The sequence below is a fragment of the Aquitalea sp. LB_tupeE genome (genome assembly GCF_013391415.1).
In the GTDB taxonomy this organism is placed as follows: Bacteria; Pseudomonadota; Gammaproteobacteria; order Burkholderiales; family Chromobacteriaceae; genus Aquitalea.
Map to the genome: position 1 here is coordinate 1 of NZ_JACAXB010000026.1, position 57671 is coordinate 57671.

Here is a 57671-nt window from a genome sequence, read left to right on the forward strand (position 1 = left end):
GGTAGCGTCCTTGTCTGATGGCGTGAAAACCCATACAGCAGGCGGTGATACCTGCTGCATGGGTGAGCTAGGCGTTAGCGGTTTTCCACCCAGCTGTCGGAGTGGATGATGTTGCCGTCCTTGTAGGCCCAGGTGATTTTTTCGTAGCGCACTTCCACTTCTTCAAGGTGGTTGTAGCGCTCCTTGGCGACGTCCTTGATGTTGTGCATCCTGGGTTTGACGGCCACCACCTTGACGTTCTCCAGCTTCATGTTGAAGTACTCTTTTTCTTCACCGGCATCGTCAATGCGGTACCACTTCAGTTCCATGCCCTTGAGGTTCTGGCCGCTGGTGACGGCCTTGTACAGGTAGGGCGAGGCGGCATCGAATTCCTTGACGAAACTCAGCGGGGTATGCACGCGGGTGCCGGTGAGCTTGCCGGTATTGCCATCGGTGGGGATGTAGACGCTGTGGTCGAACTCCAGTACTTCGACCGAGCCTTCACGACCCTGCACGGTGACAGAGCCCTTGATGTCGGCGCCGCCGTCGTCCTTGATCCACAAATAAGCGGGTATGGCCATGCTGTTTCTCCTTGCTGCGGGGTTTTGCCCCGGTGGTGGTGCCACCCGGCACGCATGGTGCGGCGGGTAGTGCTGTTGACACCCGGTTGTCACCGCCCGGCGGGCGGTTCGATCAGGGTGATTTCCACGCGCCGGTTTTTGCTGCGGCCGGACGCATCGTCATTGCCAGACAGCGGCTGGGTATCGGCCAGCCCCTGCACGGCAAAATGGGTTAGGGGAAAGGTGGAGGCCGTCACCAGCCACTGGCGTACCGCCTCGGCCCGCGCCAGCGACAGCCGCAGATTGGCCGTGCGGCTGCCGGTGTTGTCGGTGTGGCCGTCTATCAGCACCCGTTTGCCGGGATTGGCCTGTATCCATACCAGTACGGACTGCAAGGCCAGCTTGGCTTCCGGCTTGAGCAGGCTCTGGCCGCTGTCGAACAGTGCCGTGCTATCCAGCCGGATCACCTCTGGCTTGGGTTGGGGTGGGTGGTAGGACTGAATGGCGCGCTGGACGATGTCCGCCAGGTGCTGCCCCTGATACAGGCCAAAGCCAAGCCGGAGCGGCACGCCATCGGCTGCCAGTGTGCCAAGGTGCTGTTGCCAGCTTTGCAGCTGTTGTACCGTCTTGCTCCGCGCCGGTTCCTGGCTGGCGGACAGTGACTGGAAGGCGTGCAGACGCACGGCGGTTTGAGAAATCAGCTGCTGATTGTTCCAGGCCGAGCAACAGACAATGGCCAGTAGCAGCAAGGCACAACTAGTCAGCAGGGTGGCCAGTTGTCGCCAGTGGCGCGGGCAGGCGCGGATGGGCGCAAAGCAATTCGCCAGCACGGTCAGTTGTGCATGGTCGGTGGGGCGGCTGAACGCCGGCGTGGCGGGGGTGTGTAGTCCGCTATGCAGGGTGGCTGCCTGTTGCCATGACGGCTCGCCAGCATCTGCCAGAGTGGCCGGGTGAGCCAGCCAGCCGATAGCGTGCACGGCGGTAGCGCGTTTGCCGGCTTGTTGGGGCAGCAGGACTGGTAGCAGTTGCTGGCTGACATGCTGTTGCAAGCTGTTGAGTACCACGGCTTGCTGCAGGGCCATGGGCGCATGGTCGGCCGGGGCTTGCAGTGCGTGCGCCAGCACGGCCTGCATTTGTTGTGTGATGGCCTCTTGCAGCGCCGGATAGCTGGTGCAGGGTGTGATGGCGGCATCCTGCGGTACTTGCAGATTGGCTTGCGGATGAGCGGTCAGTATCAGCACTGCACCCGGCAGCGGGTGGCCTTGTTGCGCTTGAGCCAGTTGCCAGGCGTGATACCAGTCGGCCAGCCGGGCGCTGTCACCCGGTGTGGCATCGGTTTCATCAGCATTGATGACCAGAATCAGCCCGCGTACCGGTATCCCGCTGCTGTGCCAGGCGGCGAGCTGTTGTGGCCGATCCAGCCAGTGCCAGGCCGGTTGCAGTGTGCCGCGCCAGCCTTGCTCCCCCTGCAAGCTGTGTGCCGCCGGGCCGCCCAGCAGGATGACTTCAGTTATATCGCTGGCAGTGCTGTGCCGGCGCAAATGGTTCCATAGCGCCAGCATGCCGATCAGCCATGCCAGGCTCAGCAGCATGGCCACGGCGCCGGAAACCGGCAGCGCCTGCCAGATCAGCAGCAGACCCAGCGTCAGCATGGTCAGTGGATACAGCCAGTACCAAAGCAGCTGTGGCATGGTGCGTCCTTAGTTGCCCAGCTGGCGCAGTGCTTGGTGCAGCCAGCCTTGGAGCAGTAAATAGATGACGAGCAGCAGCAGGCCGGACAGCATGGCCCACAGCCACGGAGAAAAACTGCGCCAGTGCCAGACCGGGCGGGGTGGCGGGACGTCTTCCTGGGTGGGCTCCAGCGCATTGATCACCTTGTCCAGTTGCTGTCGCCATTGCTTGCGTTGCGAGGCATCGCCCTGGCTGTATTTGCCTTCAAAGCCCAGCGCCAGCACCAGTTGCCAGCAAGCCAGCAGCCAGTACGATGGCTGCGGGCGGGCCAGTTCGCTGCGCATTTGCTCATACAGTTGTTCTCCGCCTTGCAGCGAGGCAAAGCGGTGCACTTGCAAGGGACTGGCCTGCCAATGGGCACGGGCTGCTTCCGGTAAATGGCGTAGTGCGGTTTCATCCAGCAGGCAACAGCAGGCATAGATGATTTGCTCCCGCTCGGCGCGTGGTGCTCCGGCTTGTTCCAGCGCCTGTTCCAGTTGATCCAGCAAGTGCTGGCAATCCTGGTTCAGCTGGTGCCCGGTCACCGGCTCGGCTTGTTGCTGCAAACGGGTGACGATCAGCGCGATGTCGCGCATATTGCCGCGCACGGCATACAGAATGGACAGAGGGCTCATGTGGTGGGCACCGCATACAAAGCCAGTTGCAGTTCTGGCAAGGAAGAGGGGAAGTAGAAGGCGCAGGACTGGGCGGCCAGCATGGCGGCAAAGGCCGGGTGCTGCTTGTCCAGCGCAAAATACAGGCTGTCCACCCGGCTGGGCAGGGCGGTGGGCAGGCGTTGCATGGCTTTGAGCGGAATGCCATTGAGTGCGGAGGACAGGATGCGCGCCACGTCGTCCGGTGAACCTGCCTTGGCTACTTTGGGTAGTTGCTCTTGCAGCAGGTGCAGCGGCATGGCGGCGTGGACCGACAGATAGAAATCCATACCATCGCGCAAGCGGGCATCAGTCAGATGCGCCAGCCACAGATTGTTGCCATCGCGTTGCAGCGGCAGTACCACTACCGGGGTGGGAATCACCGTGTCCAGCAAGGTGCGGATCAGCTGTTCCAGTTGCTGGAATACCCTGCCCAGCTGGAGGTGGTCGTAAGCGGGAATGTCCGTCAGCTGCTGTTCGAGCGCAAAGGTGCTGAGCATGCCGGCCAGCCGCGTCAGACATAGATAAGCGGCATAGGGTGGGCAGCTGTCCAGTGCGGGCAGCATGCGTAGCTCTGGCCAGCTTTGCGCCAGACTGTGCATCAGCCACAGCAGGCTGAGGTCGGACAGCAGGTAGTCGGCGGCTTGCCGGGTGCGTTCACGGCGTTGCTGCTGCAAGCTGTGCTGCCTGGCCAGCAACAGCTCGGCCAGCAATTGCAGGCGCTGTTGCAGCAAGAGCGAGGCACTGCAACACAGCAAGGGCGGGATGAAGCCGGGGTCTGGCTCGAAACGGCCTTGTGCATTGCGTTGCAGCCGAGCCAGCGGCAGCTTGCTCATGCCATCCAGCGCTTCGCCGTCAAATTTCAGCAGCAGATTGAGTTGTTCGACTGCCAGTTCGTCTTCCTGCTCGCCCATGTGATCGGGCACCTGGGCAAACTGCTGCCGGTAGCGGCGCGGGGTTTCTTCCGGCTTCACCTCGCCCTGATGCAGGTTATTGCCCAGCGGGTTGAGCAGCGGCAGTGCCAGCCACAGTGTCACGCTGTCAGTGGCGTGGCTGAGGGTATCCAGATGACGCGCCGCAGGTGGCTGACCGCTGATGCGGCTATCGAAGGCCGTGCCATCGGGAAACCTGCCTGCCAGCTGTTGCAGCCGGACCTGGCCCTGTTCCAGAGCCAATGGGTCCAGCGCCAGCGTACTCAAGCCCCAGGGAAAAGGGCTGGCCAGTGCCGCCAGTTGCTGTTGTTGCCAGGCGTGCTGTGCTTCTTGTTGCTGGAATAACTGTGGCAAGAGCAGGATGCCTTCATGCCATAGGGGTTTGTGAATGCGCAAGCTGGATATCCTTCACGTTGAGCGGGGTGTACGGTTTGCCAGGGACTGCTGGGGCGTGGCCTGGCGTGCTGGTGCTTTCTGTTCGGCGGCCCCCAGCAACTGCAGGCGCACCGCATGGTCGGGCGTGAAATAACTGCCAAAGCGCACCAGGCCGCTTTGCTTGAGATGGCAGATCAGCTCATAGCCCAGTACATCGTCTTGGGCATTGGCCAGCAGCTGGATGTCGATGTGGGCCAGGCGTGGCTCGTAGCGCAGCAAGGTGCTGGCAATGTGTTGCCGCAGCAGGTGCGCACTGGCCGGTAAATGGTGGTAAATCATGGCGAGGTCAGGCAAGCCGTAATCCGGCAGGTGCTTGATTGCGCCTTGTCTGCTGTTGAGAATCACCCGGATGTTGTCCATCACGCTGAACAGGTGCTGGCTGTTTTCATCCCAGGCGTGCAGGCTGCTGCCATCCTGAAAATTGCCCAGCAACTTTTCGTAGAGCGACGGCCCGCCATGGCGCTGTCGCGTATTCATTTGCCACTCCTTGCTGGTACCGCCGGGGCACTCGCTGCTGCAGGCGCTATGGTTTTCTGCGCTGGCGGGGTGGCCGGCGTTTGCGGCTGCGGTGCGGCTGGCGGGTCCGGCGGGTGTGGCAGCCAGGTGATGAGGATCTGGTTATCCAGTAGTTCCAGGCGGGCTGCTTTCTGGTTATCCAGCTCCTTGACTGACATGCTGACGCGCCAGATGGCCGGTGGTACGGGCTGGCGCAATAGCGCGACCACGGCGATCTGGCTGGTGTCGGGTTCTACTGCCGCATTGAGGCTGGTGCTGGCACCGGGGCGTAGCAGCAGGTCGTGGCGTGCCAGCATTTCATCGCCCAATGTCTCCCGGTCCTGGCTCAGCAGCTGCTCATAGCTGGCACGGGCAAAGGCCTTGCCGTCGCGCAGCTGATAAACCCGCACCACTACCGAGAGGGCATGCCCGCGCTCATCCGGATTGATGGCTTCGCGCGCGGTGAAGTCCAGTTTCAGTGTGGTCAGCTTGGGATAAAACACGGCTGAAACCACTTGCTGGCTACCGTTTTTCAGTGCTTGCCAGGCTCCGCAGCCGGTAAGGGGGAGCAGCAGGCAAAGCAAAAGGGTAATGCGCAGGCGCATGCGGAAAGTCTCCGGCAAAAGGGTGGATGGATCAGGCATGCAGCATCCCCAGGGGAATGTCGGCCAGTTGGCCGGGTGTTGCGTTGGCTGATGCTGGCAGATGGGCGGCGCGGCCCAGCCGGTGGCTGTGGCGGCTTAGCCGGGTGGCAGGCAAGGCGGCAGTGGGCAGGCTGGCAAACAAGGCCAGGTCCCAGCGCAGGCCCAGATAGGCACGCAGTACCTGGCACAGGTCGTCATGGGTTTGCTGCCCGGCTTGCAGGTGGCCAAGTTCGGCACTGTGTTGCAGGTGCAGGGTGAGTTTGACCGTGCGCTGCACGTCCCGCAGCCGTGCACCCAGTAACACCGTACCGCGTTGCAGGCGGGTGGCCCGGCCTAGCCGCCCGGCGCCCAGCAGCACCTTGCGCGGGTAATGCGGCTGTACGCTGCTTGTCGTGTCGGGCAGTACATGCTGCACAGCAGCCAGCAGGCCATGTGCGGTGCGGGTGCGCTGGCTGAGCGGGCCCAGCAAGGCCAGCCAGCGAGCAGGGCTCAGCCCGGTTTGCTGACCGGGCAAGGCGCGACCAGCCAGGCCCAGCAAGGCTTGCGACAGGCGGTCCTGCCCGCCTGCGCGGAAGCCCGCCGGGTAATGGTATTTGCGCCAGATGGCGTAATAGCGAGTGATGATGCGGTGATGGAACAGGTCGAGGAAGTCGGTGAGCGCCTCGTGGCCTTCGCGACGGGTGACTTGGTCGTTGCCTATGTGCTGTGGCAGTACGCCATCCACCCCGGTCAGGCCAAGAAAGCGGGTATGGACCGCCGGGACCGCTTGCGGTGTATCGCTGTATGGTTCTGGCTGATAGTGCAGCTCGGATGCAGGAAAGCCATAGGCCGGGTGTGAGCGGAACCTGATGGGATCGGTCGCGGCACTGTCTGAGCCTGCCAGTGTGCAAGGCGGGTCGCTGGCCAGCTCCATGAGTTCGCAGAAGCGGTAGAAATTGAACTGGTCAGCCAGCGGCAGCATGGCCTGAATCAGAGGGGCGGGCGCTGGCATGTGCGATCCTCCCACTGCAAGGTGCGGCCGCTAGGCTGAACCAGTACCCGCAAACGGGTGAACAGGTTCAGATCGGCATAGCTCGCCAGAAAATGGTCGAGCAAGGTGGCAAACAGGTAGAGGTCGCCCTCGCCGGTAAAGCCGGACTGGTCCAGGGTGATGTCGATGGCGACACCCTGTATGACGCAGCCCTGTTCCACCTTGCGCACCAGTTGATGGGAGACATCGACAATGGCTTGCAGGCGACGGCGGTTCAGTGGGTCGTCAGTCCAGTCGTAGAGCGCCAAGGTGCCGCGCAGGGTTTCGGCATTCAGCAAGGACAGGTAATTGCTGGCCAGATGTGACAGCACGCGCCACTGGAAGCGGTCTTCACGTGGCGGGTGGCAGGGCAGGCTGTAGGGTAGCAGGTGATGGACTGCGGCAACGGCGCTGCGATGTTGGCGCAGTGTCACGCGCTGGGTCTGACGTAGGGCCTGGCGTGGCAGCATGCCATTGGTCGCAGTTAGCCTCAGCGACAGGGTTTCGGGTTCCAGCGCGGTATGTTCCTGCCGGCGATGGCCTCCCAGCATCAGCCAGCTATCGTAATGACCACCGGCGCTCTGGCGGGTATGGGTGTGGTAGTAGCGTTCCGGGGCTTCGTGACGCAACATGCCGCCGCGGTGGCGAAAGCTGCGAAACGGCAGGTAGTCATGGCGTTGCCCGCTGTGATGATCGAAGGCTTGCACGCTGTCTACCGAAAAGGTTTCGACGTGGTTGCCATCATGCAATACCGGGATGACACGGTAGGCAGGCTGGCGATGATCAACATGAATCGGCTCGGCTTCCACCTCGAACAGATTGATGGCCGGCACGCAATGCAGCTGGAAGGCTTGCTGGTCAAACGGCAGACCTGGCGGGAAGCGGGTGGACAGCTGGATTTCGATGTCAAAACGGCCATGTGCTGGTAGTTGCGCGCTATCCAGCCCGCACAATTCGACAAACAGGAATTTCTCCCGGAAGGCAAAGTATTCCATCAGCAGTGGGTAGCCGCCATGTGCCGTTGGCGGCCTGGGCCACAGGGTGTCGCTGCTGGCAAAGCCGCTTTGCCTGAGTGAAAGCGCCGTGCTGATCACGGCTTCCTCTCCACTGGCCTTCAAGGCCAGCCTGACGCCTGGCTGGGTCAGTGCATGCAGCAGGGCAAAGGCGATGGGCGGGACGGCATTGAGAAACAGCGGCAGGATGGATAGGTCCAGACTGTCGCGGTTGGCCTGGGCTTCCAGTTCCAGCCCCAGGCGAATCAGTTGGCCGCCGTCATTGCCTTCTTCCAGTCTGGCCTGCTGCAGTTGCAGCGGCAGCAGTTGCAAGTCGCGGGTGGTGCGGTATTGGCACACGCTGGCCGCTTCGCCAAGCGTGCTGCTTAGCAGGCTGGTGCCGGCAGGCAGTTGCTCGGCTTGTTGCAGCACACCCTTGGTGGTGCGAAACGCCATCACGGTCAGGGCGGGAATCATGCGTAAATAATGTGGCCACAGCAGGCCGACCAGGTTTTCCGTCAGCTCCGGTACATCGTCGTCAAGTTTTTGCTGCAATTTGCCCATCAAAAAGGCAAAGCCTTCCAGCAGGCGTTCGACCATAGGATCGGGGTGGCCGACATTGTCGAGGTTCAGCAGCGCGGCCTGATCGGGATGTGCCTGGGCAAATGCCTTGCCGGCTTCGCGCAGGTAGCGCATTTCGGCTGCGTAGTAATGCAGGGTCTGGTCGTTCATGACTGGCAAGCCCGGTTCATTGGCTGGAGAGCAGTGCGGTGCGCAAGGGGTTGAGCAGGCTCATGTCCTGCTGCAGACGTTGCATTTGCCCCTGCAGGGTTTGCTTGTCGGCATCCTTGCGCCGTCCGCGCTGGCGTAGCAGTTGCAGGTGGCTGGCCTTGATATCGAAGACCAGCTCCGGGTCCCAGCGGCAGATTTCCTGGCTGCACAGCTCTTGCTCCAGGCCATGGACAATGCCCAGCGCAATATCTGACCGGCCACAAGACTCTGCCAGTTGGGCCGTCAACAACAGTTGCTGTGCCTGCTGGCGCAGGCCTGGTGGTCGGGGCAGGGCTTGCAGCCAGCCCAGTGCCGCTTCCAGTCCCTGCTGTTCGGCCAGCAGCCGGGCTTGTTGTCCGATGTCGGTGAGGTCGGCTGCTGCAACTGAAATCAGCGGTGGGGACCAGGGCTTGTCCCCACCGCTGAGGTCATACACCACGGCCTGGCTGGCCAGCCATTCCAGTGTGTTGTCGTCGGCAAACGGGCTGCCGTCGGCAAAGCATAATTGTTCAATACCACACAGGCGGTGACGCATCAGCGCAATATCGCTGAGGGCGATGTCGCGCCAGTGCTGGTGTGACTCTCCCAGCTGGCCTAGTGCCTGCCAGGCCAGGTATTGCAAGTCCAGCCAGAAGTGATTGGCGGACTCCAGAAAGGCCGAGTCGGCTTTTTCCAGCAGGGCGTGCCATTGCTTTTGCAACAGCAGGCGGGTGAGGGTTTGGCGCAGCTCGGGCCTGGGGGCGGGCAGGCGCGTGCGTTGCAGACCATCATGTGGCGGTGGCTGGGCAATGCTGTCCCAGCGCACTACCCTGGCCAGCCGAAATGCGGCAAATGCGCCGTGTGGCTGCTGACGCAGATAGCTGCACATGGCGCGTAGTTGTTCCAGCAGCATCTGGCTGGACGCAATCACCTTCTCGCCAGCCTGATGAACGGTTTGCGTTGCTGCCGGCGCTGTAGCGCCGTCAAGCGTGCTATCGCTGTCAAAGGTGGCAAGCATGCTGTGCAGTCCGTCCCAGGCATCACGCAGTGCGATACCGTGGTCAGACCATTGTCCGGCCAGCGTATCCAGTTGTTGCTGTACCGCCTGGCGCAAGGGTGGGGATGGCGTATCCAGGCTCTGCAGCCAGTCCAGCACCTTGCTGCTGCCAAGCCAACCCAGAATGGCGTGGCGGGCAGCCGCACGTACCGGGTACAAGGTTTGACCATAGTGCTGGGTGAGTGCGCCGAGAAATTCCAGTCCCTGGTACAGGCCGTTCCAGCCATGCTGGCGCGTCCAGGCATAAACAAGATACACCGCCGGACGCAAATCCTTGCCTTGCTGTAGCAGCATCCGGCAATCCTGCTCCAATGCCAGACAATCCAGCCCGCTCAGCCGGGACAGATTGTCCTTGAGTTGCAAGAACAGCTCCTGTTGTCCCACGTCTTCACCGCAAGGCTGGTCTGTCTGGCATGGTTGCAGCAGCGCGGAGATGGCTGCTGGCATAGCGGTATCGGCAATGCCGGAGCTGTCCTGTCGGATCAGGCGGGTAAGCCAGTCTGGTTTCATGTGCGGTCCGGTTGTTGGCTAGGGGGAGTCGCAGCGGCAGTGGCTTGCCCGGCACAAGGCAGGGCAAGCCGGTGCGTGGCTAGCTGTTTTTGGCCTTGGGCATTTGTGATACCAGCGACAAGCTGATATCCATGCCCTCCACCTGGAAGTGCGGCACGATGAACAGCTTGATCTTGAAAAAGCCCGGGTTATCGTCGATGTCTTCCACCACGACGCGCGCTTCACGTAGCGGGTGGGACGCTTGCAGCTCGTCGGCCGGGTCGGTCATCTCGGTCACCAGATTCTTGATCCAGCTGTTGAGCTCCAGCTCCAGCACGCGGCGGTCCTTGGTGGTGCCGATGTTTTCGCGCTGGATCAGCTTCAGGTAGTGCGCGATGCGCGACAGCAGGAAGATGTAGGGCAGGCGGGCATTGATACGACTGTTGGCCGTGGCTTCCCGGGTTTCGTACAGCGCCGGTTTCTGTACCGAGTTTGCGGAGAAGAAGCAGGCGTAATCACGGTTCTTGTAGAAGGACAGCGGGGTGAAGCCGAGGTTGGCGAATTCAAACTCGCGGGTTTCCGGGATCAGCACTTCGGTGGGAATCTTGATCTGGTTGCCAGTGCCCAGGTCGTACAGATGGATGGGCAGGTCTTCCACTAGGCCGCCAGCCTGTGGACCGCGAATTTGCACGCACCAGCCATTGTGAATGAAGCTGCGCACCATATTGGCGGCAAAAGCAAAAGCGGCATTAGCCCACAGGTAACGCTGGTGGTCCGGGCCTTTTACCTGTTCGCAGTAGTTGAAATTGCGCACAGGTACAGTGTCCGGCCCGTAGGGCAGGCGGGCCAGGAAGCGCGGCAGGGTGAGGCCGACATAGCGGGCGTCGTCGGTATCGCGGAAGCTTTTCCACTTGATGTATTCGGCGCGGTCAAAGTAGTTGGCCACATCCTGGATGGCAGCCACTTCTTCCATGCTGTCCTTGCCGAAAAAGGGGGCACCTACCGAGGCGATGAAGGGCATGTGGGCGGCGGCGGATACCTTGGAGACATTGCGCAGCAGGGCAATGTCTTGCGGACCACGGTCGAATTCGTAGTCGGCGATGATGGCGCCGATGGGTTCACCACCGGGGGTATCGTATTCCTGGATGTAAGTGTGGCGGTACAGGCCGCTTTGTATCAGTTCCGGGCTGTCCTCGAAGTCCTGACGCAGGGCGTCCTTGGAGACATCCAGCAGTTCGATCTTGATGTTCTTGCGAAAGTCGGTGCGGTCCACCAGAAACTTCAGGCCGCGCCAGGCCGATTCGGTACGCTGGAAATCCGGATGATGCAGCACGGCATCCAGCTGGCGGCTGATCTGGGCATCTATGCGGTCGATATGGTAGTCGAGCAGGCTTTTGTCCAGCCGGTCCACTTTGAGTGCGGATTCCTGCACCAGTTTGAGAAAGACATTGACGGCTACGGTGATGCGTTCATCGAGGCTGGCTTCGGACAAGGCATCCTGATTGCGGAAGACTTCCACTGCGGGTGCGTGGCTGACCGGGGTCAGGTTGATGCGACTGCACAGCGCACCGTACACGCCGCCATCTGTCGTGGTGTCGACATCCAGTACCGCGCTGTTGCTGGGCTGGCTGGTATTTTCCATGTGGTTTTCCTTGGTGATCCGGGGTGGTCAGGATTGAGGGGCGTCCAGCGGGGCGATATGTTCCAGCTCGGCGCGCAGGCTGCGGGACAGTTGCTCGTCTTTCATGATCTTTTCCAGCTCGCGCCGGAAGGCTGCGTTGTCCAGCAGATTGGATTTCAGGTCGCGCAGCAGATTGCGCATGGCCAGCAAGGCGGCCAGTTCGGGAATCTGGCGCACTACCTGCTCGGGGTGGAAGTCACGCAGGCTGTTGAAGTCCAGTGTGACCGGCAATTCCGAGCCATCGCCCGCCAGCGTGTTTTCCACGCCCAGGCGCAAGGTGGGGTGGTAGTCGGCCAGCACGGCATCGAAGTTGTTTTTGTCGATGCGCTGTCTTGGTTTGTCGGCCAACGGGGTGCCATCGTCGCGTTGGCTGAAGTCGCCCAGTACCAGCAGCTTGAGCGGGAGCTCCAGCTTTTTGCGGGCACCGCCGGTGTGCAGGTCGAGCGTGATGTTGACGCGGGCAGAGGGGACTTCTTTCTGGAAACTGTCAGCCATGAATGTTTTCTCCGTAGTAGGGCGCTGCTGGCAGGGTTGCCATTGCACATGCTGTACTTTCTGCAAGTTTTTGATGTGTAATGGTTTTTTCTTAAAAACCATATTGCATGATATTTTTTCATTCAATAGTCATTTGTCTTGTTCTGAAAATGCGGATTGGCTTGAGGCAAAAAACCGGCTGATGACAGAAGAATGAGCGGTGTGGCTCAGAGAATGGCTGAGGTAACCGCCATGAAGACTGGGAATGGATGGGCAGGCTGCAGGGTGTCGGTTTCAGGCAAGCAGGCCTGAGCAGGTAACTAACAGCATGGCCGCTGCAAGTATGTTGTTGATGTTGCTTGAACCGGTTTTATATTTCCATAATAATGGAAATATGGAAACATTAACTGCTGTAGACATGCTGGCGGCGCTGGGACATGAGTCACGCTTGGCCATATTCCGTTTGCTGGTAGAGGCGGGGCCCGCAGGCCTGCATGCCTCGGCCATAGGCGAACAACTGGGCATTCCCAATGCCACGCTGTCCTTTCATCTGTCCCATCTGAGCCGGGTTGGTCTGATCCGGGGGGAGCGGGAAAGCCGCTTCATCCGCTATTCGGCGGCGTATGAAACCATGGACGCATTGATTACCTTTCTTACCCGCAACTGCTGTCAGGGCCAGGCCTGCCTGCCCTTGAGTGCGTCGTGCACGGAGGAGGGCTGCTGTCTTCCGCCACCAGTGGCGTTGAAGTAAACCAGGATGACGCAATCCAAGATGGCGCAAACCCAGATGACGCAAACCCAGATGACGCAAACCAAGATGACTGAAAGCAAAACCGTACTGGTTTTATGTACCGGTAATTCCTGCCGTTCCCAGATGGCAGAAGCCATTCTCAATCAGGCGCTGGCCGGTCTGGTACATGCCATTTCTGCGGGCACCAGCCCACAGCCGGTGGTGGCTGAAGGTGCCATTACCGCCTTGCAGATGGCAGGCTTGCCCACCGAGGGGCTGTATCCCAAGGCGGTGGAAGCGGTGATGGACCAAACCATCGACCTGGTGGTGAGTGTGTGCGACAACGCACGCGAAACCTGTCCGCTGTTTCCGCGCCCGGTGCCGCGCATTCATGTGCCGTTTCACGACCCGCATGGCGAAGCGCTGGAAAGTTTTATTTCTGTGCGCGACGACATCCGTGCCCGATTGGTGCCAGCGGTGCGTGCCGCCCTGGCCTTGTAGGAGGAATATCGTGTCGAATCGGCCAGAACTCTCGGGTGAGTGCCAGCGCGAGGCGGCTGCCATGAGCGTGTTTGAACGCTATCTGTCTTTGTGGGTTTTCTTGTGCATTGTGGTGGGAATTGCGGCCGGACAGTGGGTGCCTGGGCTGTTCCACCTGATTGCCCGGCTGGACGTGGCACAGGTCAATGTTCCTGTCGGTGTGCTGATCTGGGTGATGATCATTCCCATGCTGGTGAAGGTTGATTTTGCTGCATTGCATGAAGTGAAACAGCATTGGCGCGGTATTGGCGTCACCTTGTTCGTCAACTGGCTGGTCAAACCGTTTTCCATGGCCTTGCTGGGCTGGCTGTTTGTACGCCAGCTGTTTGCCCCCTGGCTGCCGGCTGCCCAGCTGGATAGCTATATTGCCGGTCTGATTCTACTGGCGGCCGCGCCCTGTACCGCGATGGTCTTTGTCTGGAGCCGCTTGTCGGGTGGCGACCCGTTGTTCACCCTGTCACAGGTCGCCGTCAACGACAGCATCATGGTGTTTGCCTTTGCCCCCATCGTGGCTTTCTTGCTGGGGATGTCATCCATCAGCGTGCCCTGGGCGACCTTGCTGACCTCGGTGCTGCTGTACATCATGATTCCGGTGCTGCTGGCCCAGCTGTGGCGCAAGGCCCTGCTGGCCGATGGTCAGGCGGCGTTCGATACGGCAATGGCGCGGATAGGCCCGTGGTCGATGGCGGCCTTGCTGGCCACGCTGGTGCTGCTGTTTGCCTTTCAGGGCGAGGCCATTTTGCGCCAGCCGCTGGTGATTGCCTTGCTGGCCGTACCCATCCTGATTCAGGTCTTGTTCAATGCGGCGCTGGCTTATTATCTGAACCGTTTGCTGGGCGAAAAACACAATATTGCCTGTCCGTCGGCACTGATTGGTGCGTCCAATTTCTTTGAGCTGGCGGTGGCCGCTGCCATCAGCCTGTTCGGCTTTCAATCCGGTGCGGCATTGGCTACCGTGGTAGGCGTGCTGATTGAAGTGCCGGTCATGCTGCTGGTGGTGCGGGTGGTCAATCGTTCGCGCGGCTGGTACGAGGCCGGTCAGCCTTAGGCGGGGACAAGCAGCGCGTTTGTGTTGTGATCCTTGATGGCCCCTGTCGGGGCCATCATGCTGTGTGGGGATGGCGGCTCAGTAACTGAGGCCGGGGATGGCGTAGTCGCGCAGGCGGTAATACAGCATGCCGGCAGCTTGCAAGGGTACGCGCAGTAGCGGCCCGCCGGGAAAGGCCGGGTTGGACAGGCGCATGAAGTGCTGCAACAGATGTGTGTCACCCAGAATGGCATTGGCCAGTACTCGCCCTGCAGCACAGGTGGGCACCACACCGTGGCCAGAGAAGCCTTGCGCCCAGTACACATTGTCACGGCGGCCGAAGTCCGGGGTGCGTGGCACGGTGATGTCGATATGACCGCCCCAGGTGTGGGTGATGCGGTACGGGGCCAACTGCGGAAACACCCGTAGCAGGTCGGCCCGCATGCTGGCGGTGAGATTGGCCGGCGTGCGGCCGGAATAAGTGCATTTACCGCCAAACAGCAGGCTGCGATCCGCCGTCAGGCGGAAGTAGTCCAGAATGAACTGGTTGTCCGATACCGCCATATTGCTGGGCAGCAGTTGCCGGGCGACTTCTTCCGGCAGGGCTTCGGTGGCAATCATGTAAGTGCCAACCGGCATGACCTTGGCCGAGAGTGCCGGGTCCAGCCGGTCGATATAGGCATTGGTGGCCAGCACCAGCTTGCGGCAGCGGATACGCCCCTGCGGGGTGTGTACCACGCAGCCATCGCCCTGCGTGGTATAGGAGAGGGCGCGGGTCTGCTCGAATATGCGCACGCCTTTGTCTTCGGCGGCGCGGGCCAGTCCCAGGATGTATTTGAGCGGATGAAAATGGCCGCCTTCATGATCAATCAATCCGGCCACATAGCGTTCCGAGCCCACGTGCTGTGGCAGGTCCTTGCGTGGCACGAACTCCAGCGCTGCATAGCCATAATGCCGTGCTGCATGTTCCTGCCATTCCGACAGCAGCTTGATGCGCTGCCATAGCACCGACGTCCACAAATGGCCTTCTGACAGTTCGCAGTCGATGTGGTGATGGCGGATTTTGTGACGGATGTCGGCAGCGGCGCTGCGCAGCAGTTGCCATATTTCCTGTGCCGCTTCCAGCCCCAGCGCCTGTTCGATGGGTGGCATATCACAAGAAAACCCCAGGATGATCTGCCCGCCATTACGCCCGCTGGCTGCCCAGCCCACCCGGCTGGCTTCAATCACGGCGACCTGAACCCCGGCATCGGCCAGATTGTGTGCAGTGTACAAGCCGGTAAAACCCGCCCCGACCACCAGCACATCCACATCCATATCCTGTGCCAGCGCCGGGCGCTCGATTTGCCGGGCGATACTGGTGGCCGCGTACCAGCTGGGCGGATAGTGTCGGTCGGATTCAAACATGGATTCTCCCTGGATTATTGCTTGATTCTTGGACGGTCGTGATTCAGACGCTGACGGTATAGGCCCACACCACCTGGGCTTCTTCCTGGCCAGGGTTGCAATAACGGTGCGGCCTGCTGCTGTTGAAGCTGAAACTGTCACCTGCTGCCAGCAGGTGGCATTGCTCGTCCACCCATAGCTCCAGGCTACCGCACAGCACCATGCCGCCCTGATCGCCACCATGGCTGAGGGTCTGCGGGCCGGAGCTGGCCCCGGGAGCAAAGCGGGTGAGCATCAGTTGCAGGCCACTGGCAAAGCCCGGCGATAGCAGGGCGTCGCTGACACCCGCGGCATAGTGCAATACCGGGCGGTGTGCCTGGCGCACCACCAGCCCGCGCTCATGCGGGGGGGCCTGGCTGAAGAACACGCCATAGGGCACGGCCAGGACGGTGGCCAGTTTGTTGAGGTCGGATACGCTGGGCTGGCTTTTGCCGCGCTCCAGCTGCGACAGAAAGCCGATGGAGCGGCCAGTGGCTGCACTTAACTGCTGTAGTGAAAGCTGTCGCAGTTTGCGCAATTGGCGGATTTGCTCACCCAGCCAGGTCGGGTCGGGCTGGGCATGTTCGCTGTTTGGTGTGTTGGGTGTGCCAGTCATGCCTGCCAGCATACGCAAGCAGACTGAATTGTTGTGAAAAAAATGACTTAAATTTTCATTAAGTGAAAATTATTGTTGTATTTTTTCAGCAAAATCGGCAGTGTGAGCGCTGGGCTGCTGATACCATCAGCTACTCAGCCCGGCTTGTCGGCAGCGGAGCAGGGGGCGCTTCAACCACCCGCGCGTTTCACCGTGAACCCCTGTTTTTGCAAGCTGCTGATGACGGTGGCGACATGATCACCCTGGATTTCGATGATGCCATCTTTCACCGTCCCGCCACTGCCGCAGGCGTTTTTAAGCTGTTTGCCCAAGGCCGTCAGGCCGACAGCATCGCGCAGCACACCCTTGACCACAGTAACCGTCTTGCCGCCACGGCCCTTGTTTTCACGGCTGACGCGCACAATGCCATCGCCGCTGGGCAGGCTGGCTTGCTGGCAGATACAGGCATCAAGCGGCTGGCGGCAGTCCGGGCACATGCGGCCATGCTCGGTGGAATAAACCAGACCGCCGGAAGAAGATTTCGATTTCATGGATCAATGCAGGATAAGGGGGCCGCCGGCAGTCTAGCGCCAAACCGGCGGCAAGACGAGGCTGTGAACAGAACAGAACAGAACAGAACAGAGCAGCAAGCAGGAGCCATAAGGTGGGCAAAGCAGCGCGCGTGCTAGTTTGTCACTGTGGCTCCAGCGACATTGATAGTAAAAGCGTACGGTTGTCGGCGGTGATGAATGGCAACCATTCCGCCTGCTGATCAGGCGTAGGTATTGATGCGGCCATCCGGTACCGGTGGCACGGCAGGCGCAGCGGGTGCGACAGCAGGTGTTGTGTTGCCGGAGGAGGGGCTGCCAGCCGTTGTCGCCGGGGTCAGTGGCGGATAGTTGATTGGCTGTGGCGTGGTGACGGTAATCATGCGGCGTAACCTGGCGGTGGAAAACCGCTAACCATGCAGAGCGGATGACGCCGCAGCAAGCCGTTGCTGTGGGTTTTTGCTTTTATTTACCTGATGCAGGCCAAGTGTCGGGCGCTTGCCGCACGGCTGAACAGCCAAAAAAATTGCCAACCCGCAGCGGGGTTGGCCTGAGAGTAAAGCCGAGAGAAACAACGGAACAAGAGACAACCCAGCAGCGCTGGCTTGGCCGTCATTGTCGCTGCTGTCTGTGACAGTGGCTTGACGTGGCGATGAAAAAACAGCGACAGCGCGGCAGACTGATCAGTGCCTGGTGTGCGCGTCCTGTTCCAGCACTTGCTGCAGTTCTACCCGGCTGATATCCAGTCCCAGCATGGCGGTGAGGGTGATGAACAGGCCGCCGAACATATCGGGTGCCATGCCCACCAGTTTGGCCTGCGCTTGCTCCATGCTCAGCGGACATTTGCTGGCCACCAGTTCGGCCACCGCTTGCAGCATGGGCGGGTGCCGGGTGAGCTGTACCAGCGAAGAATCCGCCGTCAGTATGGGGTAGCGCGGCTTGCTGTGGACGGTAAGCATGGTCTGTTGGCGGATGTCACGGCTGGAGGCGCCAATGCGGATTTCATATTGACCACTTTCCACGACCCAGGCTGCGTGGGCCGGGTCGTAACAGGCAAAATCTTCGCCTTGCAGGGTGAACTGTGCCCGGCGCATGCCCCCGGCCGGGATGTCCAGTTTGACAAAGCCACGCAAAGCCTGTGTTGGCCGCGCTAGCGCACCGGGCGGCGGGGCGATGTACAGCTGCACGATCTCCTTGCCGTCGCGGGTACCGCTATTGTGAATGTCGACGCTGACGGTGACGCTGCCGTGCTCGTCCATGCTGCTGCTGGAGCGTTGCAGGTTCTGGTAGTCGAAGCGGGTGTAGCTCAGGCCAAAGCCGAAGGGAAAAAGCGGCTGCAACCGACGCTTGTCGTAATAGCGGTAGCCGACGAACAAGCCTTCGCCATACAGGTGGCGGCCATTTTCGCCGGGGTAGTGCAGATGGGCCGGGGTTTCTTCCAGCGTATTGGGCAGCGTGGTGGTGAGCTTGCCGCAGGGGTTGTGATGGCCAAACAGCGTGGCAGCCACCGCATGGCCCATGCCCTGACCGGCAAAAAAGCATTCCAGCACGGCAGGCACCTGCGGCAGCCAGGGCATCAGCACGGCATCGCCATTGCACAGCACCACCACCAGCTTGGGCTGGACGGCGGCCAGCCGGGTGATCAGGCGCGCATGACTGGGCAGCAGGCCCAGATGCTGGCGGTCGCCATTTTCACCATCCACCCCGATGGGGGGGCTGACAAATACCACCGCCACTTCGGCGGCAGCGGCGATGGCGCAGGCTTGTTGCAGGGCTGCCTCGTCGTCGTGCTCGTCGTGCGGTGCGCCGACAGCGTAGTCGACTGACACGCTGCTGCCTGCCAGTGCGCGGATTTCATCCAAGGGACTATCCAGCTGCCAGGGCTGGGTGGTGGCACAGCCCGAGCCCTGTATCACCGGCTGTTGTGCCGGTTTGCCGATGACCGCCAGGCGGCGCAGTTGCTGACCATCCAGCGGCAGTAGAGCGTGCTGGTTCTTCAGCAAGACCAGCGATTCGGCGGCAATGCGTCGTGCAAGTTGATGGTGGCTGGCAAAGTCAGCTACGGTGCCGGGCCTGCGGCCCGCCTGCACCTTGGCTATCAGTTGCAGCATGTGCAGGCAGGCGCTGTCCAGTACATCCTGCGGGATGCGGCCTTGTTCGATGGCGGCCAGCAGTTCGGCATTGTCCAGCGGGTTTTCCGGCATGGCCAGTTCATTGCCGGCCAGCAAGGACGCCGGGCGGTCCTTGATGCCGTACCAGTCGGACATGACCAGCCCCTGATAGCCCCATTCCTCACGCAATACCTGGCTTAGCAACCAGTGGTGCTGCGAGGTCTGCTGCCCGTTCAGCCGGTTGTAGGAGGACATCACCGCCCACGGATCGGCCTTGGCAATGGCGCGCTGGAAACTGTACAGATAGATTTCGCGCAGCGCGCGATCGTCGACGATGGAGTCCATCTCGGTTCGCTGGAATTCCGAGTTGTTGCAGGCAAAGTGCTTGAGGCAGGCACCCACCCCTTCTTGTTGCAGGCCAATGATCAGCGCGGCGGCCAGATCGGCAGCAAGCAGCGGGTCTTCCGAATAATATTCATAGCCACGTCCGGCCAGCGGGGTGCGGCGGATATTGATGCCAGGCCCCAGCAGCAGGCCCACGCCCATGGACTGGCACTCGATGGCCAGCGCGCGGCCCATTTGCTGCACCAGGTCCACATCCCAGCTGCAGGCCAGGCTGGAGCCATTGGGAAAGCAGGTGGCGGGGCGCGAGTGGCCGAACAACGCTTCCGAGCCGCCTTTGCCATGGTTGTCGGCAGCCTGTCCGGCATCCTGCTGAATCACCGCCAGAAAGTCGCTGATATCCCAGCTTTGCTGTTGGTCGATCTGCGCGCTGCTATAGCGAACGCCATAGGTGCCATCGGTCATCACGAAGTCGTGAATACCCAGTTGTGGCAGGCTGGCGCTGCGCCACAGTCCCTGGCCGCTGAGCAGCTTGACCTTGTCTTGCGGGCGCATGCGGGCGATCAGTTCGGTGTGGGAGAGGCGCATGTCAGGCCTCCTGTGGCTGGGCGGCGGCGGGCTGCTTGCGTGCGGCAATCTGGCCCAGCATCAGCCGGTAGCTTTCCTCGTCCAGCGCATAGCGCAGCATGAACAGCAGGGCGAGTACAAACAGGGCGGCGGGGAGCAGCGTCATCATCAGGGTAATCCAGTGTTGTGCCCGCGGCGTGATATGGGTGGCGTCGTAACCGGCATATTGCAGGATCAGCCCGGCCAGCCCGCCGGCAATGGCCATGGCCACCTTGGTGATGAAGTTGAAGTAGCCGTAGATGGCACCCTCGGTACGCACATGGTGCTGCCACTCGGCGTATTCCACCGTGTCGGCCAGCATGGCGTACATGCAGACAAAAATACTGCCCATGGCTGCGCTGTACACGCTGACGCAGGCCATGATGACCAGCCGGTTGTCACCCGCCAGCCAGTACTGGCAAGCCAGTGCCAATGCGCCAGCGCTCAGGGTGAGCAGGGTCAGTCTCTTTTTGCCCAAGCGGGCAATCAGCTGTTCCGAGGCGATGGTGCCGACCAGATTGGCCACGGTCTGGATGGCGAAGAAGCTGGCGCTATAGGCTGCATCGCGCAGTACATAGTTGATGTAGTAAATGGCGGCGGCCATCCACACGCTGTAGGCGATATACGTGAACACGGTAAACATCGACAGCTGGAACAAGGGCCGGTTTGTCGTAATGGCCTGCACCATCTGACGCAGGCTGGGTGCTTCGTCCTTGTCCTGATGGATGCGTTCTTGCGTCATGGCAAAGCAGGCGTAGAACAGCAAGGTGGCCAGCCCGGCAAACAGCGCGATGGTGAGCTGGTAGCCGGTGCGCGGGTCGGCAAAGCGGCGTATCACTTGTTCGGCATATACCGACACCACAAAGTAGCCCAGCGTGGCAAACAACATGCGGTACACCGACAGCGAGGCGCGCGACATGGCGTGCTGGGTCAGCATATTGTTCATGGCGGAGTAGGGCGTGTTTACCGCGGTATAAGCCAGGCAGTACAGGGTGTAGCTGACCAGCGCATAGGCAAACTTGTAGCTGGTATCCGGCGTGCTGAAGCACAGCACCGTCAGTACGCCCAGCGGCAGCGCGCCGTACAGCAGGTAAGACCGCAGCTTGCCGTGGCGGCTGTGGGTACGGTCGATGGCGTAGCCCAGCAGGATGTTGAACAGCGCGTCGAGGATGCGTGCAATCAGGAAAATCAGGCTGGCTTCGCCGGCGCTCAGGCCAAAGATATTGGTGTAGAAAAACAGCAGGAACAGCGAGACGGCACCAAACGACAGATTGGATGCCATGTCTCCCAGTCCATAGCCTGTTTTTTCGCGCCAGCCCAGTTTGACATCGGCGGCGGACAGGGCAGGGTCTGACATGATGCAGTGCTCCAGAGCCAGGGAATGGGCCTTAACATAGCAGTGCCGCTGCTGGGTACCTTGGTCATTGCTCTGTGGAAACGTCGGGTTTTATGGCGGGATTTTCAAAGCGCAGGACAAAAAAATGCCAACCCGCAAAGGGGTTGGCCCGAGAGAGAGAAACGGTTTGCCAGCCAGCAGATCTGCGCTGCCGGTCTGGCTATGGCTTACTGTGCCAGCGGTTTTTTCAGTACGCGCAGCATCACGGCGGTCAGCACCGTGCCTACCACCAGTGCTACCAGATAGGCGCCCAGATTGGTCACGGCATTGGGGATGGGCAGCACGAACACGCCACCGTGCGGTACTTTCAGTTCCACGCCCATGGCCATGGAGATGGCACCGGTCACTGCCGAGCCCACCATCAGCGACGGAATCACGCGCAGCGGGTCGCGGGCAGCAAACGGAATGGCACCTTCACTGATGAAGGAAATACCCAGCACGCCAGCGGCCTTGCCGGCTTCGCGCTCGTCAGCGGTAAAGCGGTCGGCAAACAGCTTGGTGGCCAGGGCGATGCCCAGCGGCGGGGTCATGCCCGCAGCCATCACGGCGGCCATCGGGGTGTATACTTGGCTGGCGATCAGGCCGGTAGCAAAGGCATAAGCTGCCTTGTTCACCGGGCCGCCCATGTCAAAGGCCATCATCGCGCCCAGAATGGCACCCAGCAGCAAGGCGCTGCTGCCCTGCATGCTCTTGAGGGCATCGGTCAGCATGGCCAGCAGGCCGGCTACCGGGGTGCCGATGACGTAAATCATCAACAGGCCCACCAGCAGCGAACCCAGCACCGGCAGAATCAGCACCGGCTTCAGGCCATCCAGGTTACGGCCCAGCTGGATTTTCTTGTTGAGGAAGTCCGTACCGTAACCGGCAATGAAACCGGCAGCGATACCACCCAGAAAGCCGGAACCCAGGCTGGCGGCCAGCATGCCACCCACCATGCCGGGGGTAATGCCCGGACGGTTGGCGATGGAGTAGGAAATATAACCGGCCAGAATCGGCACCATCAGCGCAAAGGCGGATTTGGCACCAATCTGGAACAAGGCCCAGGCCAGCGTGCCCTTGTGGGCATCGTCAAAGGCGTAAATGCCGCCCAGCGCAAAAGCCAGTGCAATCATGATGCCGCCCGCAGTAACAAAGGGCAGCATGAAGGACACACCGGTCATCAGGTGTTTGTAAGCGCCATTGCGCTGTTCGGTCTGGCTGCTGGCAGCCGGTGCGGCAGCGGCCTGGCTGTTGGCGGTCTGACTGGCACCATGCGGCTGGGCTTCGGCAATGGCGCGGCGCACCAGGTTTTCACCGTCGTTGATGGCCGGTTTGGTGCCACTGGAGAACAGACGCTTGCCAACAAAGCGCGACAGGTCCACTTGGGTGTCGGCAGCAATGATCACCACATCGGCCAGACGGATTTCATCCGCCGTCAGCGTGTCCTGCGCACCCACCGAACCCTGGGTTTCCACGCGGATGCTGTGGCCCAGTTTTTGCGCAGCCTGACTAAGGCCCTCGGCGGCCATGAAGGTGTGGGCGATGCCGGTGGGGCAAGAGGTAATACCGACAATGCGCAACGCGCTGCTGGCCGTCTGGGCGTTCAGGCTGGCCTTGAGCTGGCCTTCGGCATCCGCCAGCACCGCTTCCAGCGAGCTGAGCAGGGTGTGGCTGTTGGCAAAGCGCACATCTTGCGCGGCAGCTTCGCCAATCAGCAGCACGGCATCGGCGTCGGCGATGGCGCTGGCGCTCAGCGGCTGTTGCACGCCTTGCGCGGTGTGGATTTCTACATCGATCTTGTGTTTCAGCCGGGTAGCCGCCTGGCGCAGCGCTTCGCCAGCCAGCATGGACTGGGTACTGCGATCGGGAGCTGCAATCACTGCCAGCAGGTTTGCCATTGTCTTTCTCCTAGTTTTATCTGCCTGTTGTTGTTGCTTTGCTGATGATCTGCCGCGTGGCGGGGTGGGTGAGCGTTGCCCGCCCGCAGCATGATGGTTTAGAGCCGCTAACAAAAAACCTGATGCGGCGTCGTACTGCTTGTACTGTCTGCGTCAGCGCACCTTGGCTCAGGAACGCTGCGCTATGTTGTTAACCGCTCTTACTGCAAGTGCTGCACTTCCACTTGCCGTGCCAGTTGTTCCACCTGGCCGCGTTCCGGCAGGTGCGGGCCGATGCGCGCCAGCTTGGCGGTGGCAAAGGCCACGGCCAGCCGGGCGCGGTCTTCACCGGCCAGGCGCTGGTGGCGTGCGGCGCTGAGTCCGGCTACCAGCGCATCGCCAGCACCCACGGTGCTCAGCGGGTTCTGTACCGGCAGGCGGGCCAGCAGGGCCGGGCCGTCATCCAGCACAAACAGCGCGCCTTGTTCGCCCAGCGACACCACCACTTCGGCCACACCGGCCTGTTGCAACTGGCGGGCGCAGGCCAGCACGTCGTCCAGGGTGGGTAGTGCACGGCCAGCCCACTGTTCCAGTTCGTGGCGGTTGGGCTTGATGCAGTCCGGCAGGCTGGCACGTGGCGCGGCCAGTGCGGTGGCCAGTGCGGCACCGCTGCTGTCCAGCAGCACGTGGGCACCCCATTGGCGCAGCTTGCCAATCAGCACTGGCAGGCGTTCCGGCTCCAGTCCTTGCGGCAGGCTGCCGGCCAGTACGATCTGGCTGCCCGGGTTGACGTCAGCCGCCAGCAGGGTCAGCAGGCGTTCCCACTGCACTTCGCCTACGGTCAAACCCGGCAGGTTGATGTCGGTGGTGCTGGCATTGGCCTGATCAGACAGCTTGATGTTGACGCGGGTGTCACCCGGCACACGAATGAAGCGGTCGGCAATGCCCTTGTCCTTGAACAGCGCTTCGAATGCTTCGCTGTTATTGCGTCCCAGCAGGCCGGTGGCCAGCACCGGCAAGCCCCAGTCGGCCAGACAGCTGGCCACGTTCACGCCCTTGCCTCCGGCATTGCTGGTGCTGGACAGTGCCAGGTTGACGCTGCCGGGCTGAAAGTCCTGCACGCATACGGTCTGGTCGATGGCCGGGTTCAGGGTGATGGTGATCAGCGGGCCGTTCATGACAGCAGGCTCTGCAGGGCGCGTACTTCTTCGGCGCTATCGCATTCCAGTGCCTGCTGTGCCAGGTCGGCCAGCTTGGCAAAGTCGCTGCCACGCAGGCGGGCCTTGACGCTGGCGATGTCACGCGGGCTCATGGACAGTTCGTTCACGCCCAGGCCGGTCAGCAGGGCGGCACCGAAGGGGTCGCCGGCAATGCCACCGCACACGCCTACCCAGCGGCCATGCTGGGCTGCACCCTGCACGGTCTGGTGGATCAGGCGCAGCACGGCCGGGTGCAGGCTGTCGGCTTCGGCGGCCAGTTCCGGGTGCTGACGGTCGATGGCCAGCGCGTACTGGGTGAGGTCGTTGGTGCCGATGGAGAAGAAGTCCACATGCTCGGCAAGCTTGTCGGCCAGGGTAGCAGCGGCGGGGACTTCCACCATGATGCCGATCGGCACCACCGGCGCGTTCAGCTCGCGGCGGATGCCTTCACACAGGCCCTTCAGGCGGGTGATTTCCTTCAGCGAGGTAATCATCGGGAACATGATGGACAGCGGCTGGCCACCACGGGCGGCGCGGTACAGTGCACGCAGTTGCGGTTCCAGCAGGTCGCGGCGGCGCAGCAACAGACGGGCACCACGCATGCCGAGGAAGGGGTTTTCCTCGTGCGGCAGGTTGAGGTAGGGAACTTGCTTGTCGCCGCCGATATCCAGCGTACGCACGATCAGCGGACGGCCTTCCAGTGCCTGCAGCATGGCCTGGTAGGTGGCGAACTGTTCTTCTTCGTCCGGGCTGTCGTCACGTTCCAGGAACAGGAATTCGGTACGCATCAGGCCCACGCCTTCGGCACCGGCGGCAATGGCGGCGGCCACCTGGTCCGGGCGGTTGACGTTGGCGGCCACTTCCACGCTGTGGCCGTCACGGGTTTGCGCCGGCAGGCTGCGTTCGGCTTCTTCGCGTTCCTTGCGCAATTGCTGTTGTGCCATCCAGTCGCGGGCGGATTTCAGGTCGGCTTCGCCCGGATTCAGGTATAGGCGGCCAGCCTGTCCATCCAGAATGGCAGCCGTGCCATTGGCCACACCCAGCAGGCCGGGGCCACCAGCTACCAGTGCTGGCAGGCCGAGGGTGCGTGCAAGGATGGCGGTGTGCGATGTCGGGCCGCCCTGGGCGGTGGCCAGACCGATCACCTTGTTGGTATCCAGCCCGGCGGTGTCGGACGGCGACAAATCGCTGGCCAGCAGAATGCAGTTGTCCGGCAGGTCGGACAGGGTGGTGGCTTGCAGGCTGGGGTCGATCTTGCCCAGCACACGGCGGCCCACGTCGCGCAGGTCGGCGGCACGGGCGGCCAGCAGCTGGTTGCCCAGCGCCGCCAGCCGGTCGGCCAGCCTTTCCACCGCCTGATGCCAGGACCAGGCCACGCCGTGGCCTTCCACCATCAGTTGGCAGGACAGGGTGATCAGGTCGGTATCACTCAGCAGCTCTGCCTGGGCCTTGAAAATGGCGGCTTCGGCATTGCCCAGGCGCTGGGCGGTGTCTTCGGCCAGCTTGGCCAGTTCGGCGCGGGTATCGGCCAGCGCAGCATGCAATTTGTCACCGGCTTCGGCCAGTGCCAGCGGGTGATCGGGAATGGCGGGCAGGCCGTGGGTGAGCACATGCACCTGACCAATGGCCAGGCCGGGGCTGGCGCTGATACCGGCTACTTCCAGCGGGTGGCCCGGCGGCTGCCAGTTGTTTTCGCTACGCTGGGCCTGGGCTTTTTGCGCGGCCAGCGCGGCGTCGGTTTGTTCCTGCGCGGTCAGGCGGGTCATCACCCCTTGCAGGGCTTGCAGCAGGGCGGTGGCATCGCTGCCTTCGGCGGAGACCACCAGCCGGTCGCCGCGTTGCAGGCCCAGTTGGAGCAGGGAAATCATGTTCTTGGCGTCAGCCACATGGTGGCCGTGACGCACTTGTACCTGTGCCGCGTACTGGCGGGCGGTTTCCACCCATGCTGTCGCCGGGCGGGCATGCAGGCCATTAGGGTAGTCCACTTGCCATTCAAACTGTTCGGCCAGATCGCCAGCAGCTTGCTGCGGCGCAGCCGGTGCGGCCGCGGTACCGGACAGGGCGGCAATCAGGTCTTGCGGATTACTGGTGGCAAACAGCTGTTGCAGCAGGGGTTCGTCTTGCAGCAAGCGGGTGAGCCGGCGCAGCAACTGGATGTGTTCGTCCGACTGGGCGGCAATGGCAAACAGCAGGTGGGTGGTTTGTCCCGGATTCCACTCCAGGCCCTGCGGAATTTGCAGGATGGCAATGCCGGTGCGCTTGATCAGGTGGCGGTCTTCCACCATGCCATGCGGAATGGAGACGCCATGCCCCAGAAAGGTATTGGCTACGGCTTCGCGTGCCAGCAGGCTGTCGATATAGGCGGCGTCGATACAGCCAGCGTTGGCCAGCAGCTGGCCTGCCTGGCGGATGGCCTCTTCCTTGCTGGCCGGAGCGGTGGCAAGGCAAATCAGTTCCGGATGGATCAGATCGTGCGACATCGGGAGTGGTCTCCTGGTACTGTTATTTTGCTGCATTGCACCCAAAAAGGGGCCGTGCTGGCTATTGTCTGGCGTTGCGTTGATGGCATTGAAAACGATTACATAATTGCTGTCAATATTGATTGTTGACTATCTGGATCAAATTTTACTTAAGTCAACAAGATGCATTGAAACCAAAGGCTTGCAATGGTTTTGGACTTGATGCACGATCACGACAATCTGACTGAAAACGATTGCAAAATGACGGTAGGCATCAAGGATGTAGCCCGCGCCGCAGGGGTATCGGTGGCAACGGTATCGCGTGCATTGGGTGGTGGCCCGGTCAGCGATGAGCTGCGCAAAAAAGTGGAAGCGGCCGTGGCCGCCACCGGCTATCTGCCCAATCTGTCGGCGCGACGCTTGCGCTCGCAGCACAGCCACACCATCGGGCTGATTGTGTCCGACATCCGCAACCCTTTCTTCACGGCGGTCAGCCGCGCGGTGGAGGACGCCGCCTATGCGGTGGGGATGCGGGTGATTTTGTGCAATACCGACGAAAACCCGCAAAAAGAAGCCATGTATTTGCGGCTGATGCAGGAAGAACGCGTCACCGGGGTCATTTTTGCCCCCACGCGTGCCACCGCGCAGAAGCTGGACCCGCACCAGCTGGGTTTCCCGGTGGTGCTGATTGACCGGGCTGCGCCGCCCGGCCAGACCGATGCCGTAGTGCTGGACAATGCTGAAGCGGCCAGCCTGCTGGTGGAGCATTTGCTGGCGCAGGGTTATCGCCGTATCGGCGGCCTGTTCGGCAACACCAGTACCACCGGGGCCGAGCGCCATGCCGGGGTGGTGGCCGCCATGCAGCAGCATGGTTTGCAGGCGGAGGCGCGTTTTATTGCGCCCACGCCGGAGGCGGCAGAGCAGGCCGTACGCGACTGGCTGCACGAACCGGTTCAACCGGAAGCACTGATTGCCAGTAATGGCCTGGTATTGTTGGGTATGTTACGCGGCGCACGGGCGGCGGGCGTGAGCATTCCGGCGCAGTTGGCGCTGGCCGGTTTTGACAATGACAACTGGACCGAGCTGGCAGGCCCCGGCCTGACGGTGATCGAGCAGCCGGTGTACGACATTGGCCGCACCGCAATGAAGATGCTGCTGGAACGGCTGGAAGACCCGGCGCGCAGTGCACGCAAGGTGGTGCTGTCCGGCAAGCTGATTGCCCGTGGTTCCACTGCGCAACACATGGCAGCACCTGCCGGGCAGGATGCCGCGCAGCATTGATCACTGTTCGCATCTGATGCCAAAAAAGGACGCCGGGAGGCGTCCTTTTTTCTTGTTGTCAGCGGCTCTGGCTCTGGACTGTTTGTTGTTCAGTCGCGGCGAAATGCCGTTCCAGCCCGTCCAGTAACAGACGGGTCTTGGTGGGCAGCAAGCTGCGATTGGGCACCAGCGCATAGGTTTTCAACGGTGGCAGGGTCCAGTCGCCAAGTATGTTTTGCAACTGCCCGGCCGCCTGCGCTGCAGCGGCAAAATTGCGCGACACCAGACATACCCCGCGCCCGGCAATGGCCGCTTGCAGGCGCAGCCCGGCATTGGCCGTTCGCAGGTGCAGGCCCTGCTTTAGCATGAACACGGTGCCATCCGCATGCTGCAAGTGCCAGGGCTGGGCGCTGGCGGCACCCAGCAGCGGCCAGTCCTGAAGTTCCGCCGGGTGTTGTGGCCGACCGCGTACCGCCAGCAAGGCCGGTGCGGCAAACAGCCCTTGTTGCAGGGTGTACAGACGCTTGCCCAGCAGGCTGGAATCCGGCAGGGGCTGGCTGGTCATGACAAAACTCAGATCATGCCCGCTGCTTAACGGATCGGTCTGGTTGCTGATGACATCCACCTCGATGTGCAAGTCTGGATGCGTTTGCATGATGTCACACAGCACCGGGCTCAGGTGCAGGCTGGCGAACTCATAAGGCGCGGCAATGCGCAGTGTGCCGCTCAGTGGTGCTTCCAACTGGCCTTGTACGTGGTCTGCCACATCTTCCAGCCTGGCAAACAAGGGGCTGATTTCTTCCAGCAAATGAAAACCAGCTTCCGTCAGGCGCAGACGGCGGGTGCTGCGCTCCAGCAAACGGCTACCCAGCTTTTGTTCCAGCCGTGTCAAGGCGGTGCTAACTGTCGATTTTGGCAGTTGTAGCCGTTCGGCTGCGCGGCTGAAACTGCCCAGTTGCGCTACACAGTTAAACAGATACCAATCATTCCAGTCGTTTATACGTGTCATTGAATAATCATTTCAATTTTGACGGTTTATTCAAAATAACATGGTCTTTATAGTCAGCGCGAACCATCCCAGCCTACAGCGCCTACCCGAATGAATGCCTATCCCGTGTTGTTGCAAGCCCACCCCGAATGCCGTCCCTGGCAGGTAAGACTGTTTGGCCTGACGCTGGGTCTGGTGACCGGAGCGGACTTTGTCGCAGTCAGCATGATGGGAGTGGCGGGCGGGGCCATTCAGGGCGGGGTGGCGGCGGCACCGCAAGAGTATTTGTGGGCGCTCACCAGCTTTGCCGTGGGCGCGGTGCTGGTCAATCTGTTGCTGGGCCGCTTTGCCACCCTGATCAGTTACCGGCGTTATACCGAGTGGGCCTTGCTGCTGTTCATGGCGGGCAGTGTGGGCTGCGCCCTGGCGGAAGGCATCACCAGCCTGGCGGTGGCGCGCCTGTTTCAGGGCCTGGGTGGCGGTGGGCTGTTTACGGCCTCGCGCATTTTGCTGCAACTGGTGGCGCAGCCCAAGGAGCGCAAGCCGCTGATGTATGGTTTCCTGCTGGGCTTGTTCAGCTTGTCGGGAATCTCTCCGTGGCTATCGGCCTTGTTGGTGGAGGATTGGGGCTGGCAGGCGATTTTCTGGTTACAGGCCGGTTTTGTCCCGCTGTTATTGTTGCTGGTACAAATCAGCTATCCCCGGCATGCCGGTGCGCCCACCCGTGCCCAGGCCGGGGAGCTGGATTGGTTGGCCGTGGCGGCGCTGGGGCTGGGTGCCTTGCTGATACTGCATACGCTGGAAGATCTGCGCTTTTTGCGTTTCAGCGCCCGTCCCGGCATGTGGCTGTCCTTGCTGGCTGGTGCTGCTTTGTTATTGCTGGCATGGCGGCGCAGCCATACCCACCCGGACCCCTGGTTGCAGCTGCATGCCGTATTGCGACGGCGTTATCTGATGGGGCTGGCGTTTTATGCGCTTTACTACCTGTGCAACGGGATTTGGTCTTATCTGTTGTCTGCCATGCTGCAGCATGGGCTGGGTTTCGACTTTGTCACCACCGGCTGGGCCATGAGCATGGGCAGTCTGGTGACGGTGCTGATGGCCTTGGCTTATTTGTATGCCAGTCGCTGGCTGACACGGCGTCACCATGTGCTGGCACTGGGTTTTGGCCTGTTAGTGCTCTGCTGTGTGTGGCTGTCCCACGTGGCCATGCCGGGTGCGGCACTGGCCAGCGTGCTGCCTGCCATTTTGCTGCACGGCCTGGTGCCGGTGCTGTCGGTATTGCAGATTGCCGCCATGACCTATGCCGAGGTGCAGGCTGAGGACTTTGCCCATGCCTATCAGCTGAAAAACATCTTGCGTGAACTGGCCATGGCCATGGGAACCGGTGTGGCTGCTTTGCAATTGCAGGCAGGGGAGGCGGTGGCACGTTTGAGTCTGCTGGACCGCTTGGACGGAATCAGCCTGTGGCAGTGGGGAGTGGGTCTGGATGCCAGCAGCCTGAGCCGTTTATCCAGCCAGCTGACGCAGCAGGCAGTGCTGATTGCGTGTGATCATGCTTTGCTGGCCTTGGCGCTACTGGCTGGGCTGGCGATGTTGATGGCGCTGTGGCAACGGGATTTGCGCTGATGCTTGGCCGGAATGTAAACACCCCGCCAGGGCGGGGTGTCAGCGCGGTTATCAGGGGCGAATCGGCCCGGTCAGTCGGGTGAGGGTATCATCCTTGACAAAACGGTGGTGCCAGACTGCCGCCGCGGCATGGAAAATGGCCAGCCACAGCAGGAGGTTGCCCAGTGCTTCGTGAATTTCTTTCAGGTTGTGCGCAGTTTCCTTGCCCAGCGAGAAGAACACCGGCAGCGTGCTACCCAGGAAGACCACGTCCTTGCCATTGCCCTGCACGATGGCGATGCCCAGTATCGGCAGGGCCAGCATCAGTGCATACAGCAACCAGTGTGCGGCGTGTGCCAGCAGCATGGCGGCAGGCTGTGGAGCCGGCGTAATGTCGGGTACGCGGTTGGCCAGTCGCCACAGCAGACGCGGCAGGAACAGCAGCAGCACGATGATGCCAGCCTGGAAGTGACCGGATTTCAGGAAGTCACGCAGCGGGCTGCCCTTGGGCGCAATATCCTTGAATTCGATGAAAACCAGCGCGGCAATCACGGCCAGTGCGCTCAGCCAGTGCAAGGCCCGCGCCAGACGGCCATAACTGTGTTGTGAATTTTTCAGCATGATGCTTCCTTTGTTCTGTGGGCATGCCCGAATCAATCAGCCTGGATGTTACGCCCCATTTATTAAATCAGACTTAATCATTGTCAGCTGTAGGGTGATGTAATGTCAGGGCCCGGCGGATCACCGCGCATTTGTCTGCGGCTTGCCAGCCTTCCGGTTTCAGTATCTTGCCATCGGCACGGCGTACCACCTTGCCATCAATCTGCTTGCGCAGATTGGCCTGATGAATGGCCTCGGTCATCGCTTCCAGCGGCATGCCTTGTGAAAGCAACAGTCCGGTCAGTACATTCAGCACATCCACGCCTTCTGCTGTCAGTTCTGCCATGCGGCGTATTTGTTCCTGCTGGTCACAAGCCGCCAGCTGTTTGAACTCTTGCAGTGCGTGCAGGAACTCAGCCATTTCTTCCTGCAACATGGTTTCCCACATTGGCAGCGTGTCAGGGTAATGGCCGGGAGTGGTGGGGGCGGGCAGATCAAATTTCTGCATGAAATCACGGCGTAAACGGTAAAGATTTGTCATTATTTGGTGTTTGTAATTTAAATTTTTACCGTATATTGTGTTTTTGTCTGGTGTCACTTGGCAAGCGGATTATGCACTGAGAATGAAAAACGCCCGCAACGGCGGGCGTGATGATGATACGAAAACGGCTTGGGTTCAGGCGGTCAGGGTGGCCAGTACCTCGAAATAATCCGGGAAGGTCTTGGCTACGCATTTGGGGTCGTTGATGACCACCGGCACGCCCAGCAGGGAAACCAGCGAGAAACACATGGCCATGCGGTGATCGTCGTAAGTGTCTATCTCCGCCTCGGCCTGCAGCTGTTCGGGCGGAGTGATGCGGATGTAATCCTGGCCTTCTTCAACAGTGGCCCCCAGCTTGCGCAGCTCGGTGGCCATGGCCGACAGCCGGTCGGTTTCCTTTACGCGCCAGCTTTCGATATTGCGCAAGGTGGTGGTGCCATCGGCAGCCAGAGCGGCCACCGCAATGGTCATGGCCGCATCGGGAATGTGGTTCAGGTCAGCATCAATCGCCTTGAGCTTGCCCGTGGCTGTGGCCTCGATCCAGTTATCACCCATGGTAATGGCCACGCCCATCTGGCGCAGGGTGTCGGCAAATTTCACATCCCCCTGGATGCTCTGATTACCCACGCCTTCCACCCGTACCGGGCCACCAGCCAGCGCACCGGCTGCCAGGAAGTAAGAAGCACTGGAAGCATCGCCCTCAACATGCACTTCGCCCGGAGAGATATAGTGCTGACCGCCCGGAATGACAAAACGCTGCCAGCCCTGACGTTCCACCTGCACGCCAAAGCGTGCCATCAGGTTGAGGGTGATTTCGATATAGGGTTTGGAAATCAGCTCGCCTACTACCTCGATGGTGCTGGTTTCGCCGGTCAGCGGCAGCGCCATCAAGAGGGCGGTCAGAAACTGGCTGGAGACATTGCCCTTGACCGGAATGACTTCCCCGGCACGCAGACTGGCCGGACGAATGGTCAGCGGCGGATAGCCCGGCTGGCCTTGATAACTGATATCGGCACCGGCAATGCGCAGGGCATCCACCAGATCACCAATCGGGCGTTCGTGCATGCGGGCTACGCCGGACAGCTGGTAGTGGCCTTGCATCAGTGCCAGTGCTGCGGTCAGTGGACGAAATGCCGTACCGGCATTGCCCAGGAACAGGTCGGCACTCTTTACCGGAAACTCGCCGCCCACGCCCTGCACACGGAAGTCGCGGCTGTCGCCGATCTGCTCCACCTGCACGCCCAGCAGGCCCAGGGCTGCCAGCATGTGGCGGATATCATCCGAATCCAGCAGGTCGCGTACCAGCGTGCTGCCGCTGGAGAGTGCGGCCAGCAGCAAAGTACGGTTGGAAATGCTTTTGGAACCGGGCAGCTTGATGGTGCCGGCAAGGTGCGGTGTCGGAGTGAGGCGGAGCTGTTCCATGGCGTTGCGTCGTGTCTCTGTAGTGTCTGGGTAAGTTGTCCGGGTCTTGTCTTCACGCACCCTGCCTGCAGGCAGTTGTTGTGCGTTGCAGCCCACCACTCTAAAGGGCAGCGGGGTAACGTGCAAACTACAATCATGCCTGTTGGCGGCATTTTTTATCGAATCCGGCCAGAAAATCCGCCCGAAACCGTTCCTGAGGCAAGGGTGCTGCGGTAAAATCAGCATTTTGGCCGTGCACGCCTGTCGCGGCCTGCCTTGCGGATGCAAACCAAACCCATGTCTGTCCCTGTCATTACCATTGATGGTCCCTCTGCTTCCGGCAAGGGAACTGTCGCCGCCATCGTCGCCCAACGCCTGGGTTTTCATTATCTTGATTCCGGTTCGCTCTACCGCTTGCTTGCCCTGCATGCGCGCAAGCTGGGGGTGAACTGGGACGATGAAACGGCGCTGGCCGGCCTGGCCGCCGGTTTGCCGGCTGCATTCGAGCAAGGTGTGGTGTTGCTCGATGGCAACGATGTCAGTGCGGAAATTCGCGCCGAAGAAATCGGCATAGGCGCTTCCAAAGTGGCTGCGCTGCCGGCCGTGCGTGCCGCCTTGTTGCAGCGTCAGCGTGATTTTGGCGTGGCTCCAGGCCTGGTGACGGATGGTCGGGACATGGGTTCGGTGGTGTTTCCGCAAGCCGCCGTCAAGATTTTTCTGACCGCCAGTGCCGACGAGCGTGCAACGCGCCGCTATAAGCAGTTGATCGGCAAGGGAGAATCTGCTAACCTCTCGCAGATTAAGCAGGACATTATCGATCGGGACACGCGTGATGCGGCCCGCCCGGTAGCGCCGCTGCGACAAGAGCCGGACGCCTTTCTGCTCGACACCACGGAGCTGACCATCGACCAGGCGGTCGATACAGTCCTTCGTCATTTCGGGCGGTACCAGGCCTCCGGCATATGATTTTTTAAAGGGGCAATTCCTGCTGCATTGCAAGATGCGCCCTGTGTTCAACCCTAACCCCGCACGCCGCAAGGTGTGCACCGAGAGTAAGCTTGATGACTACCCTCTCCATGGAAAACTTTGCCCAGCTGTTCGAAGAAAGCCTGACCCTTCACGACATGCGCGTGGGCGAGGTGATCACTGCTGAAGTCGTTGCAGTTGATTCCAACTTCGTAACTGTAAATGCCGGCCTGAAGTCCGAATCCCTGATTCCGGCCGAAGAATTCAAGAACGACGAAGGCGTTGTTGAAGTTGCTGTTGGCGACTTCGTGACTGTTGCCATCGACGCACTGGAAAACGGTTTTGGCGAAACCAAGCTGTCCCGTGAAAAAGCCAAGCGTCTGGCTGCATGGGTTGAGCTGGAAGAAGCGCTGGAAACCGGCAAGATCCTGTCCGGCCTGATCTCTGGCAAGGTCAAGGGTGGCCTGACCGTTATGGTCAACGGCATCCGCGCCTTCCTGCCGGGTTCCCTGGTTGACGTACGTCCGGTGAAAGACACCACCCCGTACGAAAACAAGAACATCGAATTCAAGGTTATCAAGCTGGATCGCAAGCGCAACAACGTGGTTGTTTCGCGTCGTTCCGTTCTGGAAGAAACCCTGGGCGAAGAGCGCAAGGCTCTGCTGGAAACCCTGAAAGAGGGCGCCGTTATCAAGGGTATCGTCAAGAACATCACCGACTACGGTGCGTTTGTTGACCTGGGCGGCATCGACGGCCTGCTGCACATCACCGACCTGGCATGGCGTCGTGTGAAGCACCCGTCCGAAGTTCTGGCTGTTGGCGACGAAGTAGAAGCCAAGGTCCTGAAGTTCGACCAAGAGAAGAACCGTGTATCCCTGGGCCTGAAGCAACTGGGCGAAGATCCGTGGGTTGGTCTGTCCCGTCGCTACCCGGCCAGCACCCGTCTGTTCGGCAAGGTAACCAACCTGACCGACTACGGTGCGTTCGTTGAAATCGAACAAGGCATCGAAGGCCTGGTACACGTTTCCGAAATGGACTGGACCAACAAGAACGTACACCCGTCCAAGGTTGTTCAGGTTGGTGACGAAGTTGAAGTCATGATCCTGGAAATCGACGAAGACCGTCGTCGTATCTCCCTGGGCATGAAGCAGTGCCTGGCCAACCCGTGGAACGAGTTTGCCGACAACTTCCACAAGGGCGACAAGCTGAAGGGCGCGATCAAGTCCATCACCGACTTCGGTGTGTTCGTTGGTCTGCCGGGCGGCATCGACGGCCTGGTTCACCTGTCCGACCTGTCCTGGAACGAAGCTGGCGAAGAAGCCGTACGCAAGTTCAAGAAGGGTGACGAAGTTGAAGCCGTTGTTCTGTCCATCGACGTGGAAAAAGAACGCATCTCCCTGGGCATCAAGCAACTGGAAGGTGATCCGTTCAACAACTACGTTGCCATGAACGACAAGGGCGCTATCGTCAAGGGTACCGTGAAGACTGTTGATGCCAAGGGCGCAGTTGTTGCTCTGGACATGGACGTTGAAGGTTACCTGCGCGCTTCCGAGCTGTCCCGTGACCGCGTGGAAGATGCCCGTACCCTGCTGAAGGATGGCGACGAAGTGGAAGCCGTGATCATTGCCGTGGACCGCAAGTCCCGCAATATCAGCCTGTCCATCAAGGCCAAGGATGCTCAGGAAGACAGCACCGCCATGAAGAACCTGTCGGTTGACAGCGCTTCTGCCGGTACGACCAACCTGGGTGCTCTCTTGAAGGCCAAGCTGTCCGGCTCCAACGAGTAATTGCATCATGACCAAGTCTGAGCTGATCGCACGGCTGGCAGAACGTCTTGCCGAGCGCAATTCTCAGTTGGTCTACAAAGATGCTGAGCTGGCCGTCAAAACCATTCTGGATGCGATGGCCAGCAACCTGGCACAGGGTAGCCGTATTGAAATCCGTGGCTTCGGTAGCTTCGACCTGAACTACCGTCCGCCCCGTGTAGGGCGGAACCCGAAATCAGGTAGCAGTGTCTCGGTTCCTGAGAAATATGTGCCGCATTTCAAGGCCGGCAAGGAATTGCGTGAACGGGTGGATCTGTCCCTTCTGGAGCAGACCCAAGCCTGAACGCCATGACCGCTGGTCTCGCAAGCCGAAACAAAGCGCCGCTTCTGCGGCGCTTTTTCTTTGTTTGACCATCCTCTTGCTTGGGTTGCAGCACACTATCGTTTAAACTTGCACTCCGGTCACCCTTTCCGAGTAAAAAGCATGCGCTACATCGTGCGTATCATCGAATTGGCCCTGCTGGTTTTTCTGATTGCCGTCACCGTGCAGAACAGCCACATGGTCGAATTCAAGCTGTTTTTCGGCCAATCCTGGTCGGCACCGCTTATTGTGTTCCTGTTGGTATTCTTTGTTGCTGGTGCCGCTGTCGGTTTGCTGGCCACTTTTTCCTACTATCTGCGCATGCGCAAAGAGCTTTCCCTGCTCAAGAAAGAGCTGCGCAGTCGTCCCCCCTCCAGCAAGGTTGCAGTTGATCCCAGCGATGCGCTGGCTGATTGATTAGGCCTGCCTCTACTGACGCCGCCGTGCACATGGCACGCGGCGCAGAATCTTACCCCTGTTGAAGGAAGCTTTCTTTGGAACTGGATCTGTGGTGGCTGTTGCTGCTCCCGGCATTTTTCGGACTGGGCTGGCTGGCAGCACGGGTGGATATGCGCACCGTATTGAAACAGGCAAAGTCGGTCCCTACCGGCTTTTTCCGTGGTCTGGATGCCCTGGTGGATGACAAGACCGATATTGCAGCACAGTCTTTGGCCGAGGTATCCCGGCAGCAGGGCTCTGCCCCCGAATTACAACTGACCCTGGGCAAGTTGTACCGCAAGCGCGGCGAGAATGACCGGGCTATCCGCCTGCACCAGCGCATGCTGGAGTCGTCTGACCTGCCTGCCGAACAACGGGACATCGTGCGTAACGAACTGGCACAGGATTTTCGCAAGGCCGGTCTTGTGGATCGGGCCGAAGAAATCTTGCTGAAACTGTTGAACGGCAATATGACCCTGGCGGCGCGGCGCCAACTGCTGGATATCTACCAACAGGACAGGGACTGGTATAAGGCGATTGAAACTGCCAGGGAGTTGCGTAGCGATGCCCATTCTTTCCAGCATGAAGTGGCGCAGTTTTACTGTGAATTGGCCCAGGGCGAGTTGTATCGCTCCAATTATCTTGCAGCCCGTGAGCTGGTGGCTGAAGCCATACAGGTCAATCGCAAATGTGTGCGTGCCAGCCTGATTCTGGGTGATATCGAATTTGCCGAGGGCAAAATCGAGGCTGCCATTGCGGCATGGCAACATATTGAAAAACAGAATGCGGAATACTTGTCGATGGCGGCAGAGCGTCTGTTTGATGCTTATGAAAAACTGGACAAGCCACAGGAAGGCATTGCGCTGTTGCAGGGCTACCAGAAAACCTTCCCGCAACTGGAAATGACCGACTTGTTGTACCAGAAGCTGTCGGCCTACGAAGGTGAGGAACGCGCGCTGGAAGTGGCGCGCCAGGCGGTACATGCCCGTCCCAGCCTGATGGGGGTTTACCGCTTGATCGAAGCGCAAATGGACGAGCTGTCACCAGAGGGGCGCATGGATGCCGAAGTGGCCCGTGCCCTGATTCAGAAGCATGCAGCGCGGCTGACCGTACACCGCTGCAAATGTTGCAATTTCCGCTCGCGGGCCTTCTTCTGGCATTGCCCCGCCTGCGGCGAGTGGGAAAGCTTCACGCCCAACCGCTCGGAAACCCAATGAGAAAATATTCAGGAGAAAGAATGAATCCGCTAATTGCCGCCGGTATGGATCTGGAACCGGCATCTCCTGTGGTAGTGGCGCTGGACTTTGCCGACGCGCCGTCGGCCCTTGAATTTGCAGCCCGCCTGGACCCGCAACAATGCCGGCTCAAAGTGGGCAAGGAGCTGTTTACCGCTACAGGCCGCAGCCTGGTGGAAAGCCTGGCTGCCCGTGGTTTTCAGGTATTTCTTGATTTGAAATTCCACGACATTCCCAATACCGTGGCGCACGCTTGTAAGGTAGCGGCCGATGCCGGTGTCTGGATGGTGAATGTGCATGCCTCCGGTGGACGCCGCATGATGGAGGCCGCCGGTGAAGGCCTGGCTCATTACAGTCAGCGTCCGCTGCTGATTGCCGTGACCGTGCTGACCAGCATGGAAGCGGCGGATCTGGTGGATATCGGCATCACTGCTTCGCCGCAGGAGCATGTACTGCGTCTGGCCACGCTGACCCGGGACTGTGGCCTGGATGGTGTGGTGTGCTCGGCACAGGAAGCGCCCATGCTCAAGTCGGCGTTGGGGCGGGAATTCAAGCTGATCACACCGGGCATCCGCCTGGCCGACAGTGCTGCTGACGACCAGCGCCGGGTCATGACACCGGTAGCAGCCCTGCAGGCCGGGGCTGACTATCTGGTGATCGGCCGCCCGATCACCCGCGCTGATGCACCGCTGGAGGTGCTGCGCAAGATCAATGCCGATATCGCGACCTACCGGGCTACGCTGTCATGAAAATCACCGTTATTGGTTCCGGCTACGTTGGTCTGGTAACGGGGGCCTGCCTGGCAGAAATGGGCAATCACGTGCTGTGTCTGGACGTGGACCCGGTCAAGATTGCCACTTTGCAACAAGGTGGTATTCCCATTTATGAACCGGGTCTGGAAGACATGGTCAAGCGCAATGCCGCAGCTGGCCGCTTGTCCTTTACCACCGATGTAGCCGAGTCGGTTGCGTTTGGTGAAATCCAGTTCATTGCCGTGGGCACCCCGCCCGATGAAGATGGTTCTGCCGACTTGCAATATGTGCTGGCCGCGGCGCGCAATATTGCCCTGCATATGTCCGAACCCAAGGTGGTGGTGGACAAGTCCACCGTGCCAGTGGGCACCGCCGACAAAGTAAAGGCACAGATTGCCGCTACCTTGGCTGAACGTGGGGTGGACATTGCATTCAGCGTGGTGTCCAACCCGGAATTCCTCAAGGAAGGGGCGGCCATTGATGACTTCATGCGGCCGGACCGCATTGTACTGGGCGTGGAAGACGAACGCGCCATCGAACTGATGCGCCGTCTGTATGCGCCGTTTCACCGTAATCATGACCGTATCCTGGTGATGGATGTCCGCTCGGCCGAACTGACCAAATACGCGGCCAATGCCATGCTGGCAACCCGTATTTCCTTCATGAACGAGCTGGCCAATCTGGCTGAGTCGCTGGGTGCGGATATCGAACAGGTGCGCCTGGGGATTGGTTCGGACCCGCGTATCGGTTACCACTTTCTGTACCCCGGTGCCGGGTATGGCGGCTCTTGCTTCCCCAAGGATGTCAAAGCCCTGGTGGCCAGTGGTCGCGAGCAAGGCCATGCCATGCGTGTGCTCAATGCCGTGGAAGAAGCCAATGAAGCGCAAAAGTGCCGCCTGGTGGACAAGGCGGTAAAACGGTTTGGCGAAGACCTGAGCGGACGACATTTCGCCCTGTGGGGCCTGGCCTTCAAACCGAATACCGACGATATGCGTGAAGCATCCAGCCGGGTGATTGTGGCTGAGCTCACGCGACGCGGCGCTACCGTGGCTGCTTTCGACCCGGTAGCGGCTGTTGAAGCGCAACGCGTGATGGGCGACAACCCGTCATTGAGCTTTGCTCCAGACATGATTTCTGCACTCTCCGGTGCCGATGCCTTGTTGATCGTGACCGAATGGAAGATGTTCCGTACCCCGGATTTTGACGCCATCAAGGCTAAGCTGAAGCAGCCGGTGATTCTGGATGGCCGCAATATGTACGACCCTGCCTGGCTGCGCGAGCTGGGTTTCGACTATCAGGCGATAGGACGCTGAAGAGCATGAATCTGTTGCAACAACTTGGACTGGATCGCAGCAAGCTGGCTGCCGACCTTGCCGGTGCCCGCGTATTGGTGGTGGGGGACGTGATGCTGGACCGCTACTGGTTTGGCGATGTATCCCGCATTTCACCGGAGGCACCGGTACCGGTGGCGCGTATCGGCCGCATGGAAGAGCGGGCCGGTGGTGCAGCCAATGTGGCGCGCAATATCGCCAGCCTGGGTGGCAAGTCTTCCATTTTGTCCGTGGTGGGTGATGACGAAGCGGCTACCGCACTGGAACGCCTGATGAAGGACGATGGCATCACCACCTTGTTCAAACGGGATGCGGCTATCTCCACCACTATCAAGCTGCGCGTGGTGGCACGTCAGCAGCAGTTGATCCGGCTGGACTTTGAAGATGCACCCAGCCGGGAAATCCTGGCAGACAAGCTGGAGCAATACCAGTCGGTACTGGCCAGCCACGACGTGGTGATCCTGTCGGATTACGGCAAGGGTGGCCTTACCCATGTGGCCCGCATGATCGAACTGGCCCGTGCCGCAGGCAAGCCGGTGTTGATCGACCCCAAGGGCGATGATTATGCCAAGTACGCCGGTGCTACCTTGCTGACACCCAACCGCAGCGAGTTCAAGGAAGTGGCTGGCAGCTGGCAGAACGAAGAACAGCTGATTGCCAAGGCCCAGGCTCTGCGCAGCCAGTTACAGCTGGATGCGCTGCTGGTAACCCGCAGCGAAGAGGGCATGACCTTGTTCCGTGCCGATGGCGCGCTGCATCAGCCTACTTTCGCCCGCGAAGTATTCGATGTTTCCGGTGCCGGTGATACGGTCATCGGCACACTGGGCCTGGCCATGGCAGCCGGTCTGCCCTTGCCGACCGCCATGAGTCTGGCCAATGCCGCTGCCGGCATCGTGGTGGGCAAGCTGGGCACCGCCGTATGTACTCAGCAGGAGCTGTTTGCCAGCTGATCTGCGCTATACCGCATCATGCAGCCGGATGTCAGGGGCTAACCCGGCCGGCTGCAATCAAGAAAGGATTAATCATGACCATCGTGGTGACCGGCGCTGCCGGCTTTATTGGTTCCAATATCGTCAAGGCGCTCAATGCGCGTGGCATTACCGACATCATTGCCGTAGATAATCTCACGTCGGGTGACAAGTTCCGCAATCTGGTGGACTGTGAAATTGCCCATTATCTGGACAAGCATGATTTTCTGAATCTGCTGCTGGAAGATGAATACGAAGGCGAGATCAGCGCCATCCTGCACCAGGGTGCTTGCTCGGACACCATGAACCACGACGGCAAGTACATGATGGACAACAACTATCAGTACACGCTGGCCTTGTTCGATTACTGTCAGCACGAGGAAATCCAGTTCCTGTTTGCTTCCAGTGCGGCCACCTATGGCAAGGGCACCATCTTCAAGGAAGAGCGCCAGTACGAAGGCCCGCTCAATGTCTATGGCTATTCCAAATTCCTGTTTGACCAGGTACTGCGCCAGCGCATGAAAGAAGGCCTGTCCGCTCAGGCCGTGGGTTTCCGCTACTTCAATGTCTACGGCCCGCAAGAGCAGCACAAGGGCCGCATGGCTTCGGTGGCCTTCCACAACTTCAATCAGTACCGCGAGCACGGCAAGGTCAAGCTGTTCGGCAGCAATGACGGCTGGGGCAATGGCATGCAAAGCCGTGATTTTGTCTCGGTGGAAGACGTGGTCAAGGTCAACCTGTATTTCCTGGATAACCCGGGCAAGAGCGGTATCTTCAACCTGGGTTCCGGTCGCGCCCAGCCTTTCAATGACGTGGCGGTATCCACTGTCAATGCCTGCCGCCGCCACGAAGGCAAACCGGCGCTGAGCCTGGACGAACTGGTGGCCCAGGGCATCATTGAGTACATCGACTTCCCGGATGCGCTCAAGGGCAAATACCAGAGCTTTACCCAGGCCGACATCGGCAAGCTGCGCGACGCCGGTTACAGCGCGCCCATGCTGACGGTGGAGCAGGGGGTGGACCGTTACGTGGACTGGCTGATCAGCCGCTAAGCCTTGTTGACTGTCAGTAAAACCGCCTGCCTTGTGCTGGCGGTTTTTTCATGGCATTTCACCTTACTGCCAGACCTGCGCGCTCGATATTGGTTATTTGATTAGAAATAACGGTTCGACTGGAAGATAACGCCAGGTCGTATAATGGCGCTCTCGCAAGGAGACCCACTGTGTACAAGTATCTGGAAGATTTCGTCGGCCACACTCCGCTGGTACGGCTCAAGCGCATGCCGGGTGACAGCAGCAATATCGTCTTGCTCAAGCTGGAAGGCAATAACCCGGCCGGATCGGTCAAGGACAGGCCTGCACTGTCGATGATCCGTCGGGCTGAGGCGCGCGGCGATATCAAACCGGGTGACACCCTGATCGAGCCGACCAGTGGCAACACCGGTATTGCACTTGCCATGGCAGCGGCGATGATGGGCTACAAGATGATACTGCTGATGCCCGAGGGCTCCAGTGCCGAGCGGGTGCAAACCATGCGTGCCTATGGTGCTGAAGTCATCCTGACCCCCAAGGAAGCCTCCATGCCCGGTGCCATTGACGAAGCACACCGCATGCAGCGTGCCGGGCTGGGGGTGATTCTGGACCAGTTTGCCAACCCGGATAACCCGTTGGCGCATTATGAAAGTACCGGGCCGGAAATCTGGGCGGATACCCAGGGTCAGGTCACGCACTTTGTCTCCAGCATGGGTACCACCGGCACCATTATGGGCAACAGCCGTTTTCTCAAGGAAAAAAATCCGGCTATCCAGATCATCGGCGTACAGCCGGAAACCGGCAGCCAGATTCCCGGCATCCGCAAATGGGAAGACGAATATCTGCCCAAAATCTGCGATTTCAGCCGTATTGATCAGCTGATCCATGTCTCCCAGCAAGAGGCGGAAGATACTGCGCGCCGACTGGCACGCGAAGAAGGCATTCTGGCCGGCCCGTCCTCTGGCGGTGCGCTGGCGGTGGCATTGCGGTTGAACCGGCAGCTGGAAAACGCGGTCATTGTTTCCATCGTCTGCGACCGGGGAGACCGTTACCTGTCGACCGGCCTGTTCCCTCTGTAAGACAAACAGTGCAATAAAAAAGCCGTTTCCAAGGGGAAACGGCTTTTTTTATGGTGGCGGGTGGAGTGTCTGTTCAACGATGAATATCGTGTGTCACGCAGGGGTTGGCGGCATCCGGCATGTCCAGCCAGCCGGGGCGCTGCAAGCTGTTGCGGATGTCCTGATAACCACTGTGCCAGTGCTGGCGCATGGTTTGCATGCCAAACTGGTAGTCCTTGTAGTGGTCGTCGTAAACCTTGTCCTGATATATCAGGTGGATGATATTGAGCCGCTGGCTACCGGCGGCCCGCTCTGCAGCCTGGAATATTTCCTTGTCGTGATGCTCGGCCGGAATCAGTTTCAGCAGCGCGGACAGCATTTCGCGAACGTGCAGTTCATGGCGCAGCACATCGGTCGTCATCCGGGTGCGACTGGAGTACTGAATGTCTTTCTGCCGCATGGCCACTTCCTTCATATTGCCAGGCAGGTCGCCACGCGCGCTCCACAGGTCCACCTGGAATGCCAGGATATTGCTGTGCTCGTCAGCATCAATCAGCTGCCCCAGCGGAGTATTGGATACCACGCCGCCATCCCAGTAGAACTCGCCGTCTATTTCCACCGCGGGAAAGCCTGGCGGTAGCGCACCCGAGGCCATGAAGTGTTCTGCGCGCAGCGTGTGCCGCGTATTGTCGAAACACACAAAGTTGCCGGAACGTACATTGACCGCGCCCACAGACACCCGCATCTGCCGGCTGTCATTCAGCCGATCAAAATCCACCAGTTGTTCCAGCGTCTGCTTGAGCGGACTGGTGTCGTAAAAGCTGATTTCTGCCGGTGTGCTGTGCTGGTGAAAGCTCCAGGGCAGGCGCGGACGATAAAAACCGTTCTGTCCCTCCAGCAGCGAGCGCCAGGCTTCCCAGCCGGCCAGCATGTGTTGCATCGGGTCTGGCCATTGACTGGTATCCAGATGACTCAGTGGCGTAGAGGGGAGCAATGGTGGCTGGCAAATGGTTTCCCAGAAGCGCCGGAGCTGATCCACCCGTTTCTCTGGTGGATTGCCGGCAATGATGGCGGCGTTAAGTGCGCCAATGGAAATGCCCGCAACCCAGTTGGGATGCAGGTCGGCCTCTGCCAGGCCCTGGTAAACCCCGGGCTGATAGGAACCCAGCGCGCCACCCCCTTGCAGCAGCAGGGCCACTACCTGGTATTGATGACCTCGGGGCAGGCTGTGACTACGATATAGCGGAAGATGTGCTTGGCGAGTAACACCCATGCCATGACTCCTGTGTCGATTTGCGTACGGTTCCGGGGCGGTGGTGCTGCAATGCAAGACCAGCCTGCACCGGATGGTGCAGGCTGGCGATGTGGCTCAGTGCGTGTTGCTGCTGGGGCCGGACTTACTGCATGTACCAGCCGTGGCTCACCACAAAGGACTGGCCGGTCAGTGCCGCGCTGGGGAAGGCCGCCAGGTACAGCGCGGTTTGCGCGATATCGTCCACCGTGGTGAACACCCCATCGACAGTGTCACCCAGCATCACGTGCTTGATGACTTCGTCTTCGGAGATGCCCAGGGTCCTGGCTTGTTCCGGAATCTGCTTTTCCACCAGCGGGGTACGGACAAAGCCGGGGCAGATCACGTGTGAGCGCACATTGTATTCCGCGCCTTCCTTGGCCAGTACCTTACTCAGGCCCAGCAGCGCATGTTTGGCGGCCACATAGGCCGACTTGAGCTTGGAGCCTTCGTGCGAGTGCACCGAGCCCATGTAAATGACGGTACCGCCGCGCTTATCCTTGTACATGTGGGAGAGGGCTGCCTTGGTGGTGAGGAAGGCGCCGTCCACATGAATGGCTTGCAGGCGTTTCCAGTCGGCAAAGCTGAAATCCACCAGCGGGCTGATGATCTGGATACCGGCATTGGAAATGAGAATGTCCAGCTGGCCAAAGGCATCCACTACCGCCTGGGTACCGGCATTGACGGCCTCTTCATTGGTGACATCCATGGCCACGCCCATGGCTTTGCCACCGGCGGCTTCAATTTCCTTTGCCGTGGCCTGGGCTGCGGCCAGATTGATGTCGGCAATGGCAACCGCCGCACCTTCGCGGGCGAAGGTTTCGGCAATGGCACGGCCAATACCGCTGGCAGCACCGGTGATCAGGGCAACTTTTCCTTGCAGCTTCATGAGACTTCTCCTGTTTCAGGCCAGATAATCGAATTCGACCTTGCCAAGGCCCAGTGTCAGGTCGGCAACGTAATGCTTGGCACCCAGTATCTCCAGTACCGGCAAATCATGCACCGGAGCCAGTGCATGCGGGAAGAGCGACAGTGCGACAGGGCCAGTCCAGGCACCGTGCACTTGCACATCCAGCATGGGGAAGCTGACCAGCTCGCAAATACGTGCCGTACCGTCCACATGCGGGATGATTTTCAGCAAATAGTTGGGCGTGGTACGCAGGCTTTCGGCAATGGCTTCTCTGTCCAGTTCCCGGTGTTTGTAACCCATGCTGCCGGTGGCGATACGTACCGGGCCGTAATCAAGCTCACCCACCAGGGTGTCGGTATGCACTTGCAGGCGGGGATTGGCCATTTTCTTGGGGAAGCCCCACAGCTCACGTCCACCGGCGGTGGGCGGGTGATCATTCAGGTACATGGCATGGGTGTAGTTGCCGCGTTGTCCCTGGTACAGGACCGGAATCACCTGCCCGCTTTCGGTGTAGTCCCCAAAACCGGTGGAATCCGGCATGCGGATGAACTCGAAATTGACCACCGGTTCGGCCATTTGCAGCGGGGCCGGAATCACGGCGCGCAGCTTGTCCGGGTCGGTCCGGTAGCTGATGATGAAGAATTCCCGTTGGTAAAAGCGATAAGGGCCAGGCGGAAAGGCCGGACTGCTGATGGGCATGGCAAACGCCTGCTGGCGAATCTGTTCGATTTCCATTGAGGTCCCCATAGTGGTGGTGGGCGGATGAGGGCATGGTTCGCAGCTGAACCGTTGGCAAGAATGGGGGCGATGTGCTGCGTATGCCAGACGACAGCGCTGGTAGAGGGGCTGGTTTTTTCAGAAGAGCTGGCTCTGGCGGCGGCTGGTCATGCGCATGAGCGGTTTGCTGCGGAATCGGGTTATCATGCTGGCTTCTCTGTCTGATGGCCAGCATGCTGCATGGTCATCCTGCGTGGGCTGCTGCCTGCGCCATAACGCCAAGAACACACGCACACACTATGTCTCAGCACACCTTTTCTCCCGATGGAACGGCGCTGACCAGCCCCAAGGCCTGGTATCAGGCGGCCAGTGAAAAGCCCGGCTTCATTCACGATGCTGCCCAGGCTGCCGCGATTGAGCAGCTGGATGCATTGTGGCATCAACTGCTGGAGTTCAAAGACAAACGCAACCGTTTTCTCGGGCGCAGCCTGCGCAGCCCGGATGTGCCGCGCGGCCTGTACTTCTGGGGTGGGGTGGGGCGCGGCAAGAGCTTTCTGATGGATGCTTTCTACGCCTGCGTGCCCTACCGCCGCAAGCGTCGTATCCATTTCCACAATTTCATGGCCGAGGTGCATCGCGAGCTACGTCAGCTGGCCGGTAGCAAAGACCCCTTGCTCGCCTATGCCGACAAGATTGCCCGTGAAACCCGCCTGCTGTGTTTTGACGAATTCCATGTCAGCGATATTGCCGATGCCATGATGCTGGGCCGCCTGCTCAGCGCCCTGTTCGAGCGCGGCGTAGTGTTGGTCACCACCTCCAATTATCCGCCGGACGGCTTGTATCCCAACGGTCTGCAACGGCAGAATTTTCTGCCAACCATCGAACTGATCAAGCGCGAACTGAATGTGCTGAACGTGGATGGCGGCAATGATTACCGCCTGCGCGAACTGACGCGCGAGCCCTTGTTCATGGTGCCGGCGGATGCTGCTGCCGAGACGCGCATGGAAGGCATGTTCACCCGCCTGAGCAGCGAAGAATTGATTGCCAAGCAGGAAATCGAGGTGCTGGGGCGGCAGATTCCGGTGAAAAAACTGGCACCGGGCATCATCTGGTTTGATTTTTACGCCATTTGCGATGGGCCACGGGCACAGACTGACTATCTGGAAATCGCCACCGAATTCCACACCGTGTTCATCAGCGGTATTCCCAAGCTGATGGCCAAGGATGCTTCCATTGCCCGCCGCTTTACCTGGCTGGTGGATGTGTTTTACGACAACCGGGTCAAGCTGATTGCCTCTGCTGCGGTGCCAATCGACGATATTTACACCGACGGCGTGCAGTCCAGCGAGTTTTTCCGTACTGCCAGCCGGCTGACCGAGATGCAATCCAAGAGTTATCTGGAACTGCCGCACCAGAGCGCTGGCGAAACCCATGATCAGCCGCCGCCGGGTGTGGTGATCTGAGCGGGAGCTGCCAGTATGCAACGGCCAGACAGTGTCTGGCCGTTTTGCTGTCAGGCTTGCGGAATGTCGTCGATCAGGGCAATCAGGTCGGTAACACCGACATCCTCTCCCAGTTGGGACAGCAAGGTGGTGGCCTGGCCACGGTGGTGAGTCTGGTGGTTGAAGAAGTGCAAGAGCAGGGCATGGAAGTTCTTGCACTGCGCGATGCCGCGGGTGTTGTGATAGGCCAGCGGCTGATCCAGATCGCTGTCCTCAAGCGCGCTGCATAGCTGGATGATGACCTCATCCAGCAGCTGTCGCCGTGCTGCCAGCTCTGCTAGCTGGTCAAACAGCAGGCCGTCCAGCGATGCCGGGCGGGGAATCTCCAGCACCGGCTGCAGGGCGGCAAAAGCGGCCGGATGCCGGGCAAAGCGCTGTAGCCACAGGGTGTCGCCCACCACGATGTGATTGAGGGTGCCGAACAACGAGCCGAAAAACGCACCGTTGTCCTGCTGCAGAACCGCTGCCGGCAAGCGGGCGGCAGCCTGGTAAAGCTTGTCATTCATCCACTGGTTGTAGCGGGCTTGCAGCGCAAGCTGTTCGAGTCGGTTCATCGTCCCCTCCTGAAAACAGCACGATAACCCGGCATTTGCCGGAATGACAGGCAAAACAAAAGCGGCCATCAGGCCGCTTTTTGCACAGCATTCAAACAGGCGATCAGGCGCGCTTTTTGAATTCGCCGGTGCGGGTGTCGATTTCGATCTTTTCGCCAGTGTTGACGAAGGCCGGAACCTGAACTTCGAAGGTGGTGCCTACCAGCTTGGCCGGCTTCAGAACCTTGCCCGAAGTGTCGCCACGTACGGCCGGTTCGGTGTATTCCACTTCGCGGATCACGGTGGTCGGCAGTTCCACGGAGATGGCCTTGCCATCGTAGAAGGTCACCTGGCAAACATCTTCCATGCCGTCAACGATGTAGTTGATGGTGTCGCCCAGGTTATCGGCTTCTACTTCGTACTGGTTGAATTCGCTGTCCATGAACACATACATCGGGTCAGCAAAGTAGGAGTAGGTGCAATCCTTGCGGTCCAGAACCACGACGTCGAACTTGTCGTCAGCGCGGTAAACGGCTTCAGAGCCGGCGCCGGTCAGCAGGTTCTTCATCTTCATCTTCACGACGGAAGCGTTACGGCCGGATTTGCTGAATTCGGCTTTTTGCACGACCATCGGGTCGTTGCCTACCATGAATACGTTGCCAGCGCGGAGTTCTTGTGCGGTTTTCATTACGTGTAAAGTCCCAAACTCTTGATTGAACTCGGAAAACGGTTTCCGAAAAACGGGCTATTTTAGCCGGTTTTGTATGAATTGCACCAGCCGCATCCCCAAGTCACCGTGTTGCAGCAGTTTGTCCGGCCATTGGCGACTGTGCCGGTGCCATTGTGGCAGCTGCTTTTCCAGTTGTTGCCAGGCGGCCACCATGCCCTGGCCGTGGTTCCAGGCATGGCTGGCTGCACGCAGGGCGCTGGCGGTTTCGGCGTCCAGCGCGGCGCAATAGTGTGACAAAAAGGCATCAAGCTTCACCATGTGCGCCGCGTCGTCTTGCGGATAGATGTGCCAGATGAAAGGCCGGCCAGCCCATTGTGCCCGTACGAAGCTGTCCTCGCCGCGCACGAAGTTGATGTCGCAAGACCACAAGCTCAGGTCGTAGCTGTCCTGATCAGTCATGGGCAGTACATGCACGGTCAGCGCGCCACGGCTGACATGTTGGCCTGCGTGCAGTGGCTGCCCCATCACCGCTTCCACATCGGCCAGAATCTTGCCTTCCGGCACCATGCAGTGGACCGGCATCTGGCTGCCGGTCCAGTATTCCAGTAGCTCACGTGCGGCCGGGTTTTCATAAGCAAACAGGCTGACACGCCATTCTTCCGGCTGTTTTTCCGGGATGTCGAACATCTGCCAGAAGGCGCGCTGCGCCAGCTTGTCCTGTTGCCAATGCCGGCGGGTTTCAATCAGGCCATCCTCGCACAGCAGCCCGCCGGTACGGTCAGTAAAGCCGGGAAAGAAAAAGTATTTTGTCAGCGGCAGGCGCGGGTGGGGCGAGGCCATGCCATGGCAGTCTTCCACCCAGTCCTCGGCGGACAGGTATTCCAGGTTGATCCAGACCGGCTTGATGTCCGCCCCTGCCATGGCTTGTTCCACGGCGTCGGGCAGGCGGCAGCCAAACGCCTCTATCACCACCTGCGCCGGTTGATAGTCGATAAAAGGGTTATCCGCGCGCCACTGGCACACCCGGATGTCTTCCAGAATCTGGGTGGCTGCGGCCGGGTCCAGCAAGGGGGCAATGTGGCCAAAGCTGGCCAGGTCATCCACCCACAAGCGCACCTCGTAGCCAAAGTCATGCGCCAGCCGCCGCGCCAGCCGCCAGGCAACGCCGATATCACCGTAGTTGTCGATGACGGTACAGAAAATATCCCAGCTGAGGGCGGAGGAGTCTGGCATGGTGCGGGCATCCGGAAAAAAGCTGGCGCAGCATAGCACGGCCAGGTGACAGTGTGAGGATGATGCCGGGCTGTTGGCGGTACAAGCTTGCTAACAACATGTAACTAACACTGTTTGATAAAACAGTTAAAATGAAAAGATGCTGTCAAAAGAAGATTGTCATGAGCGCAACTGATCAGAATGCTGGGAAATCCACTCCGTCCCGTCCACCTCGCCGCTGGCGACGCTGGCTGTACGGTATTGCCGCCGTTGTGCTGTTGCTGTGGGGGTTTCTGGCGGGTATTGCGCCGGGCATTGTCCAGAGCCAGGCGGCCAAATGGGCGGCAGGAATCGGCCGCACACTGAGCCTGGGGGAGGTTTCCATCAATCCCTGGCGCATGGCAGTGGAAATCCGCCAGCTCAAGTTGGCCGAGGGCAAGGGCAGCCCCTTGTTTGCCGCCGACCGGGTGTATGTGAATCTGGACCCGACCGCCTTGCTGCTGGGGCGCTGGCAGTTGTCGGAATTCAGCGTTGATGCCCCGCAGCTATGGGTACAGCGTGACGTCCAGGGGCAGTGGAACTGGGCGCGCTTCATCCGTGATGCCAGTGGCCCGGCCCAGCCCAAAAAAGACGATGGCTCACCGACCAAATTCCTGCTGCAGGCGCTGAACATCCGCAATGGCCAGCTCATGTTCCAGGACCAACTGGCTGGCAGCGACAGCTTCAAGGTGTCACCGCTGAATCTGGCGCTGACCGATCTTTCCACCTTGCCCGAAGCCGGTGGCTATCGCCTGCATGCCGCGCTGGGCGACGGCACCCAGCTGGACTGGAAAGGCAGCCTGCAATTACAGCCCTTGCAATCCAGCGGAGAGGCCAGCATTCGCGGCTTTACCCTGGCCAGCATCTGGGAATACGTCAAACCGCATTTCAATATTGCCAGGCCACAAGGCACGCTATCGGTACAGGCCAGTTATCAGTTCGACCTGAAAGGCAAGACGCCACAGTTGCAGATCAGCCCCTTCAGCGCCGAGCTGAAGGGTTTGCAGATGCAGGCCCCTGGTACGCAGCATCGCTTTGACCTGCCTTCCTTGCAGCTCAAAGGGGGCCGTTTTGACCTGCAACATAGCCAGTTGAGCCTGCAACAGATTGCGCTGGATGGTGGCAGCCTGGAAGCACAGCGCATGGCGGATGGCAGCCTGGACTGGCTGGCAGCCCTGCCGGCCAGCCCGGCAGCGGGTTCCACATCCACCGCAAGCAGCAAAGCAGCCCCTTCGCCGTGGCAAGTGAAGGTGGAAGACATCAAGCTGGCCAATTGGCAGTACCGCTTTGGCGATGCCGGTTTTGCCACCCCGCTGCAAGTGGCGGCACGCCTGCCGCTATTGCATGCCCGTTTTGAACTGGACCCGAAACGCGGTTTCGCCGTGGACAAGCTGGCTGGCGAACTGGCCGACATCACCCTGGGCAATGCCGCACAACCCGCACAGATTACCCTGGCCACGCTGGCGTTGCAGCCTTCGCGCATTGTGCAGCAGGGACAACTGATTGAGCCAGGCAGCGTGGATGTACAGGGCCTGCGCGTGGCGGTGGAACGCAACAAGCAGGGGCAGTTGAACCTGGCGCAGCTGTTTGCGCCCGGCAAGGCAGCCAAGGCGGTCAAGACCGCAGCCAAGGCCGATGCTGACCAAAAACAGCCCGGCTGGCAGCTGCACTATCCCTTGCTGAATCTGAATGACGGCCAGATCAGCTGGACCGACCAGACCCTGCCGCGCCCGGTCAGTGCCACGCTGCACGATGTTACGGCCAGGCTGGAGGCAAAAGATGCGCAGCAGTTGGCCGTAGACGTAGGCGGCAAGCTGGAATCCGGTCAGTTCACCGCGGCATTGCAGTTGGACCCTGCCACCGCAGCCGTCAAGGGCAAGGTCAATGCCCAGTCGCTGCCGCTGGCTCCGTTTGCACCCTATGGCCTGACAGGTACGCCCTTGCGTATGAGCGGTGGTCAGCTCAATGCAGAGCTGAACGTGGAATCGGCCAGCAAGGGCTGGAGCGTGGCCGGTACGGCCGACATCAGCAAGCTGGCCATCATGGAGCCGGGTGAAAAACTGCCACTGCTGGGGTGGAACAATCTCAAGGTCAATGGCATCAAGGCGCAAAGCACAACCAGCCTGCCGCTGAGTGTGGCAGTGCAGGACATCCAGCTGGAAGCCTTGTCGGCCCGGCTGATTCTGGATGCCAAACGCCAGCTCAACTGGCAGCGCATTTTTGCCGCCAAGTCTGCGGCCAGTCCGCCGTCGGCCACGCCAGTCACGCCAGCGAAAGCCAGTGCGATTCCGCCGGTGGACATTCGCAGCATCCACCTGAACCGCAGCAAGGTGCAGTTTGCCGACCAGAGCATGAATCCGAACTTTGCCACCCAGATGCATCATCTGCGCGGTTCGATTCAGGGCCTGTCCACCCGGCCTGGGCGCACAGGCACCATCACGCTGGATGGCGATGTCGACCAGTATGGCGATGTGCGGGTGCGTGGCGCGCTGGCCCCGATGGCGGTCACTGACAATACCGATGTCACGCTGTCCTTCCGCAATATTCCGCTGAACAACCTCAACCCCTATGCCACCACCTTTGCCGGCTGGCGCATCAATGACGGCCGCCTGACGGTGGACCTGCATTACCTGCTGGACCACCGCCAGATGAAGGGACAGAACCGGGTGGTGATCAACACCATCCAGCTGGGAGACGAGGTGCCGGACTACAAGGGTACGCACCTGCCACTGCGGCTGGCGGTAGCCTTGCTGGAAGATAGCGACGGCAAGATTGATCTGGATTTGCCGGTATCCGGTAGCCTGGATGACCCGCAGTTCAGCTATGGCCAGGTGGTGTGGAAGGCACTGGTGAATGTGGTGACCAAGGTGGTGACGGCACCGTTCCGCGCCCTGGGTGCCCTGCTGGGTGGCGATGGTTTTGACAATGTGTTCTTCATTCCCGGCGAAGCCAATGTCGCTCCGCCAGAGCGGGAAAAGCTGGAAAAAGTGGCGGGCCTGATGAGCAAGCGTCCCAAGATGCAGTTGCAGCTTGCCGGTAGCTTTGATCCCGAGCTGGACAGCAAGGAACTGGCCCGGGCGCGCGTAGACAGTGCCATCCTGCAAGCCGCCGGACGCAGCCTGCTGCCGGGCGAGCCGCTACCCGTGCCGGACCTGTCCGACCCGGCCATGCTGGATGCCATCAAGACGGTCTACGCCCGCGAGCTGGGTCGTCTGAAACTGATGTCACGTACCCTGAATCCGGGTGGGCCATCTGGTGCTGCATTGGCCAAACTGTTGCGTGGTGAACTGATTACCGCGCAGAAAGTGGATACGGCCGCCTTGCAGGCGCTGGCGCGTCAGCGTGCGGAAAATGCCCGCAAGGTGATGATGCACAATGACAACACTCTGGCCGATCGCATCACGCTGGGCGACCCCGCCAAAACCCGCGCCGAACGGGACGGTGTGCCACTGGGGATCAAGTTGTCCAGCAAGTAGCGTATAAAACGGCTTGATGTCCATCAATAAACGGCGTAACTACATATGGTGTAGTACGCCGTTTTCTTTTGCCAGATGTTGTGACTTTCTTGCCGACTATGACGGCAGAGTGCAATCGCCAAGCGCGTGTGCATTGCTTGCCGAACAGGCGTAAAGTCATGGCTTGCCGTCATGGCAAGGCTGCAGAAGTCAGGAAAATTCTCAAAAATTTCAGGAAATCGAGGGGCCGGAATGAAGCGTGAAAACAGTGCCGTCATGCTGGAGCAGGATATCTCGCGCGAGGTATTGCTGGAAAAGTATGCCAAGGGTGATGAACAGAGCGTCAGCGAGGTCAGACTGCGGGTAGCCCGTGCCCTGGCGGCGCTGGAGCAGGACCCGGCTCGCTTCGAGCCGCTGTTTTTCCAGGCACTGGACAATGGCTTCATTCCCGGCGGGCGTATCAATTCCGCCGCCGGTACCGAGTTGCGCGCCACGCTGATCAACTGCTTTGTGCAGCCGGTGGGCGATTCGGTTTCCGAACCTTCCAACGGCAAGGCCGGTATTTACGAAGCGCTGCTGCAGGCCGCCGAAACCATGCGCCGTGGCGGTGGTGTGGGCTACAACTTCTCGCGCATTCGCCCCAAGGGCGCGCGGGTAAAAGGCACCAATAGCCGCGCTTCCGGGCCGGTGTCGTACATGCGGGTGTTCGACCGCAGCTGCGAGACGGTAGAGTCGGCCGGTGCCCGCCGTGGCGCGCAAATGGGTGTGCTGGATGTCAGCCATCCGGACGTGGAAGATTTCATCCACGCCAAGGACAAGGGCGACCTGCGCAACTTCAATATTTCCGTCGGCGTGTCGGATGACTTCATGCGCGCGGTGGAGGCGGATGTCGAGTGGGAACTGACCCACAGCGTGGAACCGGCCACCGACGCCTTCCCCGGCCACTACCAACGTGCCGACGGCCTGTGGGTGTACCGCAAGGTTTCTGCCCGTGCGCTGTGGCAGCAGATCATGGAATCCACCTATGACCACGCCGAGCCGGGCGTGCTGTTCATGTCCAGGATCAACCAGGACAACAACCTGTCCTATTGCGAGGTGATTGAATCCACCAACCCCTGCGGCGAACAACCGTTGCCGGATTACGGCTGCTGCGACCTGGGTTCGGTCAACCTCACCAAATACGTGCGTCAACCGTTTGGTGCCAAGCCCAGCTTTGATTTCAAGGCCTTCGAGAGCGTGGTGCGCATGTCCATCCGCATGCTGGACAATGTGCTGGACCTGACCGTGTGGCCGCTGAAAGAGCAAGAGCGTGAAGCGCAATCCAAGCGTCGTGTCGGTCTGGGTTTTACCGGCCTGGGTGATGCGCTGATCATGCTGAAGATTCGTTACGACAGCGAAGAAGGCCGTCGTTTTGCCGCGCGCATTTCCGAATCCATGCGCGATGCAGCCTATGATGCCTCGGTGGACCTGGCCATCGAAAAAGGGGCTTTCCCGCTGTTTGATGCTGAGCAATACCTGGCCGAACCGCATTGCGCCAGCCGCCTGCCGGACAGTATCAAGGCCCGTATCCGCAAGCACGGCATCCGCAACTCCCACCTGCTGTCGATTGCCCCTACCGGCACCATTTCGTTGGCGTTTGCCGATAACGCCAGCAATGGCATCGAGCCGCCGTTCTCCTGGTTCTACACCCGCAAAAAGCGCATGGCCGACGGTACGACCCAGGAATACCTGGTGGAAGACCACGCCTATCGCGTCTACCGCATGCAGGGTGGCGACACCCAGGCGCTGCCGGACTACTTTGTCTCGGCACTGGAAATGAGTGCGCTGGACCATATGCGCATGGTGGCCGCGGTGGCACCGTATATCGACACCGCCATTTCCAAAACAGTGAATGTACCGGCGGATTACCCGTTTGCCGATTTCGAAAGCCTGTATCTGGAAGCCTGGCGCAATGGCCTGAAAGGCATTACCACCTACCGGCCCAATAGTGTCCTCGGTTCGGTATTGTCCATCGAGCCGGCCAAGGAAACCGCCAAGGAAGCCCCGCAGGACCTGTCTGCCAGTCAGGATGGCGACCCGGACCGCCGCATCACCCTGAACACCGCGCCCAGCCCGGCGCTGGCCAGTCTGAAATGGCCGAACCGGCCCAAGCTGAAGGAAGGTAACCCCTCCTGGACTTATATGGTGGAAGGCCCTGCCGGTGATTTTGCCGTGGTGGTGGGCCATGTGGAAAACGGCCGCATCACGCCGTTTGAGTGCTGGGTGAACGCCACCGAAGAACAGCGTGGCCTGGGGGCGATTGCCAAGACGCTGTCGATGGACATGCGCTGCCGTGACCACGCTTGGCTGTCGGCCAAGCTGGAAGCCTTGTCGCATACCAATGGCGACAAGCGCTATGTTTTCGAGCTGGGCGAGCGCACCGTCTATGCCACTTCCGCCGCTGCGGCGCTGGGCCAAGTGGTGCGTCATCGCGTGGAGCAACTGGGTGCACTGACCGCTGACCAGCACGAACCCACCCCGGTGATGGATGCGCTGTTTGCCCGCAAGGAACCGAAATCCGGCACCGATGGCACCATGAGCTGGTCGGTGGATGTGGCCAACCCGCAAACCGGTGACGATTTCGTGCTCTTCCTGAAAGAACTGGTATTGCCCAATGGCCAGCGCCGTCCGTATTCGGTGTGGCTGGCCGGTAATTACCCGCGTGAACTGGATGGCCTGTGCAAGATGCTGTCGCTGGACATGCGGGTGATCGACCCGGCCTGGATCGGTATGAAGCTGCGCAAGCTGCTGAGCTATGCCGAGCCGCAAGGCGACTTCTTTGCCCGCATTCCGGGTCAGGAAAAATCGCAAAGCTGGCCGTCCACCGTGGCCTATATGGCGCAGCTGATGATTCACCGCTATGCCATGCTGGGCGTGCTGACTCAGGATGGCGTGCCGCTGGAGGAAATGGGGGTGATGGTGCCGGAGCAGAGCGATCTGTTCAGCCCGGAAACCGCCGCCCAACCAGCACTCAAACCCTTGTCCGGTAAGCCCTGCCCGGAATGCGGCAACCATGCGCTGATCAAGAAGGATGGTTGTGAATTCTGCACCGCTTGCGGCCATGTAGGGGCGTGCGGTTAAGCTGGGTTCAGCTCATGCCTGCATGTGAGACGCATTGCCGTCGTGAAGGAAGCAAGACAGTCATGGTGGGCCCAAGCTGCACCAGGCACTGTCTGATTGTTGGGGTAGGGCGCTGCAAGACAAGCATTTACGGTTTCCCTACTGCCAGCAGCAGGACGTAACGACGGGGGAGTGAAAGACAGGCTGGGGCAAGGCGCGACTGTTTCAGTGGAGGCGAGTATCAGTCGCCTCTCGCCTCAAACCAGCTTGTTGTTACGGGCAAAGTCGGTCAGGTCCACCACGTTCGAAATACCCAGCTTTTCGAAAATGTTCACCTTGTAAGTGCTGACAGTCTTGTTGCTGATGAATAGCCGATCGGCAATGTCCTTGTTCGACAGGCCTTGAGCCAGGTGTTGCAGGACGGCAAGTTCACGGTCCGATAGTTTTTCGATACGACTGTCGATCTGCTTCTCGTCATTAAGCTTGGCACCGGACACCACGTCACGGGGAAAGAAACTGTAGCCGGCCATGATGGCGTCTGCGGCAGACAAGATGGCGTTCAGGTCCTTGCTCTTGCTGACAAACCCGTCTGCACCGGCCTGCATGGAGCGTGAGGCATAGACCATTTCGTCCTGTGCCGACAATACCAGCAGCTTGATGGCCGGATGTTGGTTCTTGATGCGCTTGATCAGCTCCAACCCGCTGATGCGTGGAATGTTCAAGTCGATGATGATGAGATCGGCTTTATGTTCTCTGACCAATTCGATGACAGACTGGCCATTGTCGGTCTCTCCGATGACCGCATACCGACCAGATTTTTCCAGAACGGAACGAACAGCCAGGCAAATGGCCGGATGATCATCGACAATGATGACGCTTTTCATGATTAATCTCCGGAAATGATCAGGATTGGAAGTTTTTATTCGTTATGGGACTGTTGGAGAGTAAATGGGTTTGTTGAAAAATTTCATAAGATAAATCTAGTATTCAATCAGAAATTTCCCATCATCAATCAGTGCGGAGGCAAAGATAATATAAAACTTATAAAAGCAATGTAGCACATTTCAGGTGAATTTCATGTCAGGTTTACTCAATGGTGTACGTCATCGTCCACTGCAGGTTCTTGTTGCCGAAGATCATCCAGCGCAGCGTCAGGTCTTGGTTTCCATGCTGGAGCAGCATGGCGAATGCATGGTGGATGAGGTCGGAGATGGCTTCCAAGCACTCTCTTTACTTAAAACCAAT

The 57671-nt window shown here is 60.0% G+C and carries 51 protein-coding genes (1 of these 51 running past the window's edge); 19 read left to right on the top strand and 32 right to left on the bottom strand.

The window, feature by feature from the left end; translation table 11 throughout:
- Nucleotides 1-74 precede the first annotated feature (74 nt).
- The 12 genes from HWX34_RS12910 to HWX34_RS12965 all read right to left on the bottom strand — a co-directional run bounded on the left by HWX34_RS12910 (nt 75) and on the right by HWX34_RS12965 (nt 12316).
- A complete protein-coding gene (locus tag HWX34_RS12910) occupies nt 75-560 on the bottom strand; it encodes an Hcp family type VI secretion system effector (protein WP_045846180.1) in 486 nt (161 codons plus the stop codon).
- 89 nt (nt 561-649) lie between these two features.
- Nucleotides 650-2230: an OmpA family protein gene (locus HWX34_RS12915; protein WP_178972628.1), complete on the bottom strand. Its 1581-nt coding sequence runs from the start codon at nt 2228-2230 to the stop codon at nt 650-652.
- Nucleotides 2231-2239: 9 nt separating this feature from the next.
- Nucleotides 2240-2884: a DotU family type IV/VI secretion system protein gene (locus HWX34_RS12920; protein ID WP_178972629.1), complete on the bottom strand. Its 645-nt coding sequence runs from the start codon at nt 2882-2884 to the stop codon at nt 2240-2242.
- Nucleotides 2881-4230 carry a type VI secretion system baseplate subunit TssK gene (gene tssK / locus HWX34_RS12925; protein WP_178972630.1) on the bottom strand — a complete coding sequence of 450 codons (1350 nt, stop codon included), beginning with the start codon at nt 4228-4230 and terminating at the stop codon, nt 2881-2883. Before tssK ends, HWX34_RS12920 begins: the two co-directional genes overlap by 4 nt.
- Nucleotides 4231-4242: 12 nt before the next feature.
- A complete protein-coding gene (gene tssE, locus HWX34_RS12930) occupies nt 4243-4746 on the bottom strand; it encodes a type VI secretion system baseplate subunit TssE (RefSeq protein ID WP_178972631.1) in 504 nt (167 codons plus the stop codon).
- Entirely contained in the window at nt 4743-5408 is a 666-nt protein-coding gene (gene tssJ, locus HWX34_RS12935) for a type VI secretion system lipoprotein TssJ (protein ID WP_178972632.1), read from the bottom strand. The genes tssE and tssJ overlap by 4 nt, the downstream gene beginning before the upstream one ends.
- Nucleotides 5401-6399, bottom strand: coding sequence for a type VI secretion system baseplate subunit TssG (gene tssG, locus HWX34_RS12940; protein WP_178972633.1), 999 nt, complete (start codon nt 6397-6399; stop codon nt 5401-5403). The genes tssJ and tssG overlap by 8 nt, the downstream gene beginning before the upstream one ends.
- A complete protein-coding gene (tssF, locus tag HWX34_RS12945) occupies nt 6378-8141 on the bottom strand; it encodes a type VI secretion system baseplate subunit TssF (protein WP_178972634.1) in 1764 nt (587 codons plus the stop codon). The genes tssG and tssF overlap by 22 nt, the downstream gene beginning before the upstream one ends.
- A gap of 16 nt (nt 8142-8157) precedes the next feature.
- Nucleotides 8158-9726, bottom strand: a complete 1569-nt coding sequence (tssA, locus tag HWX34_RS12950; RefSeq protein WP_178972635.1) for a type VI secretion system protein TssA — start codon at nt 9724-9726, stop codon at nt 8158-8160.
- A gap of 79 nt (nt 9727-9805) precedes the next feature.
- The gene (gene tssC / locus HWX34_RS12955; protein ID WP_178972636.1) at nt 9806-11347 is read right to left on the bottom strand and encodes a type VI secretion system contractile sheath large subunit; all 1542 of its coding nucleotides are present in this window, start codon (nt 11345-11347) and stop codon (nt 9806-9808) included.
- 27 nt (nt 11348-11374) lie between these two features.
- Entirely contained in the window at nt 11375-11881 is a 507-nt protein-coding gene (tssB, locus tag HWX34_RS12960) for a type VI secretion system contractile sheath small subunit (protein ID WP_178972637.1), read from the bottom strand.
- 273 nt (nt 11882-12154) lie between these two features.
- The gene (locus HWX34_RS12965; RefSeq protein ID WP_178972627.1) at nt 12155-12316 is read right to left on the bottom strand and encodes a hypothetical protein; all 162 of its coding nucleotides are present in this window, start codon (nt 12314-12316) and stop codon (nt 12155-12157) included.
- Between HWX34_RS12965 and HWX34_RS12970 the strand changes: the two genes are divergently transcribed.
- The 3 genes from HWX34_RS12970 (at nt 12309) to arsB (ending at nt 14178) form a co-directional block, all read left to right on the top strand.
- Entirely contained in the window at nt 12309-12611 is a 303-nt protein-coding gene (locus HWX34_RS12970; protein WP_255496711.1) for a helix-turn-helix transcriptional regulator, read from the top strand. The genes HWX34_RS12965 and HWX34_RS12970 overlap by 8 nt on opposite strands.
- 6 nt (nt 12612-12617) lie before the next feature.
- Complete coding sequence (locus HWX34_RS12975) at nt 12618-13091, top strand: arsenate reductase ArsC (RefSeq protein ID WP_218645171.1); 474 nt, start codon at nt 12618-12620, stop codon at nt 13089-13091.
- Between the two features lie 61 nt (nt 13092-13152).
- Complete coding sequence (gene arsB, locus HWX34_RS12980) at nt 13153-14178, top strand: ACR3 family arsenite efflux transporter (RefSeq protein WP_178972820.1); 1026 nt, start codon at nt 13153-13155, stop codon at nt 14176-14178.
- 78 nt (nt 14179-14256) lie between these two features.
- Here arsB and HWX34_RS12985 read toward each other — a convergent pair whose 3' ends face one another.
- The 9 genes from HWX34_RS12985 to ptsP all read right to left on the bottom strand — a co-directional run bounded on the left by HWX34_RS12985 (nt 14257) and on the right by ptsP (nt 26715).
- The gene (locus HWX34_RS12985) at nt 14257-15564 is read right to left on the bottom strand and encodes an FAD-binding oxidoreductase (protein ID WP_178972639.1); all 1308 of its coding nucleotides are present in this window, start codon (nt 15562-15564) and stop codon (nt 14257-14259) included.
- 43 nt (nt 15565-15607) lie between these two features.
- The gene (locus HWX34_RS12990) at nt 15608-16198 is read right to left on the bottom strand and encodes a helix-turn-helix domain-containing protein (protein WP_178972640.1); all 591 of its coding nucleotides are present in this window, start codon (nt 16196-16198) and stop codon (nt 15608-15610) included.
- 170 nt (nt 16199-16368) lie between these two features.
- Nucleotides 16369-16728: a translation initiation factor Sui1 gene (locus HWX34_RS12995; RefSeq protein ID WP_178972641.1), complete on the bottom strand. Its 360-nt coding sequence runs from the start codon at nt 16726-16728 to the stop codon at nt 16369-16371.
- A gap of 221 nt (nt 16729-16949) precedes the next feature.
- Nucleotides 16950-17108, bottom strand: coding sequence for a hypothetical protein (locus HWX34_RS13000; protein WP_178972642.1), 159 nt, complete (start codon nt 17106-17108; stop codon nt 16950-16952).
- A 300-nt stretch (nt 17109-17408) separates the two neighbouring features.
- Entirely contained in the window at nt 17409-19766 is a 2358-nt protein-coding gene (locus HWX34_RS13005; RefSeq protein ID WP_178972643.1) for a glycoside hydrolase family 3 C-terminal domain-containing protein, read from the bottom strand.
- A 1-nt stretch (nt 19767) separates the two neighbouring features.
- Nucleotides 19768-21141 (bottom strand): MFS transporter, encoded by a 1374-nt coding sequence (locus tag HWX34_RS13010; protein WP_178972644.1) that lies wholly within the window; start codon nt 21139-21141, stop codon nt 19768-19770.
- A 206-nt stretch (nt 21142-21347) separates the two neighbouring features.
- Complete coding sequence (locus HWX34_RS13015; protein ID WP_178972645.1) at nt 21348-23057, bottom strand: fructose-specific PTS transporter subunit EIIC; 1710 nt, start codon at nt 23055-23057, stop codon at nt 21348-21350.
- Between the two features lie 200 nt (nt 23058-23257).
- Nucleotides 23258-24214, bottom strand: a complete 957-nt coding sequence (gene pfkB / locus HWX34_RS13020) for a 1-phosphofructokinase (protein WP_178972646.1) — start codon at nt 24212-24214, stop codon at nt 23258-23260.
- On the bottom strand, nt 24211-26715 hold the full coding sequence (gene ptsP, locus HWX34_RS13025) for a phosphoenolpyruvate--protein phosphotransferase (RefSeq protein ID WP_178972647.1): 2505 nt from the start codon (nt 26713-26715) through the stop codon (nt 24211-24213). Before ptsP ends, pfkB begins: the two co-directional genes overlap by 4 nt.
- Before the next feature lie 240 nt (nt 26716-26955).
- On the opposite strand from ptsP, the gene HWX34_RS13030 reads away from it, so the two are divergent.
- A complete protein-coding gene (locus tag HWX34_RS13030; RefSeq protein WP_178972648.1) occupies nt 26956-27975 on the top strand; it encodes a LacI family DNA-binding transcriptional regulator in 1020 nt (339 codons plus the stop codon).
- A 58-nt stretch (nt 27976-28033) separates the two neighbouring features.
- Here the strand turns inward: HWX34_RS13030 and HWX34_RS13035 are convergent, their stop codons facing one another.
- Nucleotides 28034-28963: a LysR family transcriptional regulator gene (locus tag HWX34_RS13035; RefSeq protein WP_178972649.1), complete on the bottom strand. Its 930-nt coding sequence runs from the start codon at nt 28961-28963 to the stop codon at nt 28034-28036.
- A 90-nt stretch (nt 28964-29053) separates the two neighbouring features.
- Here HWX34_RS13035 and HWX34_RS13040 point away from each other — a divergent pair, with 90 nt between their 5' ends.
- On the top strand, nt 29054-30571 hold the full coding sequence (locus HWX34_RS13040; protein WP_178972650.1) for an MFS transporter: 1518 nt from the start codon (nt 29054-29056) through the stop codon (nt 30569-30571).
- A 51-nt stretch (nt 30572-30622) separates the two neighbouring features.
- On the opposite strand, the gene HWX34_RS13045 is transcribed toward HWX34_RS13040, so the two are convergent.
- From HWX34_RS13045 to aroA, 3 genes are all read right to left on the bottom strand, one after another.
- Entirely contained in the window at nt 30623-31171 is a 549-nt protein-coding gene (locus HWX34_RS13045; RefSeq protein ID WP_045846196.1) for a cytochrome b, read from the bottom strand.
- A 73-nt stretch (nt 31172-31244) separates the two neighbouring features.
- Complete coding sequence (locus HWX34_RS13050) at nt 31245-31658, bottom strand: nucleoside triphosphate pyrophosphohydrolase family protein (protein ID WP_255496713.1); 414 nt, start codon at nt 31656-31658, stop codon at nt 31245-31247.
- A gap of 168 nt (nt 31659-31826) precedes the next feature.
- Nucleotides 31827-33113 (bottom strand): 3-phosphoshikimate 1-carboxyvinyltransferase, encoded by a 1287-nt coding sequence (gene aroA / locus HWX34_RS13055; protein WP_178972652.1) that lies wholly within the window; start codon nt 33111-33113, stop codon nt 31827-31829.
- 276 nt (nt 33114-33389) lie between these two features.
- Here aroA and cmk point away from each other — a divergent pair, with 276 nt between their 5' ends.
- The 10 genes from cmk (at nt 33390) to cysM (ending at nt 43019) form a co-directional block, all read left to right on the top strand.
- Nucleotides 33390-34058, top strand: a complete 669-nt coding sequence (gene cmk, locus HWX34_RS13060) for a (d)CMP kinase (protein WP_178972653.1) — start codon at nt 33390-33392, stop codon at nt 34056-34058.
- A gap of 110 nt (nt 34059-34168) precedes the next feature.
- Nucleotides 34169-35845, top strand: coding sequence for a 30S ribosomal protein S1 (rpsA, locus tag HWX34_RS13065; protein WP_045846199.1), 1677 nt, complete (start codon nt 34169-34171; stop codon nt 35843-35845).
- A gap of 7 nt (nt 35846-35852) precedes the next feature.
- A complete protein-coding gene (locus HWX34_RS13070) occupies nt 35853-36167 on the top strand; it encodes an integration host factor subunit beta (RefSeq protein WP_045846200.1) in 315 nt (104 codons plus the stop codon).
- A gap of 141 nt (nt 36168-36308) precedes the next feature.
- Nucleotides 36309-36602, top strand: coding sequence for a lipopolysaccharide assembly LapA domain-containing protein (locus tag HWX34_RS13075; RefSeq protein ID WP_045846201.1), 294 nt, complete (start codon nt 36309-36311; stop codon nt 36600-36602).
- A gap of 77 nt (nt 36603-36679) precedes the next feature.
- Nucleotides 36680-37840: a lipopolysaccharide assembly protein LapB gene (gene lapB, locus HWX34_RS13080; protein WP_178972654.1), complete on the top strand. Its 1161-nt coding sequence runs from the start codon at nt 36680-36682 to the stop codon at nt 37838-37840.
- Nucleotides 37841-37860: 20 nt separating this feature from the next.
- Nucleotides 37861-38607 (top strand): orotidine-5'-phosphate decarboxylase, encoded by a 747-nt coding sequence (pyrF, locus tag HWX34_RS13085; protein ID WP_178972655.1) that lies wholly within the window; start codon nt 37861-37863, stop codon nt 38605-38607.
- Nucleotides 38604-39923, top strand: a complete 1320-nt coding sequence (locus tag HWX34_RS13090; protein ID WP_178972656.1) for a UDP-glucose/GDP-mannose dehydrogenase family protein — start codon at nt 38604-38606, stop codon at nt 39921-39923. The genes pyrF and HWX34_RS13090 overlap by 4 nt, the downstream gene beginning before the upstream one ends.
- 5 nt (nt 39924-39928) lie before the next feature.
- The gene (rfaE1, locus tag HWX34_RS13095) at nt 39929-40891 is read left to right on the top strand and encodes a D-glycero-beta-D-manno-heptose-7-phosphate kinase (protein ID WP_178972657.1); all 963 of its coding nucleotides are present in this window, start codon (nt 39929-39931) and stop codon (nt 40889-40891) included.
- Between the two features lie 74 nt (nt 40892-40965).
- Nucleotides 40966-41961: an ADP-glyceromanno-heptose 6-epimerase gene (gene rfaD / locus HWX34_RS13100; RefSeq protein ID WP_178972658.1), complete on the top strand. Its 996-nt coding sequence runs from the start codon at nt 40966-40968 to the stop codon at nt 41959-41961.
- 170 nt (nt 41962-42131) lie between these two features.
- The gene (gene cysM / locus HWX34_RS13105; RefSeq protein ID WP_178972659.1) at nt 42132-43019 is read left to right on the top strand and encodes a cysteine synthase CysM; all 888 of its coding nucleotides are present in this window, start codon (nt 42132-42134) and stop codon (nt 43017-43019) included.
- A gap of 73 nt (nt 43020-43092) precedes the next feature.
- Here cysM and HWX34_RS13110 read toward each other — a convergent pair whose 3' ends face one another.
- From HWX34_RS13110 to HWX34_RS13120, 3 genes are all read right to left on the bottom strand, one after another.
- Nucleotides 43093-44271: a patatin-like phospholipase family protein gene (locus HWX34_RS13110; protein WP_178972660.1), complete on the bottom strand. Its 1179-nt coding sequence runs from the start codon at nt 44269-44271 to the stop codon at nt 43093-43095.
- A 124-nt stretch (nt 44272-44395) separates the two neighbouring features.
- Nucleotides 44396-45178, bottom strand: coding sequence for a 3-hydroxybutyrate dehydrogenase (locus HWX34_RS13115; protein ID WP_178972661.1), 783 nt, complete (start codon nt 45176-45178; stop codon nt 44396-44398).
- A gap of 15 nt (nt 45179-45193) precedes the next feature.
- The gene (locus HWX34_RS13120; protein WP_178972662.1) at nt 45194-45934 is read right to left on the bottom strand and encodes an acetoacetate decarboxylase; all 741 of its coding nucleotides are present in this window, start codon (nt 45932-45934) and stop codon (nt 45194-45196) included.
- A gap of 281 nt (nt 45935-46215) precedes the next feature.
- On the opposite strand from HWX34_RS13120, the gene zapE reads away from it, so the two are divergent.
- Complete coding sequence (gene zapE, locus HWX34_RS13125; protein WP_178972663.1) at nt 46216-47379, top strand: cell division protein ZapE; 1164 nt, start codon at nt 46216-46218, stop codon at nt 47377-47379.
- 50 nt (nt 47380-47429) lie between these two features.
- On the opposite strand, the gene HWX34_RS13130 is transcribed toward zapE, so the two are convergent.
- The 3 genes from HWX34_RS13130 to earP all read right to left on the bottom strand — a co-directional run bounded on the left by HWX34_RS13130 (nt 47430) and on the right by earP (nt 49854).
- A complete protein-coding gene (locus HWX34_RS13130; protein ID WP_178972664.1) occupies nt 47430-47972 on the bottom strand; it encodes a DinB family protein in 543 nt (180 codons plus the stop codon).
- 103 nt (nt 47973-48075) lie between these two features.
- Complete coding sequence (gene efp / locus HWX34_RS13135; protein WP_045846211.1) at nt 48076-48639, bottom strand: elongation factor P; 564 nt, start codon at nt 48637-48639, stop codon at nt 48076-48078.
- Between the two features lie 57 nt (nt 48640-48696).
- The gene (gene earP, locus HWX34_RS13140) at nt 48697-49854 is read right to left on the bottom strand and encodes an elongation factor P maturation arginine rhamnosyltransferase EarP (RefSeq protein ID WP_178972665.1); all 1158 of its coding nucleotides are present in this window, start codon (nt 49852-49854) and stop codon (nt 48697-48699) included.
- 161 nt (nt 49855-50015) lie between these two features.
- On the opposite strand from earP, the gene HWX34_RS13145 reads away from it, so the two are divergent.
- Nucleotides 50016-53348: a DUF748 domain-containing protein gene (locus tag HWX34_RS13145; protein ID WP_178972666.1), complete on the top strand. Its 3333-nt coding sequence runs from the start codon at nt 50016-50018 to the stop codon at nt 53346-53348.
- A 231-nt stretch (nt 53349-53579) separates the two neighbouring features.
- Complete coding sequence (locus HWX34_RS13150) at nt 53580-56447, top strand: adenosylcobalamin-dependent ribonucleoside-diphosphate reductase (protein WP_178972667.1); 2868 nt, start codon at nt 53580-53582, stop codon at nt 56445-56447.
- Nucleotides 56448-56683: 236 nt separating this feature from the next.
- Here the strand turns inward: HWX34_RS13150 and HWX34_RS13155 are convergent, their stop codons facing one another.
- Complete coding sequence (locus HWX34_RS13155; RefSeq protein ID WP_178972668.1) at nt 56684-57310, bottom strand: response regulator transcription factor; 627 nt, start codon at nt 57308-57310, stop codon at nt 56684-56686.
- A 193-nt stretch (nt 57311-57503) separates the two neighbouring features.
- Between HWX34_RS13155 and HWX34_RS13160 the strand changes: the two genes are divergently transcribed.
- On the top strand, nt 57504-57671 hold the start of the coding sequence (locus tag HWX34_RS13160; RefSeq protein WP_178972669.1) for an EAL domain-containing protein. Its footprint extends 1071 nt past the window's final position; only the first 168 of its 1239 coding nucleotides appear in the window; its start codon is at nt 57504-57506; the stop codon falls past the right edge of the window.

Coding starts and splice junctions, on each gene's coding strand:
- HWX34_RS13040 (WP_178972650.1), top strand. CDS start 29,054: ATGAATGCCTATCCCGTGTTGTTGCAAGCCCACCCCGAATGCCGTCCC.
- HWX34_RS12920 (WP_178972629.1), bottom strand. CDS start 2,884: ATGAGCCCTCTGTCCATTCTGTATGCCGTGCGCGGCAATATGCGCGAC.
- HWX34_RS12995 (WP_178972641.1), bottom strand. CDS start 16,728: ATGAAATCGAAATCTTCTTCCGGCGGTCTGGTTTATTCCACCGAGCAT.
- HWX34_RS13030 (WP_178972648.1), top strand. CDS start 26,956: ATGACGGTAGGCATCAAGGATGTAGCCCGCGCCGCAGGGGTATCGGTG.
- tssJ (WP_178972632.1), bottom strand. CDS start 5,408: ATGCCTGATCCATCCACCCTTTTGCCGGAGACTTTCCGCATGCGCCTG.
- tssA (WP_178972635.1), bottom strand. CDS start 9,726: ATGAAACCAGACTGGCTTACCCGCCTGATCCGACAGGACAGCTCCGGC.
- tssF (WP_178972634.1), bottom strand. CDS start 8,141: ATGAACGACCAGACCCTGCATTACTACGCAGCCGAAATGCGCTACCTG.
- ptsP (WP_178972647.1), bottom strand. CDS start 26,715: ATGTCGCACGATCTGATCCATCCGGAACTGATTTGCCTTGCCACCGCT.
- rfaE1 (WP_178972657.1), top strand. CDS start 39,929: ATGAATCTGTTGCAACAACTTGGACTGGATCGCAGCAAGCTGGCTGCC.
- HWX34_RS12915 (WP_178972628.1), bottom strand. CDS start 2,230: ATGCCACAGCTGCTTTGGTACTGGCTGTATCCACTGACCATGCTGACG.
- HWX34_RS12990 (WP_178972640.1), bottom strand. CDS start 16,198: ATGACTGGCACACCCAACACACCAAACAGCGAACATGCCCAGCCCGAC.
- HWX34_RS12965 (WP_178972627.1), bottom strand. CDS start 12,316: ATGGCCAAGCGTGACTCATGTCCCAGCGCCGCCAGCATGTCTACAGCA.
- HWX34_RS13075 (WP_045846201.1), top strand. CDS start 36,309: ATGCGCTACATCGTGCGTATCATCGAATTGGCCCTGCTGGTTTTTCTG.
- tssG (WP_178972633.1), bottom strand. CDS start 6,399: ATGCCAGCGCCCGCCCCTCTGATTCAGGCCATGCTGCCGCTGGCTGAC.
- HWX34_RS13050 (WP_255496713.1), bottom strand. CDS start 31,658: ATGCAGAAATTTGATCTGCCCGCCCCCACCACTCCCGGCCATTACCCT.
- rpsA (WP_045846199.1), top strand. CDS start 34,169: ATGGAAAACTTTGCCCAGCTGTTCGAAGAAAGCCTGACCCTTCACGAC.
- HWX34_RS13110 (WP_178972660.1), bottom strand. CDS start 44,271: ATGGGTGTTACTCGCCAAGCACATCTTCCGCTATATCGTAGTCACAGC.
- HWX34_RS13005 (WP_178972643.1), bottom strand. CDS start 19,766: ATGCGCCTCTCCCACACCGAACTGATCGCCCGCATGCGCCCGCAAGAC.
- tssE (WP_178972631.1), bottom strand. CDS start 4,746: ATGAATACGCGACAGCGCCATGGCGGGCCGTCGCTCTACGAAAAGTTG.
- pfkB (WP_178972646.1), bottom strand. CDS start 24,214: ATGAACGGCCCGCTGATCACCATCACCCTGAACCCGGCCATCGACCAG.
- pyrF (WP_178972655.1), top strand. CDS start 37,861: ATGAATCCGCTAATTGCCGCCGGTATGGATCTGGAACCGGCATCTCCT.
- tssC (WP_178972636.1), bottom strand. CDS start 11,347: ATGGAAAATACCAGCCAGCCCAGCAACAGCGCGGTACTGGATGTCGAC.
- HWX34_RS13130 (WP_178972664.1), bottom strand. CDS start 47,972: ATGAACCGACTCGAACAGCTTGCGCTGCAAGCCCGCTACAACCAGTGG.
- aroA (WP_178972652.1), bottom strand. CDS start 33,113: ATGGAACAGCTCCGCCTCACTCCGACACCGCACCTTGCCGGCACCATC.
- arsB (WP_178972820.1), top strand. CDS start 13,153: ATGAGCGTGTTTGAACGCTATCTGTCTTTGTGGGTTTTCTTGTGCATT.
- HWX34_RS13145 (WP_178972666.1), top strand. CDS start 50,016: ATGAGCGCAACTGATCAGAATGCTGGGAAATCCACTCCGTCCCGTCCA.
- HWX34_RS13115 (WP_178972661.1), bottom strand. CDS start 45,178: ATGAAGCTGCAAGGAAAAGTTGCCCTGATCACCGGTGCTGCCAGCGGT.
- HWX34_RS13155 (WP_178972668.1), bottom strand. CDS start 57,310: ATGAAAAGCGTCATCATTGTCGATGATCATCCGGCCATTTGCCTGGCT.
- HWX34_RS12975 (WP_218645171.1), top strand. CDS start 12,618: ATGACGCAATCCAAGATGGCGCAAACCCAGATGACGCAAACCCAGATG.
- HWX34_RS13015 (WP_178972645.1), bottom strand. CDS start 23,057: ATGGCAAACCTGCTGGCAGTGATTGCAGCTCCCGATCGCAGTACCCAG.
- HWX34_RS13150 (WP_178972667.1), top strand. CDS start 53,580: ATGAAGCGTGAAAACAGTGCCGTCATGCTGGAGCAGGATATCTCGCGC.
- cmk (WP_178972653.1), top strand. CDS start 33,390: ATGTCTGTCCCTGTCATTACCATTGATGGTCCCTCTGCTTCCGGCAAG.
- HWX34_RS13000 (WP_178972642.1), bottom strand. CDS start 17,108: ATGATTACCGTCACCACGCCACAGCCAATCAACTATCCGCCACTGACC.
- HWX34_RS13045 (WP_045846196.1), bottom strand. CDS start 31,171: ATGCTGAAAAATTCACAACACAGTTATGGCCGTCTGGCGCGGGCCTTG.
- HWX34_RS12985 (WP_178972639.1), bottom strand. CDS start 15,564: ATGTTTGAATCCGACCGACACTATCCGCCCAGCTGGTACGCGGCCACC.
- rfaD (WP_178972658.1), top strand. CDS start 40,966: ATGACCATCGTGGTGACCGGCGCTGCCGGCTTTATTGGTTCCAATATC.
- HWX34_RS13070 (WP_045846200.1), top strand. CDS start 35,853: ATGACCAAGTCTGAGCTGATCGCACGGCTGGCAGAACGTCTTGCCGAG.
- HWX34_RS13035 (WP_178972649.1), bottom strand. CDS start 28,963: ATGACACGTATAAACGACTGGAATGATTGGTATCTGTTTAACTGTGTA.
- HWX34_RS12910 (WP_045846180.1), bottom strand. CDS start 560: ATGGCCATACCCGCTTATTTGTGGATCAAGGACGACGGCGGCGCCGAC.
- zapE (WP_178972663.1), top strand. CDS start 46,216: ATGTCTCAGCACACCTTTTCTCCCGATGGAACGGCGCTGACCAGCCCC.
- HWX34_RS13010 (WP_178972644.1), bottom strand. CDS start 21,141: ATGTCAGACCCTGCCCTGTCCGCCGCCGATGTCAAACTGGGCTGGCGC.
- tssB (WP_178972637.1), bottom strand. CDS start 11,881: ATGGCTGACAGTTTCCAGAAAGAAGTCCCCTCTGCCCGCGTCAACATC.
- earP (WP_178972665.1), bottom strand. CDS start 49,854: ATGCCAGACTCCTCCGCCCTCAGCTGGGATATTTTCTGTACCGTCATC.
- HWX34_RS13090 (WP_178972656.1), top strand. CDS start 38,604: ATGAAAATCACCGTTATTGGTTCCGGCTACGTTGGTCTGGTAACGGGG.
- efp (WP_045846211.1), bottom strand. CDS start 48,639: ATGAAAACCGCACAAGAACTCCGCGCTGGCAACGTATTCATGGTAGGC.
- HWX34_RS13120 (WP_178972662.1), bottom strand. CDS start 45,934: ATGGAAATCGAACAGATTCGCCAGCAGGCGTTTGCCATGCCCATCAGC.